This is a genomic window from Klebsiella sp. RIT-PI-d (assembly GCF_001187865.1).
GTDB lineage: Bacteria > Pseudomonadota > Gammaproteobacteria > Enterobacterales > Enterobacteriaceae > Superficieibacter.
The window spans coordinates 57,672-106,553 of the sequence record NZ_LGIT01000001.1 but is presented as its reverse complement, the minus strand read 5'-3'; the positions used below and the strand labels follow the sequence as shown (position 1 = coordinate 106,553).

The following is a 48,882-nucleotide window of genomic DNA, read 5'->3' as shown; positions in this document are numbered from 1 at the left end:
ATTTGCCTGGCGGCACTAGCGCGGCGGTCCCACCTGACCCCATGCCGAACTCAGAAGTGAAACGCCGTAGCGCCGATGGTAGTGTGGGGTCTCCCCATGCGAGAGTAGGGAACTGCCAGGCATCAAACAAGTAAAAAGCCCATCCTCACGGATGGGCTTTTTGCGTTTCTTACTTAACTCTCAAAAAAGGCGTTTTTCATGCCTGCTTTGTATATTCAGCTACGTAAAAACCGGATCGCCGTGCGTGATATTGACCGGGAAAAAGACGTGTCAGCTCAGGCGACGTTTAGCAATCAACGTCTGCTGATCGCTGATTTTTTGCAGGCGGAAAAGGTATTATCCGGACTTATCCAGCAACTTTATCCTGCAACCTTGATTTCCTCTCTCCTGCGCAGCAGGCGTTTTGACATTGTAATCAGCGCGCTGGAAATGAACGAGGGCGGATTATCGCCGGTCGAAGAGCGCATTTTGCAGGAAGTTATTGCCGGTGCCACGAGAATGAAATATCGCCAGATAAAAATTCATGCGCAAACAGCGCCATTGACTGATAGCGCTGTACTAACGATGCTTGAAAAAGAATAGCTAACGCGTGTATCGCAGATGCAATAGCGGATAAGGGCGACCCAGATCGTCCTTCTCTGAACGTCCTGTCACAGCAAAACCTGCCTTTTTATAAAATGCCACCGCCTGATGATTTTGCTCATTAACATCGGTAGTCAGCTCGGGAGCAAGCGTCAGTGCATGTTCAACCAATCTTTTACCTACCCCTTTACCACGAAAATCAGGATCGACAAACAGCGCATCCATATGTTGAGCTGTTAACAGCATAAATGCGATCGGCTGATCCTGTTCCGTTACGGCAACCCACAGCGGCGCTTCAGGCAAAAAACTCCGTACCAGCTCTTCCAGCTCTGCGCGATAAGCCGGCGTCAGAAAATCGTGTGTGGCATCAACAGAACGACACCAGATGTCAGCCAGACAATCAGCTTCGCCCTGCTGCGAACGGCGAATATTAATAACCATATTATCTCCTTTTACTCCTGCTTATAGTTTAACGTAATTCACGCCGTGAAACTTTCTCACCTTCCTTCCGTTTACTCGACATTATGACTATTCCTGGGTATTGTCAGCTGTCTGGATGTCTAAACGTTTAAACGTATGCAGTGAGGATATAAGTTATGCCGATTCGGGTGCAGGATGAATTACCAGCCGTTAATTTTTTGCGTGAAGAAAACGTCTTTGTTATGACGGCCTCGCGCGCGACGGGTCAGGAAATTCGTCCGCTGAAGGTACTCATTCTTAATTTGATGCCGAAAAAAATCGAAACGGAAAACCAGTTTTTGCGTCTGCTATCCAACTCACCGCTTCAGGTCGATATCAGATTACTGCGCATTGATGCACGTGAACCCCGTAATACGCCGGTAGAACATCTGAATAACTTTTACTGCAACTTTGATGATATCCGCGATGAAAACTTTGACGGACTGATTGTTACGGGTGCACCGCTGGGACTGGTTGAATTCAATGATGTCGCCTTTTGGCCGCAAATCAAACAGGTACTGGAGTGGGCCAAAGAGCATGTTACTTCCACATTATTTGTCTGTTGGGCGGTACAGGCTGCCCTTAACATTCTCTACGGCATTCCGAAACAGACGCGCAATGACAAACTCTCCGGAGTCTATGAACATCACATTTTACATCCACACGCGCTATTAACCCGGGGTTTTGACGATACCTTTCTGGCACCGCATTCACGCTTTGCTGATTTTCCGGCAGCGTTGATTCGTGATTATACCGATCTAGAGATTTTCGCCGAAACGGAGGCCGGCGACGCTTACCTGTTTGCCAGCAAAGACAAGCGTATTGCCTTTGTCACAGGTCATCCGGAATATGATGCTGACACCCTTTCAGGCGAATACTTTCGGGATGTAGAGGCCGGGCTTAGCCCTGATGTCCCCTACAATTATTTTCCGAAAAACGATCCGCAGAACACCCCGCATGCCACGTGGCGAAGCCACGGCAATTTACTCTTTACCAACTGGCTTAACTATTACGTCTACCAGATCACTCCATACGATCTGCGGCATATGAATCCTACTCTGGATTAATTAGCTGCTCTGCACGATCCTAAAGCGTTTCAGCTCTCTAAATCAGGCACCTGCGGGTGCCTTTTTTATTTCCGAAACCATCCTCATTCGCCATAAAAATTTTATTCTCTTTGTAATCAGCACATTGAGTACTATTTAAATATAAAATGGAAATAGTTTTTGATTTTATAATTTATTTAAGTAGTCTTGGTTTTGCTGAACAAAAATCCGACAACGATCTTCCGTTCACGTAAAGACGATCCCGGAGTAACGAAGAGGAGCAACGTAATGACAGAACAGGCAGCCGTTACAGATGAACTGATCTTTAAGCAGTCGGGCAGGGCGCAGGATAAGCAGATCCTGACACCTGAAGCAGTAGAGTTTCTGACGGAACTAGTTGCCCGCTTTGCGCCAGAACGTAATCAACTTCTTGCCGCCCGCCTTCAGCAACAGCAGGCCATCGATAATGGAAATAAACCAGATTTTATTTCGGAAACGACTTCCATTAGAAATAGTGAGTGGCGTATTCGCGGGATTCCGGATGATTTGCAGGATCGCCGCGTAGAAATCACTGGCCCGGTTGAGCGCAAAATGGTGATCAATGCGCTTAACGCGAACGTAAAAGTATTTATGGCGGATTTCGAAGACTCACTGGCGCCAGACTGGAGCAAAGTGATCGACGGGCAAATCAATCTGCGCGATGCGGTTAATGGCACTATCAGCCACACCAATGAAGCCGGAAAAATTTATCAGCTCAAGCCTAACCCGGCGGTTCTGATATGTCGCGTACGCGGCCTGCATCTGCCGGAAAAACATGTTACCTGGCGTGGGGAGGCTATTCCCGGCAGCCTGTTCGACTTTGCACTCTATTTTTTCCACAATCATAAAGCGCTACTGGCAAAAGGCAGCGGCCCTTATTTCTATCTGCCGAAAACGCAGGCCTGGCAGGAAGCCGCCTGGTGGAGCGAGGTTTTCAGTTATACCGAAGATCGCTTTAAGCTGCCGCGTGGAACCATCAAAGCGACATTGCTGATTGAAACATTACCCGCTGTTTTCCAGATGGACGAAATCCTGTATGCCTTGCGCGATCACATCGTTGGACTTAACTGCGGACGCTGGGATTATATTTTCAGCTATATCAAAACGTTAAAAAACTATCCGGACCGCGTGCTGCCCGATCGGCAGGTGGTAACCATGGATAAACCTTTCCTCAGCGCCTATTCCCGTCTGTTAATTAAAACCTGTCACAAGCGCGGCGCATTTGCGATGGGCGGAATGGCGGCTTTTATTCCCAGTAAAGATGCCGGGCGTAACGCTCAGGTTCTTGGCAAAGTGAAAGCGGACAAAATGCTGGAAGCTAACAATGGCCATGACGGCACCTGGGTTGCTCATCCGGGGCTGGCCGACACCGCGATGGCCATTTTCAACGAGGTACTGGGTAATAACCCGAACCAGCTATCCGTCACCCGTCATAACGATGCACCGGTGACGGCAGAGCAGCTATTGGCTCCGTGCGAAGGTGAACGTACTGAAGAGGGAATGCGGGCGAACATTCGCGTGGCGGTGCAGTACATCGAGGCATGGATTTCTGGCAATGGCTGCGTACCGATTTATGGTCTGATGGAAGATGCCGCAACGGCTGAAATCTCCCGGACATCAATCTGGCAGTGGATCCATCATCAGAAGACGCTGAGTAACGGTAAACCTGTCACTAAATCCCTGTTTCGTCAGATGCTGGCAGAAGAAATGCAGGTGATTCAGGAAGAACTGGGCGAGCACCGCTTCAGTAGTGGACGTTTTGATGACGCTGCACGTCTGATGGAACAAATTACCACCTCAGATGAGTTAATCGATTTCCTGACCCTACCGGGCTACCGATTGCTGGCGTAATTACTCCTGTGCTCAACGCGATACGCGGCCTGACATACCTTACCGATAAAAAGAATATGGAGCCTCTGTAGATGAAAACACGTACCCAACAAATCGAAGATTTACAGCAGGAATGGACTCAACCGCGCTGGGATGGCATCAACCGACCGTACAGTGCAGAAGAGGTGGTAAAACTGCGCGGTTCAGTGAATCCCGAGTGTACTCTGGCGCAGCTGGGGGCCGCTAAAATGTGGCGGCTGCTACACGGTGAATCGAAAAAAGGCTACATCAACAGTCTTGGGGCGCTGACCGGCGGACAAGCATTACAGCAGGCAAAAGCGGGCATTGAAGCGATATACCTCTCCGGCTGGCAGGTGGCCGCAGATGCAAACCTGGCTTCCAGCATGTATCCGGATCAATCACTGTACCCGGCGAACTCCGTTCCGGCAGTCGTTGATCGGATCAACAATACCTTCCGTCGCGCGGATCAGATCCAGTGGTCGGCCGGCATTGATCCCGCCGATCCGCGTTACATCGATTACTTTCTGCCGATCGTCGCCGACGCAGAAGCAGGATTTGGTGGGGTACTTAATGCCTATGAACTGATGAAATCGATGATTACGGCAGGTGCCGCGGCTGTTCACTTCGAAGATCAGCTGGCCTCGGTAAAAAAATGCGGTCACATGGGGGGTAAAGTACTGGTCCCGACGCAGGAGGCGATCCAAAAACTGGTGGCGGCGCGTCTGGCCGCGGACGTAATGGGCGTTCCGACATTAGTCATTGCCCGCACCGATGCCGATGCCGCAGATCTGATCACCTCAGACTGCGATCCTTACGACAGCAGTTTTATTACCGGCGAGCGTACTCGCGAAGGGTTTTACCGTACGCAGGCCGGTATTGAACAGGCCATTAGTCGTGGACTGGCTTATGCTCCTTACGCGGACCTTGTATGGTGTGAAACCTCAACGCCCGATCTTGAGCTGGCGAAGCGCTTTGCCGATGCGATTCACGCGAAATATCCCGGCAAACTGCTGGCCTACAACTGCTCGCCGTCGTTTAACTGGCAGAAAAAGCTGGATGATGAAACCATCGCCAGCTTTCAGCAGCAGCTGTCGGATATGGGCTACAAATACCAGTTCATCACCCTGGCAGGCATTCACAGCATGTGGTTCAACATGTTTGACCTCGCGCACGCTTATGCTCAGGGGGAGGGGATGAAGCACTACGTAGAGAAGGTTCAGCAGCCTGAATTTGCGGCGGGCAAAGACGGGTATACCTTTGTCTCCCACCAGCAGGAAGTCGGCACCGGATACTTCGATAAAGTGACCACCATTATTCAGGGCGGAAGTTCTTCCGTGACCGCGCTGACCGGATCGACGGAAGAATCACAATTCTGAATAACGGCATCCGCGCTCCTGCCCTCTCTTTCAGGGAGAGGGCAGGGGTGAGGAGAAGTCCAACATACAGGAGCCAGAATGACGCGAAGCCTGGAACTATTGATAGCGCAAACCATTCTGCAAGGCTTCGATGCACAGTACGGGCGATTTCTGGAAGTCACCTCTGGCGCACAACAGCGCTTCGAGCAGGCCGACTGGCACGCGGTTCAACAGGCGATGAAAAATCGTATCCATCTTTACGATCATCACGTTGGCCTGGTCGTAGAACAATTGCGTTGCATCACCGACGGCAAAAGCACCGATGCCGATTTTTTGCTGCGGGTAAAGCAGCACTACAGGGAACTATTACCGGATTACCCTCGCTTTGAGATAGCGGAAAGCTTTTTTAACTCCGTCTATTGTCGGTTATTTGACCACCGCTCGTTAACACCCGAGCGGCTTTTTATTTTCAGTTCACAGCCGGAACGACGGTTTCGTGCCATTCCCCGCCCGCTGGCAAAAACCTTCAGGCCGGAGCACGGCTGGGAACTTATGCTCGGTAAAATGTTAAGCGATCTGCCGCTGCGTCTGCCCTGGCAGGACAAGGATCGTGACGTGAGGTATATCATTAGGCAACTGGTCGAAAATTTTGGCGAGGCGATCCTGCACCAGGCCCATCTGCAGATCGCTAACGAGCTTTTTTACCGTAATAAAGCCGCGTGGCTGGTGGGTAAACTCATTACGCCATCGGGAACACTCCCTTTTCTGTTGCCCATCCACCGTTCCGATGACGGTGAACTCATTATTGATGCCTGCCTGACGGAGATCGCTGAAGCCAGTATCGTATTCGGTTTTGCCCGCTCTTATTTTATGGTTTACGCACCGCTGCCTGCGGCGCTGGTTGAATGGCTGCGCGAGATCCTGCCCGGAAAAACCACCGCCGAGCTGTATATGGCGATTGGCTGCCAGAAACATGCAAAAACCGAAAGCTATCGTGAATATCTGGCGTACCTGACCGGTTCTGACGAGCAGTTTATTGAAGCCCCCGGCATTCGTGGCATGGTGATGCTGGTGTTTACACTGCCAGGCTTTGATCGGGTATTCAAAATCATCAAAGACCGGTTTGCCCCGCAGAAAGAGATGTCTGCCGCGCACGTACGTTCCTGTTACCAGCTGGTCAAAGAGCACGATCGCGTCGGACGAATGGCCGACACCCAGGAGTTTGAAAACTTTGTGCTGGAGAAGCGACAAATTTCGCCCGCACTGATGGCCCTGCTGCTGAGGGAAGTACCTGAAAAAATAACTGATTGCGGCGAGCACATTACGATCCGCCATCTCTATATAGAGCGTCGAATGGTGCCGTTAAATCTGTGGCTGGAACAGGTTGAGGGCCAGCAACTCCGCGATGCCATTGAAGAGTACGGAAATGCCATTCGTCAGCTTGCCGCCGCCAACATTTTTCCCGGCGATATGTTATTTAAAAACTTTGGCGTTACCCGTCACGGCCGCGTCGTGTTCTATGACTATGATGAAATCTGTTATATGACGGAAGTGAATTTTCGCGACATTCCACCGCCGCGCTATCCGGAAGATGAAATGAGTGCCGAGCCCTGGTACAGCGTGTCACCAGGCGATGTTTTCCCGCAGGAATTTCGTCACTGGCTGTGCGCCGATCCGCGCATTGGTCCGCTGTTTGAAGAGATGCACGCCGACCTGTTTCGGGCAGATTACTGGCGAGCACTACAAACGCGCATCCGCGACGGGCATATCGAAGATGTTTACGCTTACCGCCGTCGCCAGCGGTTCTGCGTACGCTATGCCCGGAATGCAGGAGACGCGTGGCTTAGCGCAGACCGCCGTAGGCCAGGGTGACCGCTTTTGCCGCCCGAATGACCATCGCACCAAACTCGGTCACCCGGTCGTCAGTGATCCGCGAGCAGGGGCCGGAAATAGAAATCGCTGCAAAAGGTTCGCGGTGTTCATCATAGATGCAGGACGCGACACAGCGCAGTCCAAGCGCATGTTCTTCATCATCAAACGAATAGCCGCGTTTGCGCGTCTGGACCAGATCTTCTTTGAGATGCAACGGTGATACCAGCGTGGCATGCGTATAGGTATGCAGCCCCTGACGATGCAGCAATTCGGTCACCTGCTCCTCATTTAATTGCGCGAGAAACGCTTTTCCGGCGCCGGAAGCGTGCATGGGCAATTTACCGCCAATCGGGGCTGACATACGCATAAGCTGGGTACACTGAACCTGATCGACAATAATTGCCTGATGATCGCTTTTATCCAGTACCGCCAGATTGACCGTCTCGCCGGACTCTTCCATCAGCGTGCGCAGGATAGGATGGACAATCGCCAGCAGATTACGGCTTTGCAAAAAACTGCTGCCAACCCTAAATGCGTGCGCGCCTACCGACCAGTGGCCCAGATCGCCGACCTGACGTACAAAGCCAAGCTGCTGCATGGTAGTTAATAAACGATGCGTTGTGGAGTTCGGTAAACCAGCCTGCTGTGCCAGTTCGGTAAGCGCGACGCTGCCGTTCGATTCTGCAATCCACTCCAGCAACTTTAGGCCACGCGTTAACGACTGTACCTGGCCAGTTGCCTGTGTTGCGGTGGTCGGGGCAGGTTTTCTGCCGCGTTTAGCGGGAACGGGGGCAACCATAACTCACTCCTTTTCTGTATCGTGGAAATCATTTTCGTTTTATTTAAGTATAATGCAACAACAACCGTGCTGATCGGATGAGTACAAAATGAACTTGTCTCATGTTCGAAAGCGCTCTCTTTTCCGCCTGCACGCTTTGTGCCAGTATGGCGTGTTACGTTGAGCATTGTCGGGAGCGAGTGTGAGCAGCAAAGTGGACCAACTGCGTGCGCAGTTAAACAAGCGTATTCTGGTTCTGGATGGGGGCATGGGCACCATGATCCAGGGTTATCGTCTGGACGAACAGGATTTTCGTGGCGAACGCTTCGCCGACTGGCCGTGCGATCTTAAAGGAAATAACGACCTGCTGGTATTGAGCCAGCCAGAGACTATCTCCGCTATCCACAGTGCCTACTTTGAGGCGGGTGCGGATATTATCGAAACCAACACCTTCAACTCCACGACCATTGCGATGGCGGATTACCAGATGGAATCCCTGTCGGCAGAAATCAACTTTACGGCGGCTACACTGGCGCGCGCATGTGCCGATGAGTGGACCGCCCGCACGCCAGAGAAACCGCGCTACGTGGCGGGTGTACTGGGTCCAACTAACCGTACGGCGTCCATCTCACCGGATGTCAACGATCCGGCATACCGTAACGTTACTTTTGATCAGCTGGTGGCAGCGTATCGTGAATCGACCCACGCGCTGGTTAAAGGCGGCAGCGACCTGATCCTGATTGAGACTATCTTTGACACCCTGAATGCCAAAGCGGCGATTTATGCGGTAAAAGAAGAGTTCGAGGCGCTGGGCGTCGATCTGCCGATCATGATCTCCGGTACTATCACCGACGCGTCCGGACGCACGCTGTCCGGACAGACTACCGAGGCTTTTTACAATGCCCTGCGCCACGCCGATGCGCTCACCTTCGGCCTGAACTGCGCGCTGGGACCTGATGAACTTCGCCAGTACGTGCAGGAACTGTCGCGTATTGCCGAGTGCTACGTCACCGCGCATCCCAATGCCGGGCTACCCAATGCGTTTGGCGAGTACGATCTGGATGCCGACACCATGGCGGCACAAATTCGTGAATGGGCGCAGGCCGGCTTTCTGAATATCGTCGGCGGCTGCTGCGGGACGACGCCAGAACACATTGCTGCCATGAGTCGCGCGGTTGAAGGCTTAGCGCCGCGCCGACTGCCTGATATTCCTGTCGCCTGCCGTCTGTCCGGTCTTGAACCGCTTAATATTGGTGACGACAGTTTATTCGTTAACGTGGGTGAACGTACTAACGTTACCGGCTCTGCCAAATTCAAGCGTCTGATTAAAGAAGAAAAATACGCCGAAGCGCTGGCTGTTGCCCGTCAACAGGTTGAAAGCGGTGCGCAGATTATCGATATTAATATGGATGAGGGAATGCTCGACGCCGAAGCGGCGATGGTGCGATTCCTCAACCTGATTGCCGGTGAGCCGGATATTGCCCGCGTGCCGATCATGATCGACTCCTCGAAATGGGATGTTATCGAAAAAGGGCTGAAATGCATTCAGGGTAAAGGCATTGTTAACTCTATTTCGATGAAAGAGGGCGTAGAGCCGTTCATCCAGCACGCGAAGAAAGTGCGCCGTTACGGTGCCGCCGTAGTGGTGATGGCGTTTGATGAACAGGGGCAGGCAGATACCCGGGCGCGTAAAATTGAGATTTGCCGTCGGGCGTACGCCATTCTGACCAAAGACGTCGGTTTCCCGCCGGAAGATATTATTTTCGACCCGAATATTTTTGCCGTCGCGACGGGCATCGAAGAACACAACAATTATGCCCAGGATTTTATCGGTGCCTGCGAAGATATCAAACGCGAGCTGCCACATGCCCTGATTTCCGGCGGCGTGTCTAACGTGTCATTCTCATTTCGCGGCAACGATCCGGTCCGTGAAGCGATCCACGCGGTCTTTCTCTACTACGCCATTCGCAACGGCATGGACATGGGCATTGTCAATGCCGGACAGCTGGCGATTTACGACGATCTCCCCGCGGAACTGCGCGATGCTGTCGAAGATGTGATCCTCAACCGCCGGGATGATGGCACCGAGCGGATGCTGGAGCTGGCAGAAAAATACCGCGGCAGTAAAACCGATGACACTGCTAATGCGCAGCAGGCCGAATGGCGCAGTTGGGAGGTGAAGAAACGTCTCGAATATTCGCTGGTCAAAGGTATTACTGAATTTATCGAGCTGGATACCGAAGAAGCACGTCAGCAGGCGGATCGCCCGATTCAGGTTATTGAAGGGCCGCTAATGGACGGGATGAACGTGGTTGGCGACCTGTTCGGCGAAGGAAAAATGTTCCTCCCGCAGGTGGTAAAATCTGCCCGGGTGATGAAACAGGCGGTGGCCTATCTCGAACCCTATATTGAAGCCAGTAAAGAAAAAGGCTCCAGTAACGGCAAGATGGTTATTGCCACCGTAAAAGGTGACGTACACGACATCGGCAAAAATATCGTTGGCGTGGTATTGCAGTGTAATAACTACGAAATTATCGATCTTGGCGTGATGGTTCCGGCAGAAAAAATCCTCAGAACCGCCAGGGAAGTCAATGCCGATCTGATTGGCCTTTCCGGGCTTATCACGCCATCGCTGGATGAAATGGTTAACGTGGCAAAAGAGATGGAGCGGCAGGGCTTTACCATTCCGCTGTTGATTGGCGGTGCGACGACCTCCAAAGCGCATACGGCAGTAAAAATCGAACAGAACTACAGCGGGCCTGTCGTCTATGTACAAAATGCCTCCCGCACCGTGGGTGTGGTTGCAGCCCTGCTTTCCGCTACCCAGTGCGATGAGTTTGTTGCCCGGACCCGCAAAGAGTACGACACCGTGCGTATTCAGCATGGCCGCAAGAAACCGCGCACGCCGCCGGTTACCCTTGAGGCCGCGCGTGAGAACGATCTGGCGTTTGACTGGGCCAGTTACACGCCGCCGGTGGCCCACCGGCCTGGCGTCCAGGCGGTAGAGGCGAGCATTGAAACCCTGCGCAATTATATCGACTGGACGCCGTTCTTTATGACCTGGTCGCTGGCCGGAAAATATCCGCGCATTCTCGAAGATGAGGTGGTGGGTGAAGAAGCCCGGCGGCTCTTTAAGGATGCCAACGATCTGCTGGATAAACTCAGTGCCGAAAAAGCGCTCAATCCGCGCGGCGTGGTGGGGCTGTTTCCGGCTAACCGCGTTGGCGATGATATTGAAATATACCGCGATGAGACGCGCACCCGGGTATTAACTGTCAGCCGGCATCTGCGTCAGCAGACTGAAAAAGTCGGCTTTGCCAACTACTGTCTGGCCGATTTTGTGGCCCCTAAATTGAGTGGTAAGGCTGATTATATCGGCGCATTTGCGGTTACCGGTGGTCTGGAGGAGGATGCCCTGGCAGAGGCGTACGACGCGCAGCATGACGACTACAACAAGATTATGGTCAAAGCGATTGCCGATCGTCTGGCCGAGGCTTTTGCCGAATATTTACATGAGCGGGTACGTAAAGTGTACTGGGGCTATGCGCCGAATGAGAACCTCAGTAATGAGGAGCTGATCCGCGAAAACTATCAGGGCATCCGTCCTGCACCCGGCTATCCTGCCTGCCCGGAGCACACAGAGAAAGGTACCATCTGGGAACTGCTGGATGTGGAAAAACACACCGGTATGCAACTCACTGAGTCCTTTGCTATGTGGCCTGGCGCATCGGTTTCCGGCTGGTATTTCAGCCATCCCGATAGCAAATATTATGCCGTGGCACAGATCCAGCGCGATCAGGTCGAAGATTATGCGCGACGCAAAGGAATGAGTGTCACGGAAGTCGAACGCTGGCTGGCCCCGAATCTGGGATACGATGCAGATTAATAACATGCGCTGAAAGGAAGCAGAATGAGATTAAAAAAAGGGATTTATCTTTTTTGGGGGATCATGGATCTGCTGGGGCTAATCAGTTATGCAGCGCTGGCGATCAATGACGGCAGGGTCCCCTTTATTACCGATATTATTCGTTTTCAGGACAGTATTACTCAGTATGGCGCGGCAGGTGGACTGGTTATCTGGATGATAATCCAGTTCATGTCCGGCGTCCTGCTACGTCTGACGCTGTTTTATTCCGCATGGTCGTTTATCTGTAAAACAGAGATCAACACGCTCTTTTTTATGTTTCAGGAGATGCTGCGGATTATCACTTTTACAGCCTCCATCCCGTTCCTTATTTTGTTGGTAACCGCTACAGGAACGGGCAGTGCTGGCATTATTTTTTTCATTTTCGCCGCCGCGGAAATCCTTAAAATTGCGTCAATTGTCTGGTGTAAAAAGTACAAAATACCCCGGGCATGAAATAGCGCCTTACAACTCCTTCTGCCTGTTTCGAGCCTGTTTTCTCTTTATTACAATTAACCTCGTATACTGTAATCAACGTCAGGCTGCCTGTGTGCGGCCCTGATGCCGTTTTATCCCAAGGAAATCTATAACAATTAAGGAGGCAACCCTTCCGTGTTAACGTTGTTACACCTGCTCTCTGCCGTCGCCCTGCTGGTCTGGGGTACCCACATCGTACGTACCGGTGTGATGCGCGTCTTTGGCGCAAGACTGCGAACCGTCCTCAGCCGCAGCGTTGAGAAAAAACCGCTCGCCTTCAGCGCCGGTATTGGCGTGACGGCACTGGTACAAAGTAGCAATGCCACCACTATGCTGGTCACCTCGTTTGTGGCACAGGACCTTGTCGCGCTGACGCCAGCGCTGGTGATTGTGCTGGGCGCTGACGTCGGCACCGCGCTGATGGCGCGTATCCTCACCTTCGATCTTTCATGGCTGTCGCCGCTGCTTATTTTTGTCGGCGTCATCTTCTTTCTTGGGCGTAAACAGACCCGCGCCGGACAACTCGGGCGCGTGGCAATTGGTCTCGGCCTGATTTTACAGGCGCTGGAGCTGATCGTGCAGGCCGTCACGCCGATTACTCAGGCCAGCGGCGTGCAGGTCATTTTTGCCTCGCTGACTGGCGATATCATGCTGGATGCGCTGATTGGCGCAGTTTTCGCCATCATCAGCTACTCCAGCCTCGCGGCCGTTCTGTTGACCGCGACCCTGACGACGGCGGGCATTATTTCGTTCCCGGTAGCGCTGTGCCTGGTCATTGGCGCGAACCTCGGTTCTGGCCTGCTGGCGATGCTGAACAACAGCGCGGCCAACGCCGCTGCCCGTCGGGTGGCGCTGGGCAGTTTGTTATTTAAGCTGGTGGGCAGTCTGATTATCCTGCCGTTTGTGCATATGCTGGCAGATGCAATGGATAACCTGCCGCTGCCGAAAGCCGAAATGGTGATCTATTTTCACGTCTTCTATAACCTGATCCGCTGTCTGGCTATGGTGCCGTTCGCCGGGGTGATGGCCCGGTTCTGCGAGCGGGTGATCCGGGATGAGCCAGAGCTGGACGCTCGTCTGAAACCAAAGCATCTGGACACCAGCGCGCTGGATACGCCGACGCTGGCGCTGGCCAACGCTGCGCGTGAAACCCTGCGTATGGGCGACGCGATGGAGCAGATGCTGGACGGGCTAAAACAGGTGATGCACGGCGAACCGCGGCAGGAGAAAGAACTGCGTAAGCTCGCTGAAGATATCAATGTGCTCTATACCGCCATCAAGCTTTATCTGGCGCGTATGCCAAAAGACGAACTGGCGGAAGAAGAATCCCGACGCTGGGCGGAGATCATTGAGATGTCGCTCAACCTTGAGCAGGCTTCCGATATTATTGAGCGCATGGGCAGCGAAATCGCCGATAAATCGCTGGCCGCCCGCCGGGCGTTTTCGCTGGAAGGCGTAAAAGAGCTGGATGCCCTGTACGATCAGCTCCTTAATAACCTGAAGCTGGCAATGACCGTCTTCTTCTCGGGTGATATGACCAGCGCCCGCCGCCTGCGTCGCAGTAAACACCGTTTCCGCATTCTTAACCGCCGCTATTCACATGCGCACGTTGACCGCCTGCACCAGCAAAATGTGCAGAGTATCGAAACCAGTTCCCTGCATCTTGGGCTGCTGGGCGATATGAAACGTCTGAACTCGCTGTTTTGTTCGGTGGCTTACAGCGTGCTGGAACAACCGGATGAAGATGACGAGCGGGATGAGTATTAACATCAGGCGATAACGTGCGTTGACCTACCTGTGCCCGGCGGCGCTTTCGCCTGCACGGGCCTATAGGCTGGCGTGTTATGTCCTGCCAGGCCGGATAAGCGAAGCCGCCATCCGGCATTCAACACATCGGGATTAAAAGCGGTGTCCCGCCTCCAGCAATACCGCCTCTTCGCCAGCCCTGAACAAATACGTTTTGTTCGGGCCGCCCAGCGTCGCCTGCCCCTGGCTCACTGTGATCCAGTTACCTTCCGGCAGACCCACCACTGTCAGCTCTGGCGCCACCACCAGTAACTCACGCAGCCGCTGTTCGCGGGTTTCGCCTTTATGGCCTTCCGGCAACGCATTGGTGAAATGGGGATTAATTTGTAGCGGAAACAGTCCCAGCGCATCAAACCCCTGCGGATCGACAATCGGCATATCGTTAGTGGTTCGAATGCTCTGGCAGGCGAGATTCGCCCCCGCACTCCAGCCGATCGGTAATCAGCGGCAAAGCGTGTTTCAGCATTTCTCCCCGTTAATCCGAAAACAATAATGCTACCACCGACGATATCCTCATCAATAGATACTGCGCCGGTATATCGCTGACAAACGTTATAAACCTCCTTAAACCACAGGAACCTGCACGAGACGGTTTTTCCTCGCCATCAGGTGCGGTATATTTCGCTTTTACAGGAGAATTTATGCTGCCCGACTCATCTATTCGATTAAACAAATACATCAGTGAAAGCGGCATTTGCTCGCGTCGCGAGGCGGATCGCTACATTGAACAGGGGAATGTCTTCCTTAACGGCAAGCGCGCCACGATTGGCGACCAGGTAAATCCTGGCGACGTGGTTAAGGTCAACGGTCAGTTGATTGAGCCGCGCGAGGCGGAAGACCTGGTGTTTATCGCGCTGAATAAGCCGGTGGGAATTGTCAGTACCACGGAAGACAGCGAGCGCGACAATATCGTTGATTTCGTGAACCACAGTAAGCGTGTGTTCCCGATTGGCCGACTGGATAAAGACTCCCAGGGGCTGATCTTTCTGACCAACCACGGCGACCTGGTCAATAAAATTCTGCGTGCCGGTAACGATCACGAAAAAGAGTATCTGGTGACGGTCGATAAGCCGGTAACAGACGACTTTATTCGCGGGATGGGGGCTGGCGTACCGATTTTGGGAACGGTAACGAAGAAGTGCAAGGTCCGAAAAGAAGCACCGTTTGTGTTTCGTATTACGCTGGTGCAGGGATTGAACCGCCAGATCCGGCGCATGTGTGAGCATTTTGGCTATGAAGTGACGAAGCTTGAACGGACCCGCATCATGAATGTAGGACTGTCTGGTCTGCCACTCGGTGAATGGCGCGACCTGACGGATGACGAGCTGATCGCCCTGTTTAAACTGATTGAAAACTCATCGTCAGAAGCAAAACCGAAAACCAAAGCGAAGCCGAAAACAGCGGGCATTAAGCGCCCGGTGATAAAGGTCGAAAAAGCGAGCGAGAAAGCTCGCACGGCATCAAACGGTAAACGTTTTACCGCGCCGGGACGCAAGAAAAAAGGGCGTTAACGTCTGCCGCGCGTTGGCGTACTCGCCGACCACGAAAATGACGCTTCGGTGTCCGGTTTATAAGCCTGCTTTTTCTTTGCCTGGCGGGCTTTTTTCGCATCGGCTTCTCGCTGCACCATCAGCTTATCAATGTACTCTTTTTTAACGCTGTTAGTTTCTGCATTCGTCAGCAGGCGGCCATGCGCAATACGGGCGCGGTCGAGTAAGGTTTTTAGCTCGCGCTGTTCGCGCTCGGTCATGTCTTTCTGGGTAATGCGCGGGAGTGCCATGGAAGTGCCCTCAGTTAGCCGGATAAAACGAGTGTACGGCAATATGGCTCAGGCGGATAGCGTTCACACAGCAAACAGTACCAATAAAAAAAGGTAAGTTATTGTTAACTAAACGGAGGGTTAAACCCTCCGTGTCGACAATATTAGCGGCGTTTCTTTTGATCAACCGGCTTACCGGACCAGTACCCTGCCAGCAGCGAACCTGAAAGGTTGTGCCATACCGAGAACAGCGCGCCGGGCAGAGCGGCCAGTGGCGAGAAGTAGATTTTACCGAGCGCGGCAGCAAGACCGGAGTTTTGCATGCCGACTTCAATCGCCAGCGTGCGGCAGGTTGACTCATCAAAACCAAACAATCTTCCGCCCCAGTAGCCTCCAAGTAGCCCGATAGTGTTATGCAGGATCACCGCGATAATCACCACCAGCCCAACCGAGGCAATATGGCTGGCGCTTCCCGCCACCACGGCGCTGATGATCGCCAGAATACACACCATTGAAAAAGCCGGCAGATACGGTTCTATCGCCCGCACCACGCGCGGGAACAGGTGGTGGACTATCAGGCCGAGGGCGATGGGGATGACCACGATTTGCAGAATGCTGAACAGCATACCCATTACATCGACCTGAATATGCGTATCCACATACAGTCGGGTCAACAAGGGTGTGGCCACCACGCCAACCAGCGTTGAAACTGAAGAGATAGTTACCGACAGCGCAACATCACCTTTGGCCAGATAAATCATGACGTTGGATGCGGTACCGCTGGCAACGCTCCCCACCAGCACCATGCCGGCAGAGAGATCCGGTGGCATCTTAAACAGCAGCGCCAGCAGCCAGGCCGCCAGCGGCATAACCAGATAGTGCAGAAAAATTCCCGCAGCTACCGGCGCAGGACGCGACAGCACGCGTTTAAAATCGGCAAAGGTCAAATGCACACCCATACCAAACATAATCAGCATCAGCAGGGTACTTACCCATGGGCCAACAGGCACAAACGTCGCAGGCGTGTAATACGCGATAACGGAGAGCAGCAGCGCCCAGAGCGGGAACAGCCGGGTCAGAATGGAGAGCATTGTGTTTTCCTTAAGGAGGTTGTGCATTGTGTTTTTTATAAAAAAAGCCGGGATCGAGCCCGGCCATAGGTAATGTTTATCGTGCGGTGAGATTTTATTCAAACAAATTATGATGAAGAGGATTCATGTCGGCGAGCCAGGCGACTTTGTTTTGCACCGGGGACGGACTTCATCCACACTGTTATCAATGATTACGCCACGGAAAAGTTAAGAAGAGATGATTCAGATTTTTTTGTTTCTGCTGTCGAAAAGAAGTGCTGACTTAAAATCGTTCTGGCGTGCAGAAATCACCGGAAAAAAAAGAATTAACCCCTTTCGTTTGTATATCGCCCATAAGAACCGGAACCGGCACTTTTTATTATGGTGGCGACTGGCCAGTCAAATGCATCGTCTGGGAAATTCGCGGCAAAAGCGGGTCGCAAAGAAAATTAACTGGTCACTGCAACGGCGTTATGCTTCCGATGTCGCATTGCGCGCCACGATTGGCTTCAACCCTAAGTTTGTACACCTGACGGGCGTCGTTATCTCGGGGAAATCGATCATTGGCAATAACGCTATTATCTATCAAAACGTGACCATTGGACTGCGAAAAGACGATGATAAAGCCGCAGCAACAATAGGCGATAATGTCAATATTGGTGCCGGCGCATGTATTTTAGGCAATATACATATTGGTCATAATGTGACTGTGGGTGCCATGTCACTGGTGTTATCTGATATTCCGGATTGCGCTACTTATATTTGCAAAATACAGCCGAAGATTATTCCCGGCGGCCTGGCGTAATAGTGCGCAGGCATCCGGGGCAAATATTCTCGTTAAGAAAGGTCTTGTATACGCTCCCAGTTTAGCCCAAAGCGTGCGAGGTACTTACGCAGGCGGTCGGCATCATTGGGGTTACTTTTTTTCTGTCGCGAGACGGCAAACAGTAGCCTTCCGGCTTCTGAAATCGACTGACACTGACGGCAGACGCGAATGACCGTTTCCAGCTGGCTCTGGTCGAAGAGGTCGATTTCTTCACTCAGGACCGGAACAATACTGGACGTGGCAGGGTGCCAGTTTTGTTTCAGCCGCTCAATCTCTTCCGCCACCAGTTCTGTGCTGATCCGTCCCTGTTCGGCAAGCGTTGCCATGCGCGCAACAGAAGAACCCAGCTCACGGAAATTACCTCGCCAGACCGCCTGAGGAGAACGCGCAAAGTTGATATAGCGGTCACGGGCCTCTTTATCAAAGCGGACGCGCGTCTGGTGGTTCGCCTCAAAACGTTGCAATTCATACTCTACGTTAGGCGCAATATCCTCCCGCCGCTCCGCCAGCCCCGGCAGGGCAAAATTCCACATATTAATACGCGAGTACAGATCTTCCCGGAAGCGGCCTTCAGCTATCCACGCTGGCATATCACGATGGGTTCCGGCAATAAGCTGAAAATCACTGCGCACCTCTTTATCCGAGCCGAACGGGAAGAAGGTTTTCTCTTCTATCGCTTTCAGCAGCATGGCCTGTTCATCCAGCCCCAGCTCTGCAATCTCATCCAGAAACAGGATCCCGCCGTCGGCCTCACGTAGTAGTCCGGCTCTCGGCTGAAGCGCGCCGGTAAAGGCACCTTTCACATGACCAAATAGTGTCGACATCGCGTTATCACCGCGCAGCGTTGCGCAGTTTACCGCCACCAGTTTTCCGGCGACCAGATGCCGCGACTGACGCAGCTGATAGATACGTTTGGCGAGGAAAGACTTGCCGGCGCCGGTAGGACCCGTCAGCAACATGGGCGCATCTGAACGTAGGGCCACGCGCTCAATCTGAGCGATCGTACGGTTAAACGCAGGATTTCGGGTATCAATCCCGCTTTTCAAAAACGAGACGGACTGCTGCTGTTCGTGCTGAAAACGGCTGGTAAGCGTGGCGTAGCGACTGAGATCGAGATCGATAACCGAATAGGTTCCGGCCGCGCTATTTTCCTCATCGCGGTTTTTTAACGGGCCGGTTTGCAGCAGGCTGGCGGGCAGGTAGCGTGCCTCGGTCAGCAAAAACCAGCAAATCTGCGCCACGTGGGTCCCGGTGGTGATATGCACCAGATACTCTTCGTTATCAGTATCAAAAGAGTAGTGGCGGGCGAAATCGAGAAATGCGGCGTACACCTCTTCAAAGTCCCACGGATCGTCAATCGCCACCGTGTGTGTCTGTACATCGGTCTGCGGAGATACGTCGCGGATATCTGCACTCAGCTGCTCCGCCATGCCGCGATCTTTGGCCTGATAAAGCAGCTCCAGACGATCAACGGGCAGGTCCGGCTGCTGGCAGAGTCCGACAGTAGGCCGCCATTTTGCCCAGCGATTAGCGCGCTTCCCGCGTTTATCCAGTACCGTTCCCACTACGCCGATGACCACCCGCCGCTTTTGCATTTCTATCCTTAAAAATAAATAACGATTTTAAAAGATAATCCCAGCATCTCCTCTTATTTTAAAGCAATAATTTAAGTCAGAATAAAATCGAATTTTATCAAGTAGTTAAAAAATAAACCTGCTGAAATTACTTTTTGGCACGCTTCTGGCAATACCATGATAGTCAGCACGCCGGGTTACGCAGGGGATATCAGCCCCGCCGGCGCTTCGGGAACGGCACAGGCCGTTATCCACGACGCGTTCCGCCAGCGGAAAGACATACGCGAAAAAATGGTTAACGCGGGTTCGATTCCCGCATTCGCCCTTCAGGTGAACACTGGTTGTTTATATCCGTAATACCCGGCGATCCGCAGTCAGGATCGCCTCAGGCCGGAGCCGGTAATGCTGCCGGGTTGTCGGCAAAATCGTCAGGCAGTGTGTGGCGATTTCCCGACGACTTCGCCGCTGCACCCGCCCCGGCATTGATAGATAAAGGAACACTAAAATGAATAAAAAAATCAAAATACGTAACGGCCAGTTAGGATTACTGGCAAAAGACGGCGACTACTATCAGATTCTGGAAACAGGCGAGCACCGTATGCCGTGGTTTACCCGCCCTGAGGTGACACTGGTTGCGCGTGATGGCAACGAAGTGCCTGACGATTTAAGCGACACGCTGCGCCGTTTCCACCCGCAGTGGGTTGAAAAATATTGCCTGGTGGCTGATACCGGCGAACATGAAGCTGCCGCGCTGTATTTGCATAACGTACTGCTGGAAATTATCCCGCCAGCCTCGCGTCGTCTGTTCTGGCAGGAGGGCGATAACCTGCGCCTGATGCGGATAGATACGCGTAATGTCCAGGTGCCAGATGATATTATGCAGGCCGTTTTGCAACCCCGAAATCGCGACAATGTTGTGAAAGGACGCGAGAATATCCTGACGGTCAATGTCCCCGCCTGGCATGCCGGGGTGGTAAAAATCGACGGTGAAACCCGCCCGTTATTATCGCCGGGTCTGTCTGCTTACTGGAAAGTGAACCATCTGGTAGAGGCAGAGATCGTCGATTTACGTTTGCAGGTGCTGGAAGTGTCAGGCCAGGAAATTCTGACCCGCGATAAAGTCAATTTACGCCTTAATCTGGCGGCAAACTGGTGCTACAGCGATGTATTGCAGGCGTTCAGCCAGTTAACCAAACCCGTCGATCACCTCTACCGTGAATTACAGTTCGCGCTGCGTGAAGCGGTGGGAACGCGAACGCTGGATGAGCTGCTGGAGGATAAGCAGGTGATTGACGAGGTGGTTAGCCAGCAGGTTACAGAGCGGATGACACCTTTTGGGATGACGGTTGCGTCGCTGGGCGTGAAAGATATCGTGCTGCCGGGCGATATGAAAACTATCCTGACTAAACTGGTGGAAGCGGAGAAATCCGCCCAGGCTAACGTTATTCGTCGACGGGAAGAGACGGCGGCGACGCGTTCGCTGTTGAATACGGCCAAAGTGATGGAGAGCAACCCGGTCGCATTGCGGCTTAAAGAGCTGGAAACGCTGGAGCGCGTAGCGGAACGGATTGATAAAATCTCAGTCTTCGGTGGTCTTGATCAGGTGCTGCACGGCCTGGTGAATATCAACGGCGCAGCCTGATAAACCGTGCCGGACATGGCGTATAGCCCTTGCTATACGCCAGCGGCAGATTAATCAAATAAGTTGTAATGCAATTTGCGGATGACCTCTTCTGCTTCGTTCCCCGGTACCAGGAAGCACAGGTTATAGCTGGATGCGCCATAGCAAATCATGCGGATATTAAACGGCTCCATCACGCCAAAGACCTCTTTGCCCACGCCGCAGGCTTTGGAGAGGTTGTTGCCAATCAGCGCGACCAGGGCCAAATCCTCCTCCACTTCTACCCGACAAAGCGACGACAGCTCAGTCAGCAATGCCTGCGTCAGCAAGGTATCGCCGGTAGAGGTCGAACCGGTGGTATCCAGTGTTAACGCGACGCTGACTTCTGAGGTGGTAATCAAATCTACCGAAATATTATGCCGCGCCAGAATGCCAAAAAGCTCGGCGAGAAAGCCGTGAGAATGCAGCATATTCAGGCTGTGCAGGGTTAACAGCGTTTGTTTGCGTCGCAGCGCCAGCGCCCGGAACAGCGGCGGATTTTGCGTTTTATTACAGACCAGTGTGCCGCCCGCTTTGGGATCTTTACTGGAGCCAACAAACACCGGGATATCGCTACGTACGGCGGGAAGCAGCGTCGCCGGATGCAGCACTTTCGCACCGAAGGTGGCCATTTCGGCCGCTTCTTCAAAGGCGATTTCATCAATACGTCTGGCGGTGGGCACGACGCGCGGGTCTGTGGTGTAGATGCCGGGGACATCCGTCCAGATATCAACGCGGGTGGCATGAAGGGCTTCGGCCAGCAGGGCTGCGGTGTAATCACTGCCGCCACGCCCGAGCGTGGTAGTGCGGCCTTTGGCTTCGCTGCCAATAAATCCCTGAGTGATGGCCAGCCCTTCTTCCAGACGAGGGGCGAGCAGTTGAGCGGTTAATTCAGCCAGTGTCGCAACGTCCGGTTCGGCGCGACCAAAACGATCGCTGGTACGCATGACTTTGCGCACATCAAACCACTGCGCCTGCACCTGACGTTCGCGCAGGATTTCTACAAACAGCAGAGTGGACATCAGTTCACCGTGGCTAACCAGTTCATCGGTTAGCGCCAAAGAGGTGGCCAGAGAAGCCGCCTCTGCCAGCGTGGTAATATTTTCCAGCAGGCGCTCGATCTCTTCGCGAATAATATTGGGACGGGTCAGGCGCTCAAGAATATCGAACTGAATTTTACGCAGGGCGTCGAGCTTCACGAAACGTTCCCCGGCTTCCAGGCCTTCAGCCAGCGCCACCAGCAAATTAGTGACGCCTGCAGAGGCGGACAGCACGACCAGGCGAACGCTGGGATCGGCAAGCACCACGTCCGCACTGTGGTTCATGGCATCAAAATTGGCCACGCTGGTGCCGCCAAATTTGGCAACAACAAACGGGGAAACAGCAGTAGTCATAACAACCTCGCGTCAGAGAGTGGGAAGGCGACCTCCGCACAAGGGCAGAACTCTCACCGGTCCATGTGCAAATACCTTATCCATAAATAAAAGGTGTGCCGAATGATGTCAACGTTGGGGTTATGCGGATTTTTCATGCAGCCCGATCGATCAGAAAAATCACTTATAAAGGCTATACTTTCTCTGTCTTTTTTAACCGTTCTTGCCCCCTGGTTAGGGCAATGGCATAAAAACCATCACAATTTTTCGTCACTGGCGCTACAATCGACCGCAGTTACAATTCTCATATCTGAAGAGTATTGCTCATGAAAAACATTAATCCGACGCAGACTTCTGCCTGGCAGGCATTACAGAAACACTACGATGAAATGAAAGATGTGACGATCGCGGAGCTATTCGCGAAAGACGCCGATCGTTTCAGTACGTTCTCCGCAACGTTCAATGATGCGATGCTGGTGGACTTCTCCAAAAACCGTATTACCGAAGAAACGCTGGCAAAACTTCAGGATCTGGCGAAAGAAACCGATCTGGCGGGTGCTATCAAGTCCATGTTCTCCGGTGAAAAAATTAACCGCACCGAAGACCGTGCCGTGCTGCACGTTGCCTTGCGTAACCGCAGTAACACGCCGATTATCGTTGACGGTAAAGATGTCATGCCGGAAGTGAACGCGGTGCTGGAGAAGATGAAAACCTTCTCGCAGGCCATTATTTCCGGTGAGTGGAAAGGCTATACCGGTAAGCCGATTACTGACGTTGTAAACATCGGTATTGGTGGCTCTGACCTTGGCCCGTTCATGGTGACGGAAGCGCTGCGCCCGTACAAAAATCATCTGAATATGCACTTTGTTTCCAACGTCGACGGCACCCACATTGCTGAAGTGCTGAAAGGCGTTAACCCGGAAAGTACGCTATTCCTGGTGGCCTCAAAAACCTTTACTACTCAGGAAACTATGACCAACGCGCACAGCGCGCGCGACTGGTTCCTGAAAACGGCGGGCGATGAAAAGCACGTTGCCAAACATTTTGCGGCGCTGTCAACCAACGGTAAAGCGGTTGGCGAGTTCGGTATTGATACCGCCAATATGTTCGAATTCTGGGACTGGGTTGGCGGTCGTTATTCCCTGTGGTCTGCGATTGGCCTGTCGATTATCCTGTCCGTAGGTTATGACAACTTTGTCGAGCTGTTGTCCGGCGCGCACGCCATGGATCAGCATTTTGCCTCCACCGCGCCTGAGCAGAACCTGCCGGTATTGCTGGCGCTGATCGGTATCTGGTACAACAATTTCTTTGGCGCTGAAACCGAAGCGATCCTGCCCTACGATCAGTATATGCACCGCTTTGCCGCCTACTTCCAGCAGGGCAATATGGAATCCAACGGTAAATACGTTGATCGTAACGGCAATGCCGTGGATTACCAGACTGGCCCAATCATCTGGGGTGAGCCGGGTACCAACGGTCAACATGCGTTCTATCAGCTGATTCATCAGGGCACCAAAATGGTTCCTTGCGATTTTATCGCCCCGGCTATTACCCATAATCCGCTTTCCGACCATCATCCAAAACTGTTGTCGAACTTCTTTGCGCAGACTGAAGCGCTGGCATTCGGTAAAGCACGTGATGTCGTTGAACAGGAATATGCCGATCAGGGTAAAGATCCGAAGACGCTGGAGCACGTGGTGCCGTTCAAAGTATTTGAAGGCAATCGCCCGACCAACTCTATCCTGCTGCGCGAAATCACGCCGTTCAGTCTGGGCGCGCTGATCGCACTGTATGAGCACAAAATCTTTACTCAGGGCGCAATCCTGAACATCTTTACCTTCGATCAGTGGGGCGTAGAGCTGGGTAAACAGCTGGCTAACCGCATCCTGCCTGAGTTGAAAGAAGACAGCGCAGTTGATAGCCACGACAGCTCCACTAACGGTTTAATTAATCGTTATAAAGCCTGGCGCGCATAATATATATCATTAGAAAATACCGGCGAGATGCCGGTATTTTTTTATCAGATGATTCTTCTTGCAGCCAATAATATGAGAATGCGGGTGCTGAGCATAATCTGAAAATAATTACTGCATCAGTAATCACATTCTTTTTTTTTAGGAATAACCGTATATTTACGTTTTTGTTATTTATTGATTAATAGAGTTATTTTAATTAATCGATGTGCTTTTCCCAAATTTAAGTTAATACCATCCGCTATTTCCTCATTATTTCCCCGCAATTCGCGTTGTGTATACTCGAACCCGCCTGGATATTTCAGGCACCTCCATTCATTCAATGAAGGGAAATTGATATGCATAAAATCCTGTATGGCATTTTTGCCATAACCGCCTGCGCGGCTACAACCGCGTATGCAGCACCGGTCCAGGTCGGTGAGGCCGCAGGTTCCGCGGCGACGTCTGTTTCAGTGGGAAGCTCCACGACAAGCAGCGTTAGCCCGGTAAGCTCGGCTGTGGGTGTCGCGCTGGCGGCAACGGGTGGCGGTGATGGTTCCAATACCGGAACCACTACCACCACGACCACAAGTACCCGCTAACGCCGGGTACATTAACCCTAACCACACTTCGGTGTGGTTATTTTGCCCCTCCGGAGAGAAGAGTCGTGAAGCGACCTGCACTCATTATGATTTGCCTGCTACTCCAGGCCTGTTCATCGACCACACAAGGGTTGGGAGACTCTTTGTGGAGCAGCCTGTTTGGTACACCTGGGGTTCATCTCACGGACGATGAAATTCAAAACATGCCTTATGCCAGTCAGTACGTTCAGCTCAACAATGGCCCACAGCTATTTGTGGTGCTCGCTTTCGCCGAAAACGGGCAGCAGAAATGGGTGACGCAGGATCAGGCTACGCTGGTCACCCGGCACGGGCGTCTGGTTAAAACTCTGCTTGGCGGGGATAACCTGCTGGAGGTCAATAATCTCGCAGCCGATCCGCTGGCCAGGCCGAATCAAATTACCGACGGTACGCGCTGGACCCGCACTATGGGCTGGACAGAGTATAACCAGGTGCGTTACGCCACGGCGCGCTCGGCCTTCAACTGGCAGGGCACTGACAATGTCATTGTAGGCGGCGAAAGTACGCGGGTCCGCGTACTGGATGAAGAGGTCGAAACCGACCAGTCTCGCTGGACTAACCGCTACTGGATTGATAGCGAAGGGCAAATTCGCCAGTCGGTACAGTTTTTGGGCGCAGATTTCTTCCCGATTAAAACCACGTTAATCAAGGCGGCGAAATCATGAGAACACGTTTCGTTGCGCCGCTAATCGCCACGCTTCTCTCCACCTGCGCGGCTGCCGGCACGGTACAGATCTACTCTGCGCCGAATCAACCGGCAAAAACACTGACCGGTGCAGAGCATCTTATCGACGTGGTCACCCAGCCGCAGCTGGCGAATAGCTGGTGGCCGGGTGCGGCGATCGGCGAGCGGCAGGCCACAGCCGTTGCTCGTCAGCAACAGCAGGCGTTATTAGCGCATCTGACCGCGGTCGCCGGTGAAGAAAGCGGTAACGATCGGCGTGCTATTGAGGCATTACGCGAACAGATGAAAGCGATAACGGTCACCGGGCGACAATTGATTAACCTCGACCCGGATACCGTACGGGTAAGTCACAGCGGCAATCCGCGCCTGCAGGGTGAATACAGCTTGTGGGCCGGACCGCGCCCGGACTCGATCACGGTTTTTGGTCTGGTAAGCCAGCCGGGGAAAATGCCGTTTACGCCCGGTCGCGATGTTGCCCGCTATCTCGATGCTAATACGCTACTGAGCGGTGCCGATCGCAGTTACGCGTGGGTAATTTATCCCGATGGCAGAACGCAAAAAGTCCCGGTGGCGTACTGGAATCATCGTCATGTCGAGCCGATGCCCGGCAGCACTATTTATGTCGGTTTTGCCGACGCGTTATGGAGCCAGACGCCGGATAAGCTCAATGCCGACATTGTTCGCGCCCTGACGCAGCGAGTACCTGAATAATGAAAAAAACCTGTCTTTACAGCCTGCTGGCATTAAGTGTGAGCGCAGCCTGCCACGCAGAAACGTATCCCGCTCCGGTCGGCCCCTCGCAGTCTGATTTTGGCGGCGTGGGGTTACTACAAACCCCTACCGCACGTATGGCGCGAGAAGGGGAGTTAAGTCTCAATTATCGTGATAACGATCAGTACCGGTATTATTCGGCGTCAGTCCAGCTTTTCCCGTGGCTGGAAACCACGCTGCGTTATACCGATGTGCGGACAAAACTCTACAGCTCTGTGGAGGCGTTCTCCGGCGATCAGACCTATAAAGATAAAGCTTTCGACGTCAAACTGCGGCTGTGGGAAGAGAGCTACTGGCTACCGCAGGTATCAGCAGGCGCGCGGGATATTGGCGGTACCGGGCTTTTTGACGCGGAGTATCTGGTCGCCAATAAAGCCTGGGGACCCTTCGATTTCTCACTGGGTCTTGGCTGGGGCTATCTTGGCACCAGCGGCAACGTCAGCAATCCGCTGTGTTCGGTGAGCGATAAATACTGCCAGCGCGATAACAGCTATAAGCAGGCCGGATCGGTCGATACCGGTGAGATGTTTCGCGGCCCGGCATCCCTGTTTGGCGGCGTAGAATATCAGACGCCGTGGCAGCCGCTGCGTCTGAAGCTGGAATATGAAGGCAATAATTATCAGCAGGACTTTGCCGGTCGGCTGGATCAAAAAAGTAAATTTAACGTGGGAGCGATTTATCGCGCGACCGACTGGGCCGACGTGAATGTCAGCTATGAGCGCGGTAATACGCTAATGTTTGGCGTGACATTACGCACCAACTTTAACGACTTGCGCCCACACTACAACGATAATGCCCGGCCGCAGTATCATCCCGAACCGCAGGATGCCATTCTTCAGCACTCCGTGGTCTCGAATCAGCTTACCCTGTTGAAATATAACGCGGGCCTGACCGATCCAAAAATTCAGGTCAAGGGAGATACGTTGTACGTTACCGGCGAGCAGGTGAAATATCGCGATTCGCGCGAAGGTATCGAACGCGCTAACCGCATCATCATGAACGATCTGCCGGACGGCATTCGCACTATCCGGGTGACTGAAAATCGTCTGAATATGCCGCAGGTCACGACCCAGACCGACGTCGCCAGTCTGAAGCGTCATCTGGAAGGGGAGCCGCTGGGCCAGCAAACGCCGCTGGTTCAGCAGCGCATCACGCCGATTGTGCCTGAGAGTACCGAGCAGGGCTGGTATTTTGATAAGTCACGCTTCGACTTCCATCTCGATCCGGTGCTTAATCAGTCCTTCGGCGGACCGGAAAGCTTCTACATGTATCAGCTTGGCGCGATGGCGACGGCCGATTTGTGGTTAACCGATCATCTGCTCACCACCGGTAGCCTGTTTGCCAATGTGGCGAATAACTACGACAAGTTTAACTACACCAATCCACCGAGTGACTCAACATTACCGCGTGTGCGTACTCGCGTGCGTGAATACGTTGCGAATGACGTTTACGTGAATAACCTGCAGGCCAACTATTTCCAGTACCTGGGCAATAATGTCTATGGGCAGGTTTATGGCGGCTATCTTGAGACGATGTTTGGTGGCGCAGGGGGAGAGGTGCTGTATCGTCCGGTAGACAGTAACTGGGCCGTGGGACTGGATGCTAACTACGTTAAACAGCGCGACTGGCGCAGTGCGCAGGACATGATGAAATTCACCGATTACAGCGTGAAAACCGGCCATCTCACCGCCTACTGGACGCCACCTTTCGCTCAGGATGTGCTGGTGAAGGCGAGCGTCGGGCAATATCTTGCCGGGGATAAAGGCGGCACGCTGGATATTGCCAAACGCTTCGACAGCGGCGTCGTCGTGGGCGGGTATGCGACCATTACGAATGTGTCAGCTGATGAGTATGGGGAAGGGGACTTCACCAAAGGGGTGTACGTTTCTGTGCCTCTGGATCTCTTCACATCCGGCCCGACCCGCAGCCGCGCCGCGGTTGGCTGGACGCCGCTGACCCGCGACGGGGGACAAATGCTGGGCAGGAAGTTTGATCTGTACGGCATGACCAGCGATAAGAGCGTCAATTTCCGCTGAGTTCTGACCACCCTCACCCCCGCCCTCTCCCTGAGGGAGAGGGGGTGCTCCGGCGAACGGATAAGCCTTCCGATAATCCCAGGCCCGGTAAGCGCAGCGCCACCGGGCAGAGTCGCTCCGGGGTAAAAATTATCAGGCCAGCCTGACTGGCCTTTACGTTGGCTGACTAAAATCTGCGTAAAAAATGTAGATCTGGATCACACTTTCGCGCTATATCTGTGCCTGTTATTTTTAGCAAAAGGTGCTGCAATGTCATCTCTACCCCGTCCGGCGGTTGAGTTTATCTCCACAATTCTTCAGACCGCCCTCAATCTGGGCCTGCTTAGTCTTGGCCTGATCCTGCTGGTTTTCCTCGGCAAGGAGACCGTACATCTGGCGGAGGTGCTCTTTGCGCCGGAGCAAACCAGCAAATATGAGCTGGTGGAAGGGCTGGTGGTTTACTTTCTCTACTTCGAATTTATTGCGCTGATTGTGAAATACTTTCAGTCCGGTTTTCACTTCCCGCTGCGCTATTTCGTCTATATCGGGATCACGGCGATTGTCCGGCTGATCATTGTCGATCACACCTCGCCGGTTGATGTGCTGATTTACTCGGGTGCGATTTTGCTACTGGTCATTACGCTTTGGCTGTGCAATACCAAACGGCTGAAACGCGAATAAAAAAAGGCGCTCCGGGGAGCGCCAAATAACAGTCACAAGTCATGCATTGAAAAGTTGAGGGTTGCAGTGGTTTCGAACGATAAAACTTAACCTTTTACGCCGCCCGCGGTCAGGCCATTAACCAGCCAGCGCTGGGCCAGCAGGAATACGGCGGTAATAGGGATAGCGGACAGCACGGCGGCGGCAGCGAAGTCGCCCCATAAATAGTTTTGTGGGTTGAGATATTGCTGCATCCCCACGGCCAGCGTATAGCTGTCTACATCTCGCAACAGCAGCGAGGCAACAGGGACTTCGGTGATGGCGGCAATAAACGACAGTATAAATACCACCGCCAGGATCGGCACCGACAGCGGAAGCAGAACCAGGCGAAACGCCTGCCACGGCGTGGCGCCATCCAGCGACGCCGCTTCTTCCAGCGAGCTGTCAATCGTTTCGAAATAGCCTTTAATGGTCCACACATGCAGTGCAATGCCGCCAAGATAGGCGAAGATCACCCCACCGTGTGTGTTCAGGCCGATAAACGGAATGTATTGTCCGAGACGGTCAAACAGGGCGTATAGCGCCACCAGCGACAGTACTGCCGGGAACATCTGGAAAATCAGCATACTTTTCAGCAATGTGGCTTTACCAGGAAAACGCATCCGGGCAAAAGCATAGGCGCAGGTTGTGGATAGCGCCACAATGCCCAGCGCGGTAATACTGGCAATTTTTATTGAGTTCCACAGCCACAGTAATACCGGGAACGGCGGCGGCGTAACGCGTCCGTCGGCATGTTCGACGCTAAAGCCCAGCGCCAGCCGCCAGTGCTCCCACGAAATACGTTCCGGGATCAGGCTGCCGGTCGCAAAGTTGCCTTCACGCAGTGAAATCGCGATGACCATCAGCAGCGGAAACATAATGGCGGCGATAAATATCAACAACAGCAGGTGCGTCGTCAACAAACGTAATTTCTGCGATTTGGGTTGGACCATGGCCATTATCGATATCTCCCTTAATCAAACTTCATACGCGTGGCTTTCAGATTCACAATCGCCAGCATTCCCACCAACAGGAAGATCAGCGTGGCAATGGCTGCCGCCAGACCAAAGTCCTGACCGCCGCCGCCTTCAAAGGCAATACGGTAGGTGTAGCTGACCAGTAAATCCGTATAGCCCGCAGGCGTCGTGGTGCCGAGACGATCCGGCCCGCCGTTGGTCAACAATTGGATCAGTACGAAGTTATTAAAGTTAAACGCAAAGCTTGCGATCATCAGCGGCGTTAGCGGCTTGATCAGCAGCGGCAGGGTGATTTTAAAGAAGTTCTGGAACGGCCCCGCGCCGTCCATCGCCGATGCTTCGTACAGGTCGTCCGGAATCGCTTTCAGCAGGCCCATACACAGGATCATCATGTACGGATAACCCAGCCAGGTATTGACGATCACAATCATCGCGCGGGCGGTAGTTGGGTCGCTAAACCAGGCCGGTTTAATACCGAACAGCGCGCTGAGCATCATGTTGATTTCGCCAAAGCTCTGGTTAAACAGCCCTTTGAAAATCAGAATCGAGATAAAAGAGGGGACGGCGTAAGGCAGGATCAGCAGAAGGCGATAAACCGCTTTGCCTTTCAGGGATTCCCACTGTACGAGGCAGGCGAGGATCATGCCGACGGCCACCGTGAGGATAACGGTCAGGACGGAGAAAACGACCGTCCAGACAAAAATCGCCAGGAAGGGCTTTTGAATGCCGTCGTCGATAAAGACGCGCATAAAGTTATCCCAGCCGATAGTCACGGTATAACCGGGGCTGAGTTTTTCATCGGCCCATTTACCCTCTGCGTTTAGCGCCTGGTAATAGCCAATATCGTTATTGGGACGATATTTCACGCCGCTCTGATTGTTGGTTAATGTCCCGTCGCTGGCTTCGGTATACAGCGGGCGGGTGCCGGAGAACTGGCGCAGTGAACTCATGATGACGTTGCTTTCATCAGGAAGTACCGCAGTAAGCTGGGTCAGCGCCTGACGATTCTGGGTGATCGCGCGCAAATTAGCGCGTTTGCTCGTCGGCAGGGCGTTGACTTCCTTCAACGCTATTTTCTGCTCGCCGCCAAACGTGAAGGCGTCGGAGAGATAATTTTTTCCACTTTCGCCGTCGGTCAGCGCGAGTTGCCATTTATCCTCCGCCGGATAAAGTGCGAAATTATAGGTTTTACCCGCCTGGTACGAACGGTCCATCAGCACCTGCTGCGCACGCTCCTGGGTCAGCTGGTTAGTGCTGCTGTAGTTGGTAAATGCGATGGCAATAGTGCAGACCAGAGGAAACAACACAAACAGGCCCATCCCGGCCATACCCGGATAGACATAGCGCCACGCGTAGGTTTTACGGTTAGCGAAAATATACAGGCCAGCACCGCTTAAAATCAGCGTCATGATGGCGAACAGGTACTCCCCCTGGGCGTACATTAAAACAACAAGGTAACCCACCAGCAGCGCCAGCAATCCAGTCACTGACCATTTCAGTGTGTCGCTTTGCCACCAGTGTCTCTTTTTAACGGCATCCATGGGGATCTTCCTCTACAACATTGGAAACCTGCAGGTCAAAATACCCGATGGCGCTGCGCTTATCGGGCCTGCGCAAAGCCCGGCCCGATAAGACATCTATGCCGCCATCCGGCATCTGCGCTACAGCATTACTTGGTAATACGGCCCTGCGCATCTTTCAGTGCGGCATCGACGGTCTGACGACCGCTGGCCGCGTTGATCACTGCGGTACGAACGGCATACCAGAACGCTGCCATTTGCGGCACGTTTGGCATAATTTCGCCTTTCTGGGCGTTATCCATGGTGGCGGCAATGCGCGGATCTTTCGCCAGCTTATCCTGGAAGGATTTCAGGGCGACGGCGCCCAGCGGTTTATCCTTGTTCACGTCATCCAGACCCTGATCGGTCAGCAGGTAGTTTTCGAGGAACTCTTTCGCCAGTTCTTTATTCGGGCTGGCGGCGTTAATACCGGCACTCAGTACGCCGACGAACGGCTTAGACGGCTTGCCCTTGAAGGTTGGCAGCAGCGCAACGCCGTAGTTAACCTTGCTCTTCTCAATGTTGGCCCACGCCCACGGACCGTTAATGGTCATTGCCGTTTCGCCTTTGTTAAATGCGGCTTCAGCGATGGAATAGTCGGTATCGGCGTTCATCTGTTTGTTTTTAATCAGATCGACCAGGAAAGTCAGGCCCGCTTTCGCGCCCGCATTGTCGACGCCCACATCTTTCACATTGTATTTGCCGTCAGCAAATTTGAACGCATACCCGCCGTCAGCAGCGATAAGCGGCCAGGTGAAATACGGCTCTTGCAGGTTAAACATCAGCGCGCTCTTACCTTTCGCTTTCAGCGTTTTATCCAGCGCCGGGATCTCTTCCCAGGTTTTCGGCGGAGTAGGTACGAGGTCTTTGTTGTAGATAAGCGACAGAGCTTCTACGGCAATCGGATAGGCGATAAGCTTGCCGTTATAGCGTACGGCATCCCAGGTGAAGGGATAGAGTTTGTCCTGGAAGGCTTTATCCGGCGAGATTTCAGCCAGCAGGCCGGATTGCGCGTAGCCGCCAAAACGGTCGTGCGCCCAGAAGATGATATCCGGGCCGTCGCCAGTGGCCGCCACCTGCGGGAATTTTTCTTCCAGTTTATCAGGATGCTCAATGGTCACTTTAATGCCGGTATCTTTCTCGAATTTTTTACCCACTTCAGCGAGGCCGTTATAGCCTTTGTCGCCGTTAATCCAGATAACCAGCTTACCTTCTTCAATCTTGGCGAGAGCCGAGGCGGAAAACATCATCGTCGTCAATGCGGACAGTGCGAAGATGCGTGCGCCAGTTTTGATATTCATATATCCCGTCCTTATGGTTATTACTCGTGGATACGCTCAGGTGGCTTGACGATGCTTAGTCTCCTGGTTTGACAAGCCCTTTCCATCCTCCCCGGCTCTACGCCCCACCGCCTCGTTCTGTGATCTTCGTTACATAAATTTGAGTTATGAGTTACCGCGCACATAAAAGCGCGCCAATTTTTGTCGGTGGCATCACGAAAATAGCCGCCGCGCCCCGCGCCGCCTCGCAGAAGCCCGCTTCTCATCCTCCCGACTCCTCCCCCATAGAAAAGCGCGGGGGTGGAGGATTTGTTACGTGATTGTTTAGCTCATAGTCAGCGCATCTGAATGTTTCTGTTGATGACAGGTTGTAACGAAGGGAGAGGGCATGGCGAGCGTACAGCTACGGAATGTAACGAAAGCCTGGGGCGACGTGGTGGTATCAAAAAATATCAACCTCGACATCCATGAAGGTGAATTCGTGGTCTTTGTCGGACCGTCAGGCTGTGGGAAATCGACCCTGCTGCGCATGATCGCTGGACTGGAAACCATCACCAGCGGCGATTTATTTATTGGTGAAACACGGATGAATGATATCCCGCCCGCTGAACGCGGCGTGGGCATGGTGTTTCAGTCCTATGCGCTTTATCCCCATCTCTCCGTTGCCGAAAACATGTCGTTCGGTCTCAAGCTGGCAGGGGCCAAAAAAGAGGTTATGAAACAGAGCGTGAATCAGGTTGCGGAAGTGCTTCAGCTCGCGCACCTGTTAGATCGTAAGCCGAAAGCGCTGTCCGGCGGCCAGCGTCAGCGCGTGGCAATCGGCCGTACGCTGGTGGCGGAACCGCGCGTATTCCTGCTTGATGAACCGCTCTCCAACCTTGATGCAGCGCTGCGCGTGCAAATGCGTATTGAGATTTCCCGTCTGCACAAGCGTCTGGGCCGCACGATGATTTACGTTACCCACGATCAGGTCGAAGCGATGACGCTGGCTGACAAAATCGTGGTGCTGGATGCCGGTCGCGTAGCGCAGGTCGGTAAGCCGCTGGAACTGTATCACTATCCGGCTGACCGTTTTGTCGCGGGCTTTATCGGCTCGCCGAAAATGAATTTCTTACCGGTGAAGGTGACGGCTACCGCTATCGATCAGGTTCAGGTTGAACTGCCGAACCGTCAGCACGTCTGGCTGCCGGTGGACAGCGCCAGTGTTCAGGTGGGCGCCAATATGTCACTCGGTATTCGTCCTGAACATCTGCTGCCAAGCGATATCGCCGACGTCACGCTGGAAGGCGTGGTTCAGGTTGTCGAGCAGCTGGGACACGAAACACAAATTCATATCCAAATCCCCGCCATCCGTCAGAACCTGGTGTACCGCCAGAATGACGTGGTGTTGGTAGAAGAGGGTGCCACATTCGCCATCGGCCTGCCGCCGGAGCGTTGCCATCTGTTTCGCGAAGATGGCACTGCATGTCGACGGTTGCATAAAGAGCCAGGCGTTTAAGCATTCCCATTAAATGCGCAAAGGCTGAGAAGACCGATGCGTAATAAAAGAAAAGCAATGATCTCAGGAGATAGAATAATGACTACTCTGCGCAAACTTCCACTGGCGATCGCCATTACCGCGGGCATTCTCTCTGCCCACGCAGGCGCCGTCGATTTTCATGGCTACGCGCGTTCCGGCATTGGCTGGACCGGCAGCGGCGGCGAACAACAATGTTTCCAGGCAACGGGCGCACAAAGTAAATACCGTCTGGGTAACGAGTGTGAAACCTACGCTGAAATCAAACTCGGTCAGGAAGTGTGGAAAGAGGGCGATAAGAGCTTCTACTTCGACACTAACGTCGCCTACTCCGTCGCGCAGCAGAATGACTGGGAAGCCACCGATCCGGCTTTCCGCGAAGCCAACGTGCAGGGTAAAAACCTGATTGATGCGCTACCAGGCTCTACTATCTGGGCCGGTAAGCGTTTCTATCAGCGTCATGACGTTCACATGATCGACTTCTACTACTGGGATATTTCCGGTCCGGGCGCGGGTATCGAAAACATCGACCTCGGCTTTGGTAAGCTCTCTCTGGCCGCTACCCGTTCTCAGGAAGCGGGCGGTTCGACCTCCTTTAGCAGCAACCACATTTATGACGCCACGAAAGACACCGCCAACGACGTATATGACGTGCGTTTAGCCGGTCTGGAAACTAACCCGGACGGGATGCTGGAATTAGGTGTGGACTATGGCCGTGCCAACACCACTGATGATTACCGCCTGTCTAACGACGCATCAAAAGACGGCTGGTTGTTCACCGCAGAACATACCCAGAGCATGCTGAAAGGCTTTAACAAATTCGTGGTTCAGTACGGTACTGATGCGATGACCGCGCAGGGTAAAGGCATTCCGCAAGGCTCCTGGACTGATAACGATATCGCCGTTGACCGTAACGTCAACAACGATGGTTCGCTGCTGCGTTTACTCGATCACGGTGCAATCACGCTCGCCGAAAAATGGGACCTGATGTACGTGGGTATGTACCAGAAGTTGGATCGCGATGACGACCGTGGTACTGACTGGTACACCGTCGGCGTACGTCCAATGTACAAATGGACGCCGATCATGAGCACCCTGCTGGAAGTTGGCTACGACAACGTGAAATCGCAGCAAACCGGCGATCGTAACAGCCAGTACAAAATCACCCTTGCGCAACAATGGCAGGCAGGCGACAGCATCTGGTCCCGTCCGGCGCTGCGCGTCTTCGCAACCTATGCGAAATGGGATGAAAAATGGGGTTACGTGAAAAGCAACACCGGCGCAATTGGCCGCTCTGCCATCAGCGACTCTACCGGTAACGGTCAGTTCTCCAATAGCCGCGGCGACAGCGATGAATTCAGCTTCGGCGCACAGATGGAAATCTGGTGGTAATAGCCGTATTGATGTTGTGAACGAAAGAGAGGCGCAAGCCTCTCTGTTTCTAAGGGGTGACGCGCTATTGCCTGGCCACCGTCACACCTGAGTACTTTGAGGTGATAACAATGAAAATGAATAAAAGTCTCGTTGCGCTCTGCCTGACGGCAGGATTACTGGCTGCGGCGCCGGCAGTCAGCCTGGCCGAGGTCAATTATGTCCCACAAAATACCGCCGCTGCCCCGGCGATCCCGGCTGCAGCTCTGCAGCAACTCACCTGGACGCCGGTTGATCCGTCGAAACAGCAAACCTCTTCCACTGCGTCCGTTGGACAACGCCTTGAGGTTCCGGGTATTACCGGCCCGGTCATCGCTTACAGCGTGCCCGCCAATATTGGCGAGCTGACCCTGACGCTGACCAGCGAAGTGAATAAACAAACCAGCGTTTACGCGCCAAATGTGCTGATCCTCGATCAGAACCTGACGCCGTCTGCCTTTTTCCCCAGCAGCTATTTTACCTATCAGGAACCGGGTGTGATGAGCGCCGACCGTCTTGAAGGTGTGATGCGCCTGACACCTGCCCTGGGGCAGCAGAAAATCTACGTGCTGGTCTTTACCACCGAGAAAGATCTTCAGCAAACGACCACGCTGCTGGACCCGGCGAAAGCCTATGCCAAAGGCATTGGTAATGCGATACCAAATATTCCCGATCCTGTTGCCCGCCATACCACTGAGGGTGTGGTGAAACTGAAAGTCAAAACTAACAGCAGCTCAAGCGTCCTGGTAGGGCCGTTGTTTGGTTCATCCGATCAGGCGTCGGTCACTGTCGGCAATACCGCCGCGCCTGCATATAGCGCACCTGCCGCCGCACCGGTTACCGCCCCGGCACCTGCTGCAAAACGTGAGCCGGTTCTTAATGACACCGAAGCTTACTTTAATCAGGCTATTAAACAGGCTGTAGATAAAGGCGATGTCGATAAGGCATTGAAATTACTTAACGAAGCAGAGCGTCTGGGGTCAACTTCAGCGCGTTCCACCTTTATCAGCAGTGTAAAAGGCAAGGGATGAGTGTTATCCCGCAATGCTGATGTTTAGGCTTAGCCTTTCGGTGCGTCCTTCGGGGCGCACTTTTTTTATCACTCTGCGCTGTGTTACGTATCTGTTGCGCTTTTGCATCTAACCCGCTCCTCATCACACTTTTCTGCGTTACAATGCTGTCAGACTTTGTACCGGAGAAACAGCATGTCACATCCTGCGCTAACGCAACTGCGTGCGCTGCGCTATCTTGATCCTGTCCCCGCACTCAATCCCGCGCTGCGTGAGTGGTTATTGCTGGAGGATTCAATGACCAAACGATTTGAGCAGCAGGGAAAAAAGATCAGCATTATGCTGATGCGTGAGGCGTTTGTGGATCGGCACGAGATCGGCGAAGAACGTGCATTTTTACCAGATGAATCGCGCTACTGGCTGCGGGAGATTATTCTCTGTGCCGATGATGAGCCGTGGCTGGCGGGCCGTACTGTTGTGCCGGAATCGACACTAAACGGTCCTGAGCTGGCATTACAAACGCTGGGCAAAACGCCGCTGGGGCGCTATCTATTTACCTCATCAACGTTAACCCGGGATTTTATTGAACCAGGCACTATTGACGATTTGTGGGGGCGGCGTTCGCGGCTGCGCCTTAATGGAAAACCGTTGCTACTGACCGAACTTTTTTTACCGGCATCACCGATTTATCAGAAGGAAGAGAAAAATGGAGTGGAGTCTGACGCAGAATAAGCTGTTGGCGTATCACCGCCTGATGCGTACCGACAAACCTATCGGCGCGCTGCTGCTGCTGTGGCCAACGCTATGGGCGCTGTGGGTGGCGACGCCGGGCCTGCCGCCGCTGTGGATCCTCGCCGTATTTGTCGCGGGCGTCTGGCTAATGCGCGCGGCAGGGTGTGTGATTAATGATTATGCCGATCGTAAAATAGACGGCCATGTAAAGCGGACCGCCAATCGACCTTTGCCCAGCGGGGCGGTGAGCGGCAAAGAAGCGCGTACGCTGTTTGCGATCCTCGTGTTGTGCTCCTTTTTGCTGGTACTCACGCTAAACCGGATGACGATCCTGCTTTCTGTCGCTGCGCTGCTGCTGGCGTGGATCTATCCTTTTATGAAGCGCTACACCCACTTGCCTCAGGTGGTGCTGGGTGCCGCGTTTGGCTGGTCGATCCCGATGGCGTTTGCTGCCGTAAGCGAAACGCTCCCGCTCAGCTGCTGGCTACTGTTTTTCTGCAACATTTTATGGGCCGTAGCGTATGACACACAATATGCGATGGTCGATCGTGATGACGACCTGAAGATCGGCGTGAAGTCGACGGCGATCCTTTTCGGGCAATACGATCGTGTGATTATCGGTATTTTGCAGGTGGCGGTGCTGGGATTAATGGCCGCTATCGGCTGGCTGAACGGGCTGGGCAGCGCATTTTATGCGGCTGTGGCGGTAGTGGGGATACTGTTTATCTATCAGCAGACGCTAATTTTCCATCGTCAGCGCGACGCCTGTTTTAAAGCGTTTATGAACAATAATTATGTCGGACTGGCGCTGTTTGTCGGACTGGCGATAAGTTACTGGCCATTCTGATAGTGCTTACTCTGTTCGCCTGACCCGGGGATAATTCACAGGCTGTGCAAGCGTAGCGCTGCCGGGCATAACGATGATGTGGCTTAATGCCGGATGAAGATCCTCATCCGGCATTTTTATTTACTCGCCCTGCGCTGCGCTCTCAATGGTTAAGCGGACGTCAGACGTAATTAACTCAGCCAGCATTTGATAAACCTTCATGGTTTCTGCCGGTTCGGCATCGCCGGTGTCGCTGATATATCCTTCATCGCGTAACGTGAGAACCAGAGAACTGAACACCGCTTTGTCGAAGAACTCCGGCGCGTTAATCCCGTGCAAAACCGACAGGCGCTGCGCCACGGTGCGGCTCTCTTTCTCAAGCGTACCGCGGTTTATGGATGGATTCGCGCTCAGCAGCCAGAAGGTGATGGCATAGCGCTGGAGCGTTTCGCGCGCGCCTGCGGCCAGCAGTTGTAACGTCCGCGAACGCGACGGATCAACACACAATCCGTTCTCGTTCAGGCTAATCAAGCCCTGGCGCGCCAGCTCTTCTGTCAGCGCATCAATCACGCAGGCTATCTCACCGGTTTCCCAGCGCAGGAACAGTTCGGCTTTCAGCATCGGATAAAGCAACTCCACATGCTCAAGCAGCGCCTCCCGCGAAATCTGCCGATGCTGGGTGACGATAGCGGCAATTAACGACGGTAACATCAGCATATGCGTGATGTTATTGCGATAATAGGTCATCAGCACCGCCTGCTCGCGTGGCAGAACGATGATATCGCCGATGGTGTCTTTATCGACCTGAAACTTGTTCATCTGCAACGCATGTTCGATCAGCGCATTTGCCGTCGCGGCAGGCGCAGTGGCATCCGGCGCGTAGGGAACATTGCGCAACAGTCCAAGATAACAATCCAGCTGCTGAGTCAGCTGCTCGCGGGTCAGAGAGCGCTGACGGGATGCCAGCAGCGCGGTGCAACACAGGTTCATGGCGTTAGCTGCGCCTGCATTGTTAATACGCACCATAAGCTCGGCGGCCATGCGATTTACCGTAGGTGTCAGCCAGGCCGGACGGACGGCTTCAATCGGATCGATGGACTCACGCCACTCAGGAACGTGATGATTAAGATAGGTCATCAGCGGCATGGGTTCGCCAAAGTTGACATAGCCCTGACCCAAATTGCGCAGCTTGCTTAAGCCCCGCATCATTTGCAGCAGATTTTCTTTCTCTTTCGTCGCGCCGCGCAGCTCTTTGGCGTAGGTACCGACTTCCATCACATGCTCATAGCCGATGTAAATCGGCACGAGGGTAATTGGACGCGTACCGCCGCGCAGCATGGCCTGAATGGTCATCGACAGCGTACCGGTTTTAGGATCCAGCAAACGGCCGGTACGTGAGCGCCCACCTTCAACGAAATACTCTACTGAATAGCCACGGCTGAACAGCTCGCCGAGATACTCGCGGAATACCGTTGAATAGAGCTTGTTGCCTTTGAAGGTGCGGCGAATAAAGAAGGCACCGAGACGGCGGAAAATCGGTCCGGCAGGCCAAAAGTTCAGGTTGATGCCCGCAGCGATGTGCGGCGGCACCAGGCCCTGATGATAGAGCACATACGACAGCAGCATGTAGTCCATATGGCTGCGGTGGCAGGGTACATACACGATCTCGTGGCCGTCATGCGCCAGTTGCCGCACGCGTTCGGCGTTATGCACGTTAATCCCCTGATACAAACGGTTCCAGGTAAAGCCCAGAATACGGTCGGTCAGGCGGATCATCTCATAGGAAAAGTTAGCGGCAATTTCTTCCATCAGTGCAATGGCGTTTTGCTGCGCCTTTTCATGGGAGATTTTTTTGCTGCGCGCTTCATCTTCTACCGCACGGGCAATGGCTTTGGAGGCCAGTAGCTTATTAAACAGATCCTGACGGGCAGGCAGACGCGGTCCGACGGCAGCCAGACGCTGACGCGCGAAATGCATACGCGCAACACGCGCCAGCTTTTGCGCAATGATTTTATCCGTGCCGTGTTCGTCGGCCATGCGGCGCAGCGAAACGGACGGCGAAAAACGGACGAAACTGTCGCGGCCAAGCCAGGAAACAGCGAAGAACTTTTGCACGCCGTTAAGCATTTTTAGCGGCGGATTAACTTCACCTTTTTCACGCCCCGGCGACCGACCGAACATGATGGAAACAGGGACCATTTGTACGTCGAGAAGTGGATTACTGCGATGCAGATCCAAATAGTCGTGGAAGAGTTTGATAGACTCTTCTTTCGGCGTGTAGTACCGGAACACACGTGGGCCGCCATGAATAAATACATAACGCGGCAGCAGGGTGCCGTCGATCTCCAGAGGCTCCAGAGGGTCGGGCAGATCGTGCGCCAGACACTGCTCGCGTAGGGTCAGCAGGTCCGCTTTTGAGTTGTACGGCAATACGTACATAATAGGGCGGGACGAGTCCAGGCCCAGTTCCTGCGCGGGTTGCGCCGGAATAGATTTGCTCTTTACCAATACGCTTAATGGTAAATTCAGTAATTTGTAGTAAATTCGTGGCCAGCCAGACATAAACGATGTGAAGCCTCTGGTTAATCATGCAAATGCGCTGCAAGGATATCAGAAAGTGAACCGATTTTCTGAGCTTACGCAGGATGCGCGCTATATCATTGACGCTAATAATGTAAAAAGGTTCTTTTAATGGCCAATAATACCACCGGTTTGACCCGGATCATCAATGCAGCGGGTTATTCCTGGAAAGGATTTCGTGCAGCATGGATCAACGAAGCTGCTTTTCGCCAGGAAGGTGTTGCTGCTCTTGCAGCCATTATCCTCGCATGTTGGCTTGATGTAGATGCCATTACTCGCGTGCTGTTAATCGGTTCGGTGCTGCTGGTCATGATTGTCGAGATTTTAAACAGCGCAATCGAGGCGGTTGTCGACCGGATTGGTACGGAACGGCATGAGCTTTCAGGCCGGGCTAAGGACATGGGATCGGCGGCGGTACTGCTGTCAATCGTTGTCGCACTCATTACCTGGGCGACATTATTGTGGTCGCATTATCGTTAAAGGTCGCAAAAGTAGAAAAGTCTCTGCTTTTTCGCCCCGATAATGGTTTCAAAATCGCCGTTAACTGTATATACTCACAGCACAACTGTATATACACCCAGGGGGCGGAATGAAAGCGTTAACGGCCAGGCAGCAAGAGGTGTTCGATCTCATTCGGGACCACATCAGCCAGACAGGCATGCCACCAACGCGTGCGGAAATTGCGCAACGTTTGGGGTTCCGTTCCCCAAATGCGGCTGAAGAACACCTTAAAGCACTGGCGCGCAAAGGGGTGATTGAAATCGTCACCGGCGCATCACGCGGTATTCGCCTGTTGCTGCAGGAAGAAGAAGGTTTACCTCTCATTGGCCGCGTTGCCGCCGGTGAGCCGCTGCTGGCACAGCAGCATATTGAAAGTCATTATCAGGTCGATCCCCTGCTGTTTAAACCGAGCGCTGATTTTCTGCTGCGCGTTAGCGGTATGTCGATGAAAGATATTGGCATCATGGACGGCGATTTACTGGCCGTGCATAAAACGCAGGACGTGCATAATGGCCAGGTTGTCGTGGCACGCATTGATGAAGAAGTTACCGTTAAACGTTTGAAAAAACAGGGTAACGTCGTTGAGTTGCTGCCTGAAAATAGCGATTTTTCACCCATTGTGGTTGACTTGCGCAAGCAAAGCTTCTCCATTGAGGGTCTGGCTGTAGGCGTAATCCGCAACGGCGAATGGCTGTAAGCACGAATCGAATTCTGCGGTGCCCCGGGTGCCGCAGACATATCTCTTTCCTTTGCAGAAATCCTCAACCTCTTCTCACCTCGCAGGGTTAAATATTCTTAATTTGCCGCAGGGTGCAGGATCGTCTCCTATACTTATTCATACGTTCAGCAGAAAGATACGCTTTCTGAGCGACAAAGTTCACATGTTTTGTACCCCAAAAAGAGGACATAATTATGAATAAAGACGAAGTCGGCGGTAACTGGAAACAGTTCAAAGGTAAAGCGAAAGAAAAATGGGGTAAACTGACTGACGATGATATGACTGTCATCGAAGGTAAACGCGATCAGCTCGTGGGTAAAATCCAGGAACGTTATGGTTATGAGAAAGACCAGGCGGAAACTGAAGTAAAAGACTGGGAAACCCGCAACGAGTATCGCTGGTAAGAGTAAACTCAGCTAACCCCTGAGAAGACCTACCCCCCTGAAAGGCCGCGCCGTAGCTAGCGCGGCTTTTTCTTGCTCTGAATAGAATGATCGTGATGGCACTCGCCCGGATGGCGACATGCCTCGACTTCAGCACACCCGGCGCACAGACCGTGTGCTTCTATCACGTTATGCCGCAGGGCAAAACCCATTCTGGCTGCCAGAGCATGCATAATATCTTCCACGCCTTCTGCCCCTTCTTCTTTAACCACGCCACAGCGGTCGCAGATAAACATGGCCGAAGTATGCGTATGCTCAAAGAGGTGACACAACACGTAGCTGTTAGTGGATTCCACTTTGTGTACAAAACCCTGCTCAAGTAAGAACTCAAGCGCGCGATAAACTGTCGGCGGCTTAGCCTGAGGCTCTTTATCGCGTAGCAGATCGAGCAAATCATACGCGCTAATAGCACCCTGTTGCAGGCTCATTAAGCGCAGGACCTCAAGGCGCTGTGGGGTCAGGCGCACATTGCGTTGCACGCAGAGCTTTTCAGCCTGCGCTAACAGCTCCTGCGAAGTGATCTTGTCCATAGCATCCTCAAAGGGGAAAAACAGAGAGATAGTTTACCATGTTCTACCGTGTGCATGTTCAATATAGAAAAGGTAGTACCAGATAAGCATTAAACACAGGAAGTGCATGTACCAGGTACATTTTATGTGCTATTTTATGTACACGGTACACACAAAGCATCTGTGCATAAAACTAACATCAGGGACTAAGATGTTTACCTTTATTGAGCTTCATGGATTCAGTAAGCGAAGAAAAACGCTTTTACCAGATGAAGAGTTTCGTGAATTCCAGGAGCTTCTGATTGAAGATCCCGAAACGGGAGACATTATTATCGGAACTGGTGGATTTCGTAAAATCCGCTGGAGTCGACCAGGAATGGGAAAACGCGGCGGTGTACGCGTTATTTATTATGCAATTACACATAGGGGACGAATTTATCTGGCGTTAATTTATTCTAAAAATGAGCAAGATGACTTGACCGAGGATCAAAAGAAGGCGCTAAAACACTTATCTGACATGTTGGTTTAATGCTGATGACCTATAACTTTTTATCAAGCAACTAGTCCGATGCGGCGCAATGAGAGTGAGGAGATACTGATGGAAGATAAGTTATTTGCCGATCTGCTGGCGAGTGCAGAACAGATGGTCAGAATTGAAAAGGGTGAACAGACCCCTGAGCCTGATTATGTTCATACATTTACCGCTATCGACGTTAAAGCCATACGCGAAACCACTGGATTAAAACAACAAGATTTTGCGATGGCCGTCGGGGTAAGTTACGATCTGGTGAAAAGTTGGGAAACTCAACGCCGACAGCCTACTGGTGCGCCCAGAAAACTGCTACTGCTGCTAAAAATGAATCCTTTCATCATCGACCAGCTTAAAGCCATTTAATCATTTCAGCTGGCCTTCGAAAGCGGCCAGCGCGAAACACCGTCTCTGTGATATAGTAGACGGCTCGACCTGTAACACGACGCTTCGCTGTTCAGGCTTATCAAAACTCTGCCAGTGATCTCAAAATGCACCTGAATCCTAATCCGAATCAAGCCTGTGAATTTCCTGCACATCGCTTCTCTATTGCACCGATGCTCGACTGGACGGACAGGCACTGCCGCTATTTTCTGCGACTGCTGTCCCGGCAGACGTTGCTGTATACCGAAATGGTCACTACCGGCGCCATTATTCACGGCAAAGGCGATTACCTGGCCTACAGCGAAGAGGAACATCCGCTGGCGCTCCAGCTGGGCGGCAGCGATCCGGCGGCGCTGGCACAGTGTGCAAAGCTTGCAGAAGCGCGCGGCTATGATGAAATCAATCTTAACGTTGGTTGTCCTTCGGATCGGGTACAAAATGGCATGTTTGGTGCCTGCCTGATGGGCAATGCGGCGCTGGTAGCGGATTGTGTCAAAGCGATGCGCGACGTGGTGTCTATACCGGTTACGGTGAAAACACGTATTGGCATTGACGATCAGGATAGCTATGAATTCCTGTGCCAGTTTATTGATACTGTCTCCGGCAGGGGTGAATGTGAGATGTTTATCATTCACGCCCGTAAAGCCTGGCTTTCCGGCCTCAGTCCAAAAGAAAACCGTGAGATCCCACCGCTGGATTACCCGCGCGTTTATCAGCTTAAGCGCGATTTCCCGCACCTGACGATGGCCATTAACGGCGGCATTAAGTCGCTGGAAGAGGCTAAAGCGCATCTTCAGCATATGGACGGCGTTATGATCGGGCGCGAGGCGTACCAGAATCCGGGCATCCTCACGTCAGTAGACCGGGAAATTTTTAACGCTGTGGGAGCGGATACCGATCCGGTTGCTACCGTCCGCGCCATGTACCCCTATATTGAACGCGAGCTTAGTCAGGGAACCTGGCTTGGGCATATCACACGTCATATGCTGGGACTGTTTCAGGGCATTCCCGGTGCCCGCCAGTGGCGTCGTTATCTGAGTGAAAATGCGCATAAAGCGGGAGCTGACATTGAGGTGTTAGAACAGGCGTTAAGACTGGTCGCCGACAAGCGTTAACCTTCACTAAAATATCGTCAATTTCACCACGCCTCGCACCTTTTCGCGGGGCGTTTTGCTATAAAATCAATGTGTTAAATCTGGCATGATTTTTGTATATATTCAACCAGAGGCTCAATTTTTGGAGGGATAATGATGCTGGAAATACTGTTTATTATCGGCTTTTTCGTGGTGCTGTTAATGACCGGCGTTTCGCTACTGGGCATCATCGCCGCGCTATTTGTCGCGACGATGCTGATGTTTGTCGGAGGGCTATTCGCGCTGGTGATTAAACTGCTTCCGTGGCTGCTACTGGCCGTAGCGATAGTGTGGGTAGTTCGACTGATAAAAACGCCAAAATTACCGAAATATCAGTGCAATAAACGTTCTCGTTACTAAGGAATGTGCAGGGGATCACAACCCCAGCACTTTTGCCCAGAATCGCGTAGGATTTGCCTGCTAAATCTGTCATTATTATCCGACTAACGAATTCATCGAGCTGTACCCTACATACGGCCGAACAAAAAAAGTAAGGGCTTCCGTTGTGGAAGCCCTAAACTTTTCAGGGGATCAGCAGGCTTGAACCCTGCGTCGCCCGGCTTTCCAGCGTTTCATGCGCTTTCTGCGCATCCGTTAACGCAAATTTCTGTCCTTCTGCAACATCCACGTTAATCACCCCGCTGGCGATCAGCGAAAACAGTTCATTACTGGCTTCCGTCAGTTCTTCGCGGTTGGTGATATAGCCCTGAAGTGAAGGGCGGGTCGCAAAAAGCGAGCCTTTCTGATTAAGAATGCCGAGATTCACGCCGGTGACAGGACCAGATGAATTACCAAAGCTGACCATCAGGCCATGACGCTGGAGGCAGTCCAGCGAAGATTCCCAGGTATCTTTACCGACAGAATCGTATACCACCCGGACCTTCTTACCGTCAGTGAGTTCTTTTACGCGCTCAACGAGGTTCTCTTCACGATAGTTAATGATCTGCCAGGCACCGGCCTGTTTCGCACGCTGCGCTTTTTCAGCGGAGCCAACGGTGCCAATAAGTTTTGCACCCAGCGCTTTTGCCCACTGGCAGGCAATAAGCCCTACACCGCCGGCAGCGGCGTGAAACAGAAAAATTTCTTCCGGTTTGATTTCATATGTTTTGCGCAGCAGATAAAAAACGGTCAGCCCCTTAAGAAAGGAGGCGGCAGCCTGCTCGAAGGAGATGGCATCCGGCAGGATCGCCGCTTTATCCGCAGGAACGTTATGCACTGAGCTGTAAGCGCCGAGTGCGGACTGGGCATAGACCACACGATCGCCGGGCTTGATATCAGTCACGCCACGGCCCACTTTACTCACCACGCCTGCCGCCTCAGTGCCTAAGCCGCTGGGCAGCGTCGGCGGTGGATACAGTCCGCTGCGAACATAGGTATCAATGTAATTAATCCCGATCGCCTTATTCTCAACCTGAATCTCATTTTCTGCCGGATCGACTGGCGTAAACTCTACCGCCTGCAACACTTCCGGTCCGCCGTGCTGACTAAATTCAATGCGTGTTGCCATGCTTCCTCCTGAACAATGTGATAATCTTTCGACCCATTCATTATCTCGGTAACTCCATTCACTATGGCAGGAAATAAACCCTTCAACAAACAGACTGAACCTCGCGACCCGCAGGTCGCCGGGCTTAAAATGCCACCGCACTCGATTGAAGCGGAACAGTCGGTGTTGGGTGGTTTGATGCTGGATAACGAACGCTGGGACGATGTGGCCGAACGTGTGGTAGCGGACGACTTCTATACCCGGCCGCACCGGCACATCTTTACCGAAATGCACCGTTTGCAGGAGATGGGAAAACCCATCGACCTGATTACCCTTGCTGAGTCGCTTGAGCAGCAGGGGCAACTGGACAGCGTAGGCGGTTTTGCCTACCTGGCGGAATTGTCTAAAAATACGCCAAGTGCGGCTAACATCAGCGCCTATGCGGATATCGTGCGCGAACGTGCCGTGGTTCGCGACATGATTTCGGTGGCCAATGAAATCGCCGATGCAGGCTACGATCCGCAGGGTCGCAGTAGCGATGAGTTGCTCGATCTCGCTGAATCCCGTGTCTTTCAGATTGCCGAAAATCGCGCTAATAAAGAGGAAGGGCCGAAGAGTATCGATCAGATCCTCGACGCCACCATTGCGCGCATCGAAACGCTATTTCAGCAGCCGCACGATGGCGTGACCGGCGTGGATACCGGTTATCAGGATTTAAATAAGAAAACCGCAGGTTTACAGCGTTCAGATTTGATTATTGTCGCCGCCCGTCCCTCAATGGGTAAGACCACTTTCGCGATGAACCTTTGCGAAAATGCGGCGATGTTGCAGGATAAACCGGTATTAATCTTCAGTCTGGAGATGCCCGGTGAACAGATCATGATGCGTATGCTGGCCTCGCTCTCGCGGGTGGATCAGACGCGTATTCGTACCGGCCAGCTCGATGACGAAGACTGGGCGCGCATTTCCGGCACTATGGGTATCCTGCTTGAAAAGCGCAATATGTATATTGATGACTCTTCCGGCCTGACTCCGACCGAAGTCCGCTCCCGCGCGCGGCGTATTTTCCGCGAGCACGGCGGGCTAAGTTTGATCATGATCGACTATCTCCAGCTGATGCGCGTTCCGTCGCTCTCCGATAACCGTACGCTGGAGATCGCTGAAATCTCCCGCTCGCTGAAAGCCCTGGCAAAAGAGCTACAGGTGCCGGTGGTGGCGCTGTCACAGCTGAACCGTTCGCTTGAACAGCGCGCCGATAAACGTCCGGTTAACTCCGATCTGCGTGAGTCCGGCTCCATTGAGCAGGATGCCGACTTAATCATGTTTATCTATCGTGACGAGGTTTATCACGAGAACAGCGACTTAAAGGGCATTGCCGAAATCATTCTCGGCAAGCAGCGTAACGGCCCCATCGGGACGGTGCGCCTGACCTTTAACGGCCAGTGGTCGCGTTTTGATAATTACGCCGGACCGCAGTACGACGACGAATAATTTAGCGCGTAAAAGCACACATTTATCAAGGAATATATATGCAAGCGGCAACTGTTGTGATTAACCGCCGCGCTCTGCGACACAACTTGCAACGTTTGCGCGAACTGGCTCCGGCCAGCAAGCTGGTTGCGGTGGTGAAAGCGAACGCCTACGGACACGGTCTTCTGGAGACCGCGCGAACGCTTCCCGACGCTGACGCTTTCGGCGTTGCGCGTCTTGAAGAGGCCCTGCGACTGCGGGCAGGAGGAATTACTCAGCCTGTCCTGCTGCTTGAAGGCTTTTTCAATGCTGCCGATTTACCGACGATTGCCGCGCAGCATCTGCATACGGCTGTCCATAATCCAGAACAGCTTGAGGCGCTGGAGCAGGCCGAACTGAGTGAACCGGTCACCGTATGGATGAAGCTTGATACCGGAATGCACCGCCTGGGCGTGCGCCCGGAAGAAGCCGACGCGTTTTACCAGCGACTGACGCAATGTAAAAACGTACGCCAGCCGGTCAATGTGGTCAGCCATTTCGCACGGGCCGATGAGCCAGAATGTGGCGCGACGGAAAGGCAGCTTGATATCTTTAATACCTTTTGTGACGGTAAACCGGGCCAGCG

43 protein-coding genes, 1 rRNA gene and 1 pseudogene (1 of these 45 cut by a window edge) are annotated in these 48,882 nt (G+C 53.0%); 32 read left to right on the top strand and 13 right to left on the bottom strand.

What is annotated here, in order from left to right; all coding sequences use genetic code 11:
- The first annotated feature begins 5 nt into the window (after positions 1-5).
- Together rrf and AC791_RS00465 are read left to right on the top strand one after the other, a co-directional pair.
- Positions 6-121: ribosomal RNA gene (rrf, locus tag AC791_RS00470) — 5S ribosomal RNA — on the top strand.
- 77 nt (positions 122-198) lie between these two features.
- Positions 199-582, top strand: coding sequence for a YjaA family stress response protein (locus tag AC791_RS00465; RefSeq protein WP_049838531.1), 384 nt, complete (start codon positions 199-201; stop codon positions 580-582).
- Here the strand turns inward: AC791_RS00465 and AC791_RS00460 are convergent, their stop codons facing one another.
- Positions 583-1,023: an acetyltransferase gene (locus AC791_RS00460; RefSeq protein ID WP_049838530.1), complete on the bottom strand. Its 441-nt coding sequence runs from the start codon at positions 1,021-1,023 to the stop codon at positions 583-585.
- A gap of 155 nt (positions 1,024-1,178) precedes the next feature.
- Here AC791_RS00460 and metA point away from each other — a divergent pair, with 155 nt between their 5' ends.
- The 4 genes from metA (at position 1,179) to aceK (ending at position 7,204) form a co-directional block, all read left to right on the top strand.
- Positions 1,179-2,108, top strand: coding sequence for a homoserine O-acetyltransferase MetA (metA, locus tag AC791_RS00455; RefSeq protein ID WP_049838529.1), 930 nt, complete (start codon positions 1,179-1,181; stop codon positions 2,106-2,108).
- Positions 2,109-2,375: 267 nt separating this feature from the next.
- Positions 2,376-3,977, top strand: coding sequence for a malate synthase A (aceB, locus tag AC791_RS00450; protein ID WP_049838528.1), 1,602 nt, complete (start codon positions 2,376-2,378; stop codon positions 3,975-3,977).
- A 71-nt stretch (positions 3,978-4,048) separates the two neighbouring features.
- Positions 4,049-5,353, top strand: coding sequence for an isocitrate lyase (aceA, locus tag AC791_RS00445; RefSeq protein ID WP_049838527.1), 1,305 nt, complete (start codon positions 4,049-4,051; stop codon positions 5,351-5,353).
- Between the two features lie 78 nt (positions 5,354-5,431).
- Positions 5,432-7,204, top strand: coding sequence for a bifunctional isocitrate dehydrogenase kinase/phosphatase (aceK, locus tag AC791_RS00440; RefSeq protein ID WP_049838526.1), 1,773 nt, complete (start codon positions 5,432-5,434; stop codon positions 7,202-7,204).
- Here aceK and iclR read toward each other — a convergent pair.
- Positions 7,176-8,003: a glyoxylate bypass operon transcriptional repressor IclR gene (gene iclR / locus AC791_RS00435; RefSeq protein ID WP_049838525.1), complete on the bottom strand. Its 828-nt coding sequence runs from the start codon at positions 8,001-8,003 to the stop codon at positions 7,176-7,178. The two genes, aceK and iclR, sit on opposite strands and share 29 nt — an antisense overlap.
- A gap of 181 nt (positions 8,004-8,184) precedes the next feature.
- Between iclR and metH the strand changes: the two genes are divergently transcribed.
- From metH to AC791_RS00420, 3 genes are all read left to right on the top strand, one after another.
- Positions 8,185-11,868: a methionine synthase gene (gene metH / locus AC791_RS00430; protein ID WP_049838524.1), complete on the top strand. Its 3,684-nt coding sequence runs from the start codon at positions 8,185-8,187 to the stop codon at positions 11,866-11,868.
- Between the two features lie 24 nt (positions 11,869-11,892).
- Positions 11,893-12,342 carry a hypothetical protein gene (locus tag AC791_RS00425; protein ID WP_049838523.1) on the top strand — a complete coding sequence of 150 codons (450 nt, stop codon included), beginning with the start codon at positions 11,893-11,895 and terminating at the stop codon, positions 12,340-12,342.
- 156 nt (positions 12,343-12,498) lie between these two features.
- On the top strand, positions 12,499-14,130 hold the full coding sequence (locus AC791_RS00420; protein ID WP_049838522.1) for a Na/Pi cotransporter family protein: 1,632 nt from the start codon (positions 12,499-12,501) through the stop codon (positions 14,128-14,130).
- Between the two features lie 132 nt (positions 14,131-14,262).
- Here the strand turns inward: AC791_RS00420 and pepE are convergent.
- Positions 14,263-14,610, bottom strand: a pseudogene (pepE, locus tag AC791_RS00415) (dipeptidase PepE); the annotation flags it as partial.
- Between the two features lie 200 nt (positions 14,611-14,810).
- Here pepE and rluF point away from each other — a divergent pair.
- Positions 14,811-15,680, top strand: a complete 870-nt coding sequence (gene rluF / locus AC791_RS00410) for a 23S rRNA pseudouridine(2604) synthase RluF (protein ID WP_049838521.1) — start codon at positions 14,811-14,813, stop codon at positions 15,678-15,680.
- Here rluF and AC791_RS00405 read toward each other — a convergent pair.
- Entirely contained in the window at positions 15,677-15,949 is a 273-nt protein-coding gene (locus AC791_RS00405; RefSeq protein WP_049838520.1) for a DUF3811 domain-containing protein, read from the bottom strand. The two genes, rluF and AC791_RS00405, sit on opposite strands and share 4 nt — an antisense overlap.
- A gap of 143 nt (positions 15,950-16,092) precedes the next feature.
- Positions 16,093-17,019: a ketopantoate/pantoate/pantothenate transporter PanS gene (gene panS, locus AC791_RS00400; RefSeq protein ID WP_049838519.1), complete on the bottom strand. Its 927-nt coding sequence runs from the start codon at positions 17,017-17,019 to the stop codon at positions 16,093-16,095.
- Positions 17,020-17,236: 217 nt separating this feature from the next.
- Here panS and AC791_RS00395 point away from each other — a divergent pair, with 217 nt between their 5' ends.
- The gene (locus AC791_RS00395) at positions 17,237-17,803 is read left to right on the top strand and encodes a serine O-acetyltransferase (protein ID WP_049838518.1); all 567 of its coding nucleotides are present in this window, start codon (positions 17,237-17,239) and stop codon (positions 17,801-17,803) included.
- Positions 17,804-17,835: 32 nt separating this feature from the next.
- Here AC791_RS00395 and rtcR read toward each other — a convergent pair whose 3' ends face one another.
- Positions 17,836-19,419: an RNA repair transcriptional activator RtcR gene (rtcR, locus tag AC791_RS00390; protein ID WP_049838517.1), complete on the bottom strand. Its 1,584-nt coding sequence runs from the start codon at positions 19,417-19,419 to the stop codon at positions 17,836-17,838.
- A 484-nt stretch (positions 19,420-19,903) separates the two neighbouring features.
- Between rtcR and AC791_RS00380 the strand changes: the two genes are divergently transcribed.
- Positions 19,904-21,040 carry a slipin family protein gene (locus AC791_RS00380; RefSeq protein ID WP_049838515.1) on the top strand — a complete coding sequence of 379 codons (1,137 nt, stop codon included), beginning with the start codon at positions 19,904-19,906 and terminating at the stop codon, positions 21,038-21,040.
- Between the two features lie 50 nt (positions 21,041-21,090).
- On the opposite strand, the gene lysC is transcribed toward AC791_RS00380, so the two are convergent.
- Positions 21,091-22,452, bottom strand: a complete 1,362-nt coding sequence (lysC, locus tag AC791_RS00375) for a lysine-sensitive aspartokinase 3 (protein WP_049838514.1) — start codon at positions 22,450-22,452, stop codon at positions 21,091-21,093.
- A 305-nt stretch (positions 22,453-22,757) separates the two neighbouring features.
- Here lysC and pgi point away from each other — a divergent pair, with 305 nt between their 5' ends.
- The 6 genes from pgi to psiE all read left to right on the top strand — a co-directional run bounded on the left by pgi (position 22,758) and on the right by psiE (position 29,176).
- A complete protein-coding gene (pgi, locus tag AC791_RS00370) occupies positions 22,758-24,407 on the top strand; it encodes a glucose-6-phosphate isomerase (RefSeq protein WP_049838513.1) in 1,650 nt (549 codons plus the stop codon).
- Between the two features lie 335 nt (positions 24,408-24,742).
- Positions 24,743-24,985, top strand: coding sequence for an exopolysaccharide production protein YjbE (gene yjbE, locus AC791_RS00365; RefSeq protein ID WP_049838512.1), 243 nt, complete (start codon positions 24,743-24,745; stop codon positions 24,983-24,985).
- Between the two features lie 65 nt (positions 24,986-25,050).
- The gene (locus tag AC791_RS00360; RefSeq protein WP_049838511.1) at positions 25,051-25,689 is read left to right on the top strand and encodes a YjbF family lipoprotein; all 639 of its coding nucleotides are present in this window, start codon (positions 25,051-25,053) and stop codon (positions 25,687-25,689) included.
- Entirely contained in the window at positions 25,686-26,420 is a 735-nt protein-coding gene (locus AC791_RS00355; RefSeq protein WP_148677727.1) for a capsule biosynthesis GfcC family protein, read from the top strand. The genes AC791_RS00360 and AC791_RS00355 overlap by 4 nt, the downstream gene beginning before the upstream one ends.
- A complete protein-coding gene (locus tag AC791_RS00350; protein WP_049838509.1) occupies positions 26,420-28,516 on the top strand; it encodes a YjbH domain-containing protein in 2,097 nt (698 codons plus the stop codon). Before AC791_RS00355 ends, AC791_RS00350 begins: the two co-directional genes overlap by 1 nt.
- A 249-nt stretch (positions 28,517-28,765) precedes the next feature.
- Complete coding sequence (psiE, locus tag AC791_RS00345; protein WP_049838508.1) at positions 28,766-29,176, top strand: phosphate-starvation-inducible protein PsiE; 411 nt, start codon at positions 28,766-28,768, stop codon at positions 29,174-29,176.
- Positions 29,177-29,262: 86 nt separating this feature from the next.
- Here the strand turns inward: psiE and malG are convergent, their stop codons facing one another.
- From malG to malE, 3 genes are all read right to left on the bottom strand, one after another.
- The gene (gene malG, locus AC791_RS00340) at positions 29,263-30,153 is read right to left on the bottom strand and encodes a maltose ABC transporter permease MalG (protein WP_049838507.1); all 891 of its coding nucleotides are present in this window, start codon (positions 30,151-30,153) and stop codon (positions 29,263-29,265) included.
- Positions 30,154-30,167: 14 nt separating this feature from the next.
- The gene (gene malF, locus AC791_RS00335; RefSeq protein WP_049838506.1) at positions 30,168-31,712 is read right to left on the bottom strand and encodes a maltose ABC transporter permease MalF; all 1,545 of its coding nucleotides are present in this window, start codon (positions 31,710-31,712) and stop codon (positions 30,168-30,170) included.
- A 128-nt stretch (positions 31,713-31,840) separates the two neighbouring features.
- Positions 31,841-33,031: a maltose/maltodextrin ABC transporter substrate-binding protein MalE gene (gene malE / locus AC791_RS00330; RefSeq protein ID WP_049838505.1), complete on the bottom strand. Its 1,191-nt coding sequence runs from the start codon at positions 33,029-33,031 to the stop codon at positions 31,841-31,843.
- Positions 33,032-33,398: 367 nt separating this feature from the next.
- Between malE and malK the strand changes: the two genes are divergently transcribed.
- The 5 genes from malK (at position 33,399) to ubiA (ending at position 38,525) form a co-directional block, all read left to right on the top strand.
- Positions 33,399-34,508 (top strand): maltose/maltodextrin ABC transporter ATP-binding protein MalK, encoded by a 1,110-nt coding sequence (gene malK / locus AC791_RS00325; protein ID WP_049838504.1) that lies wholly within the window; start codon positions 33,399-33,401, stop codon positions 34,506-34,508.
- A gap of 75 nt (positions 34,509-34,583) precedes the next feature.
- Positions 34,584-35,918, top strand: coding sequence for a maltoporin (locus tag AC791_RS00320; RefSeq protein WP_148677728.1), 1,335 nt, complete (start codon positions 34,584-34,586; stop codon positions 35,916-35,918).
- A gap of 110 nt (positions 35,919-36,028) precedes the next feature.
- Positions 36,029-36,967, top strand: coding sequence for a maltose operon protein MalM (malM, locus tag AC791_RS00315; protein WP_049838502.1), 939 nt, complete (start codon positions 36,029-36,031; stop codon positions 36,965-36,967).
- A gap of 174 nt (positions 36,968-37,141) precedes the next feature.
- Entirely contained in the window at positions 37,142-37,678 is a 537-nt protein-coding gene (gene ubiC, locus AC791_RS00310) for a chorismate lyase (RefSeq protein WP_049838501.1), read from the top strand.
- Positions 37,653-38,525 (top strand): 4-hydroxybenzoate octaprenyltransferase, encoded by an 873-nt coding sequence (gene ubiA / locus AC791_RS00305; RefSeq protein WP_049838500.1) that lies wholly within the window; start codon positions 37,653-37,655, stop codon positions 38,523-38,525. The genes ubiC and ubiA overlap by 26 nt, the downstream gene beginning before the upstream one ends.
- A 120-nt stretch (positions 38,526-38,645) precedes the next feature.
- Here ubiA and plsB read toward each other — a convergent pair whose 3' ends face one another.
- A complete protein-coding gene (gene plsB, locus AC791_RS00300) occupies positions 38,646-41,066 on the bottom strand; it encodes a glycerol-3-phosphate 1-O-acyltransferase PlsB (RefSeq protein WP_049838499.1) in 2,421 nt (806 codons plus the stop codon).
- Positions 41,067-41,195: 129 nt separating this feature from the next.
- On the opposite strand from plsB, the gene AC791_RS00295 reads away from it, so the two are divergent.
- From AC791_RS00295 to AC791_RS00285, 3 genes are all read left to right on the top strand, one after another.
- A complete protein-coding gene (locus tag AC791_RS00295) occupies positions 41,196-41,564 on the top strand; it encodes a diacylglycerol kinase (RefSeq protein WP_049838498.1) in 369 nt (122 codons plus the stop codon).
- Positions 41,565-41,673: 109 nt separating this feature from the next.
- Complete coding sequence (gene lexA / locus AC791_RS00290; protein ID WP_049838497.1) at positions 41,674-42,282, top strand: transcriptional repressor LexA; 609 nt, start codon at positions 41,674-41,676, stop codon at positions 42,280-42,282.
- 215 nt (positions 42,283-42,497) lie between these two features.
- Positions 42,498-42,707 carry a CsbD family protein gene (locus AC791_RS00285; RefSeq protein WP_049838496.1) on the top strand — a complete coding sequence of 70 codons (210 nt, stop codon included), beginning with the start codon at positions 42,498-42,500 and terminating at the stop codon, positions 42,705-42,707.
- Between the two features lie 56 nt (positions 42,708-42,763).
- On the opposite strand, the gene zur is transcribed toward AC791_RS00285, so the two are convergent.
- Complete coding sequence (zur, locus tag AC791_RS00280) at positions 42,764-43,276, bottom strand: zinc uptake transcriptional repressor Zur (protein WP_049838495.1); 513 nt, start codon at positions 43,274-43,276, stop codon at positions 42,764-42,766.
- A gap of 190 nt (positions 43,277-43,466) precedes the next feature.
- Between zur and AC791_RS00275 the strand changes: the two genes are divergently transcribed.
- The 4 genes from AC791_RS00275 to pspG all read left to right on the top strand — a co-directional run bounded on the left by AC791_RS00275 (position 43,467) and on the right by pspG (position 45,661).
- A complete protein-coding gene (locus AC791_RS00275) occupies positions 43,467-43,784 on the top strand; it encodes a type II toxin-antitoxin system RelE/ParE family toxin (RefSeq protein ID WP_049838494.1) in 318 nt (105 codons plus the stop codon).
- Between the two features lie 69 nt (positions 43,785-43,853).
- Positions 43,854-44,150 (top strand): NadS family protein, encoded by a 297-nt coding sequence (nadS, locus tag AC791_RS00270; protein WP_049838493.1) that lies wholly within the window; start codon positions 43,854-43,856, stop codon positions 44,148-44,150.
- A 125-nt stretch (positions 44,151-44,275) separates the two neighbouring features.
- Entirely contained in the window at positions 44,276-45,283 is a 1,008-nt protein-coding gene (dusA, locus tag AC791_RS00265) for a tRNA dihydrouridine(20/20a) synthase DusA (RefSeq protein WP_049838492.1), read from the top strand.
- Between the two features lie 135 nt (positions 45,284-45,418).
- Positions 45,419-45,661, top strand: coding sequence for an envelope stress response protein PspG (gene pspG, locus AC791_RS00260; protein WP_049838491.1), 243 nt, complete (start codon positions 45,419-45,421; stop codon positions 45,659-45,661).
- A gap of 163 nt (positions 45,662-45,824) precedes the next feature.
- Here the strand turns inward: pspG and AC791_RS00255 are convergent, their stop codons facing one another.
- Positions 45,825-46,808 (bottom strand): quinone oxidoreductase, encoded by a 984-nt coding sequence (locus AC791_RS00255; RefSeq protein ID WP_049838490.1) that lies wholly within the window; start codon positions 46,806-46,808, stop codon positions 45,825-45,827.
- 63 nt (positions 46,809-46,871) lie between these two features.
- Between AC791_RS00255 and dnaB the strand changes: the two genes are divergently transcribed.
- Both dnaB and alr read left to right on the top strand, forming a co-directional pair.
- Entirely contained in the window at positions 46,872-48,278 is a 1,407-nt protein-coding gene (dnaB, locus tag AC791_RS00250) for a replicative DNA helicase (protein ID WP_049838489.1), read from the top strand.
- A 38-nt stretch (positions 48,279-48,316) separates the two neighbouring features.
- Positions 48,317-48,882, top strand: the 5' portion of a protein-coding gene (gene alr / locus AC791_RS00245) for an alanine racemase (protein WP_049838488.1). It continues 514 nt past the right edge of the window; the window shows 566 of its 1,080 coding nt (coding positions 1-566); it begins with the start codon at positions 48,317-48,319; its stop codon lies off the right edge, out of view.

Excerpts from the sequence above, each read along its gene's own strand:
- AC791_RS00380 (WP_049838515.1), top strand. The coding sequence starts at position 19,904 with ATGAATAAAAAAATCAAAATACGTAACGGCCAGTTAGGATTACTGGCA.
- psiE (WP_049838508.1), top strand. The coding sequence starts at position 28,766 with ATGTCATCTCTACCCCGTCCGGCGGTTGAGTTTATCTCCACAATTCTT.
- aceK (WP_049838526.1), top strand. The coding sequence starts at position 5,432 with ATGACGCGAAGCCTGGAACTATTGATAGCGCAAACCATTCTGCAAGGC.
- dnaB (WP_049838489.1), top strand. The coding sequence starts at position 46,872 with ATGGCAGGAAATAAACCCTTCAACAAACAGACTGAACCTCGCGACCCG.
- AC791_RS00350 (WP_049838509.1), top strand. The coding sequence starts at position 26,420 with ATGAAAAAAACCTGTCTTTACAGCCTGCTGGCATTAAGTGTGAGCGCA.
- rtcR (WP_049838517.1), bottom strand. The coding sequence starts at position 19,419 with ATGCAAAAGCGGCGGGTGGTCATCGGCGTAGTGGGAACGGTACTGGAT.
- AC791_RS00285 (WP_049838496.1), top strand. The coding sequence starts at position 42,498 with ATGAATAAAGACGAAGTCGGCGGTAACTGGAAACAGTTCAAAGGTAAA.
- yjbE (WP_049838512.1), top strand. The coding sequence starts at position 24,743 with ATGCATAAAATCCTGTATGGCATTTTTGCCATAACCGCCTGCGCGGCT.
- AC791_RS00255 (WP_049838490.1), bottom strand. The coding sequence starts at position 46,808 with ATGGCAACACGCATTGAATTTAGTCAGCACGGCGGACCGGAAGTGTTG.
- AC791_RS00295 (WP_049838498.1), top strand. The coding sequence starts at position 41,196 with ATGGCCAATAATACCACCGGTTTGACCCGGATCATCAATGCAGCGGGT.
- malE (WP_049838505.1), bottom strand. The coding sequence starts at position 33,031 with ATGAATATCAAAACTGGCGCACGCATCTTCGCACTGTCCGCATTGACG.
- aceB (WP_049838528.1), top strand. The coding sequence starts at position 2,376 with ATGACAGAACAGGCAGCCGTTACAGATGAACTGATCTTTAAGCAGTCG.
- pspG (WP_049838491.1), top strand. The coding sequence starts at position 45,419 with ATGCTGGAAATACTGTTTATTATCGGCTTTTTCGTGGTGCTGTTAATG.
- dusA (WP_049838492.1), top strand. The coding sequence starts at position 44,276 with ATGCACCTGAATCCTAATCCGAATCAAGCCTGTGAATTTCCTGCACAT.
- pgi (WP_049838513.1), top strand. The coding sequence starts at position 22,758 with ATGAAAAACATTAATCCGACGCAGACTTCTGCCTGGCAGGCATTACAG.
- AC791_RS00275 (WP_049838494.1), top strand. The coding sequence starts at position 43,467 with ATGTTTACCTTTATTGAGCTTCATGGATTCAGTAAGCGAAGAAAAACG.
- malG (WP_049838507.1), bottom strand. The coding sequence starts at position 30,153 with ATGGCCATGGTCCAACCCAAATCGCAGAAATTACGTTTGTTGACGACG.
- ubiC (WP_049838501.1), top strand. The coding sequence starts at position 37,142 with ATGTCACATCCTGCGCTAACGCAACTGCGTGCGCTGCGCTATCTTGAT.
- AC791_RS00355 (WP_148677727.1), top strand. The coding sequence starts at position 25,686 with ATGAGAACACGTTTCGTTGCGCCGCTAATCGCCACGCTTCTCTCCACC.
- metA (WP_049838529.1), top strand. The coding sequence starts at position 1,179 with ATGCCGATTCGGGTGCAGGATGAATTACCAGCCGTTAATTTTTTGCGT.
- AC791_RS00465 (WP_049838531.1), top strand. The coding sequence starts at position 199 with ATGCCTGCTTTGTATATTCAGCTACGTAAAAACCGGATCGCCGTGCGT.
- nadS (WP_049838493.1), top strand. The coding sequence starts at position 43,854 with ATGGAAGATAAGTTATTTGCCGATCTGCTGGCGAGTGCAGAACAGATG.
- AC791_RS00395 (WP_049838518.1), top strand. The coding sequence starts at position 17,237 with ATGATTCAGATTTTTTTGTTTCTGCTGTCGAAAAGAAGTGCTGACTTA.
- ubiA (WP_049838500.1), top strand. The coding sequence starts at position 37,653 with ATGGAGTGGAGTCTGACGCAGAATAAGCTGTTGGCGTATCACCGCCTG.
- panS (WP_049838519.1), bottom strand. The coding sequence starts at position 17,019 with ATGCTCTCCATTCTGACCCGGCTGTTCCCGCTCTGGGCGCTGCTGCTC.
- AC791_RS00405 (WP_049838520.1), bottom strand. The coding sequence starts at position 15,949 with ATGGCACTCCCGCGCATTACCCAGAAAGACATGACCGAGCGCGAACAG.
- malM (WP_049838502.1), top strand. The coding sequence starts at position 36,029 with ATGAAAATGAATAAAAGTCTCGTTGCGCTCTGCCTGACGGCAGGATTA.
- AC791_RS00460 (WP_049838530.1), bottom strand. The coding sequence starts at position 1,023 with ATGGTTATTAATATTCGCCGTTCGCAGCAGGGCGAAGCTGATTGTCTG.
- iclR (WP_049838525.1), bottom strand. The coding sequence starts at position 8,003 with ATGGTTGCCCCCGTTCCCGCTAAACGCGGCAGAAAACCTGCCCCGACC.
- aceA (WP_049838527.1), top strand. The coding sequence starts at position 4,049 with ATGAAAACACGTACCCAACAAATCGAAGATTTACAGCAGGAATGGACT.
- AC791_RS00425 (WP_049838523.1), top strand. The coding sequence starts at position 11,893 with ATGAGATTAAAAAAAGGGATTTATCTTTTTTGGGGGATCATGGATCTG.
- lexA (WP_049838497.1), top strand. The coding sequence starts at position 41,674 with ATGAAAGCGTTAACGGCCAGGCAGCAAGAGGTGTTCGATCTCATTCGG.
- rluF (WP_049838521.1), top strand. The coding sequence starts at position 14,811 with ATGCTGCCCGACTCATCTATTCGATTAAACAAATACATCAGTGAAAGC.
- zur (WP_049838495.1), bottom strand. The coding sequence starts at position 43,276 with ATGGACAAGATCACTTCGCAGGAGCTGTTAGCGCAGGCTGAAAAGCTC.
- plsB (WP_049838499.1), bottom strand. The coding sequence starts at position 41,066 with ATGTCTGGCTGGCCACGAATTTACTACAAATTACTGAATTTACCATTA.
- lysC (WP_049838514.1), bottom strand. The coding sequence starts at position 22,452 with ATGACTACTGCTGTTTCCCCGTTTGTTGTTGCCAAATTTGGCGGCACC.
- malK (WP_049838504.1), top strand. The coding sequence starts at position 33,399 with ATGGCGAGCGTACAGCTACGGAATGTAACGAAAGCCTGGGGCGACGTG.
- malF (WP_049838506.1), bottom strand. The coding sequence starts at position 31,712 with ATGGATGCCGTTAAAAAGAGACACTGGTGGCAAAGCGACACACTGAAA.